The organism is Streptomyces sp. NBC_01476 (assembly GCF_036227265.1).
Taxonomy (GTDB): Bacteria; Actinomycetota; Actinomycetes; order Streptomycetales; family Streptomycetaceae; genus Actinacidiphila.
This window is the reverse complement of record NZ_CP109446.1, coordinates 5,010,344-5,063,972: the sequence shown is the minus strand read 5'-3', so window position 1 is coordinate 5,063,972 and position 53,629 is coordinate 5,010,344. Positions and strand designations below refer to the sequence as shown.

Annotated in this window: 64 protein-coding genes and 2 pseudogenes (2 of these 66 cut by a window edge); 14 read left to right on the top strand and 52 right to left on the bottom strand. The window is 71.6% G+C overall.

The window, feature by feature from the left end; all coding sequences use genetic code 11:
* The 3 genes from guaB to OG552_RS22210 all read right to left on the bottom strand — a co-directional run.
* A protein-coding gene (guaB, locus tag OG552_RS22220; RefSeq protein ID WP_329135584.1) for an IMP dehydrogenase crosses the window boundary here: on the bottom strand, positions 1-308 show its start. The gene continues 1,192 nt to the left of window position 1, outside the view; only the first 308 of its 1,500 coding nucleotides appear in the window; it begins with the start codon at positions 306-308; the stop codon falls past the left edge of the window.
* Between the two features lie 159 nt (positions 309-467).
* The gene (locus tag OG552_RS22215) at positions 468-1,082 is read right to left on the bottom strand and encodes a sigma-70 family RNA polymerase sigma factor (protein ID WP_329135582.1); all 615 of its coding nucleotides are present in this window, start codon (positions 1,080-1,082) and stop codon (positions 468-470) included.
* A gap of 226 nt (positions 1,083-1,308) precedes the next feature.
* The gene (locus tag OG552_RS22210; RefSeq protein ID WP_003948568.1) at positions 1,309-1,920 is read right to left on the bottom strand and encodes a response regulator transcription factor; all 612 of its coding nucleotides are present in this window, start codon (positions 1,918-1,920) and stop codon (positions 1,309-1,311) included.
* 544 nt (positions 1,921-2,464) lie between these two features.
* Between OG552_RS22210 and OG552_RS22205 the strand changes: the two are divergent.
* Positions 2,465-2,788: pseudogene (locus tag OG552_RS22205) on the top strand (WhiB family transcriptional regulator); the annotation flags it as partial.
* 249 nt (positions 2,789-3,037) lie between these two features.
* On the opposite strand, the gene OG552_RS22200 reads toward OG552_RS22205, so the two are convergent.
* Positions 3,038-3,985, bottom strand: coding sequence for a LysR family transcriptional regulator (locus tag OG552_RS22200; protein WP_329135580.1), 948 nt, complete (start codon positions 3,983-3,985; stop codon positions 3,038-3,040).
* A gap of 83 nt (positions 3,986-4,068) precedes the next feature.
* Between OG552_RS22200 and OG552_RS22195 the strand changes: the two genes are divergently transcribed.
* The 5 genes from OG552_RS22195 to OG552_RS22175 are packed head-to-tail and all read left to right on the top strand — an operon-like array spanning position 4,069 to position 7,680.
* Entirely contained in the window at positions 4,069-5,280 is a 1,212-nt protein-coding gene (locus OG552_RS22195; protein WP_329135578.1) for an aminotransferase class V-fold PLP-dependent enzyme, read from the top strand.
* Complete coding sequence (locus OG552_RS22190) at positions 5,253-5,387, top strand: hypothetical protein (RefSeq protein WP_329135576.1); 135 nt, start codon at positions 5,253-5,255, stop codon at positions 5,385-5,387. Before OG552_RS22195 ends, OG552_RS22190 begins: the two co-directional genes overlap by 28 nt.
* Before the next feature lie 58 nt (positions 5,388-5,445).
* Positions 5,446-6,231 (top strand): GNAT family N-acetyltransferase, encoded by a 786-nt coding sequence (locus tag OG552_RS22185; protein ID WP_329135575.1) that lies wholly within the window; start codon positions 5,446-5,448, stop codon positions 6,229-6,231.
* 3 nt (positions 6,232-6,234) lie between these two features.
* On the top strand, positions 6,235-6,882 hold the full coding sequence (locus OG552_RS22180) for an MOSC domain-containing protein (protein ID WP_329135573.1): 648 nt from the start codon (positions 6,235-6,237) through the stop codon (positions 6,880-6,882).
* Positions 6,883-6,903: 21 nt separating this feature from the next.
* Positions 6,904-7,680 carry an SDR family NAD(P)-dependent oxidoreductase gene (locus tag OG552_RS22175; RefSeq protein ID WP_329135571.1) on the top strand — a complete coding sequence of 259 codons (777 nt, stop codon included), beginning with the start codon at positions 6,904-6,906 and terminating at the stop codon, positions 7,678-7,680.
* A gap of 85 nt (positions 7,681-7,765) precedes the next feature.
* Here the strand turns inward: OG552_RS22175 and groL are convergent, their stop codons facing one another.
* Positions 7,766-9,391, bottom strand: a complete 1,626-nt coding sequence (gene groL / locus OG552_RS22170) for a chaperonin GroEL (RefSeq protein WP_329135569.1) — start codon at positions 9,389-9,391, stop codon at positions 7,766-7,768.
* A 163-nt stretch (positions 9,392-9,554) separates the two neighbouring features.
* Positions 9,555-9,863: a co-chaperone GroES gene (gene groES / locus OG552_RS22165; RefSeq protein ID WP_165240547.1), complete on the bottom strand. Its 309-nt coding sequence runs from the start codon at positions 9,861-9,863 to the stop codon at positions 9,555-9,557.
* A gap of 497 nt (positions 9,864-10,360) precedes the next feature.
* Between groES and OG552_RS22160 the strand changes: the two genes are divergently transcribed.
* Positions 10,361-11,539, top strand: a complete 1,179-nt coding sequence (locus OG552_RS22160; RefSeq protein ID WP_329135565.1) for a class I SAM-dependent methyltransferase — start codon at positions 10,361-10,363, stop codon at positions 11,537-11,539.
* 38 nt (positions 11,540-11,577) lie between these two features.
* Here OG552_RS22160 and OG552_RS22155 read toward each other — a convergent pair whose 3' ends face one another.
* The 4 genes from OG552_RS22155 to tsaB are packed head-to-tail and all read right to left on the bottom strand — an operon-like array spanning position 11,578 to position 14,174.
* A complete protein-coding gene (locus OG552_RS22155; protein ID WP_329135563.1) occupies positions 11,578-11,838 on the bottom strand; it encodes a hypothetical protein in 261 nt (86 codons plus the stop codon).
* On the bottom strand, positions 11,835-12,953 hold the full coding sequence (gene tsaD / locus OG552_RS22150; protein ID WP_329135561.1) for a tRNA (adenosine(37)-N6)-threonylcarbamoyltransferase complex transferase subunit TsaD: 1,119 nt from the start codon (positions 12,951-12,953) through the stop codon (positions 11,835-11,837). Before tsaD ends, OG552_RS22155 begins: the two co-directional genes overlap by 4 nt.
* Entirely contained in the window at positions 12,946-13,452 is a 507-nt protein-coding gene (gene rimI, locus OG552_RS22145) for a ribosomal protein S18-alanine N-acetyltransferase (protein ID WP_329140993.1), read from the bottom strand. Before rimI ends, tsaD begins: the two co-directional genes overlap by 8 nt.
* A gap of 56 nt (positions 13,453-13,508) precedes the next feature.
* Positions 13,509-14,174: a tRNA (adenosine(37)-N6)-threonylcarbamoyltransferase complex dimerization subunit type 1 TsaB gene (gene tsaB, locus OG552_RS22140; RefSeq protein ID WP_329135559.1), complete on the bottom strand. Its 666-nt coding sequence runs from the start codon at positions 14,172-14,174 to the stop codon at positions 13,509-13,511.
* 230 nt (positions 14,175-14,404) lie between these two features.
* On the opposite strand from tsaB, the gene OG552_RS22135 reads away from it, so the two are divergent.
* On the top strand, positions 14,405-14,977 hold the full coding sequence (locus tag OG552_RS22135; RefSeq protein ID WP_329135557.1) for a L,D-transpeptidase: 573 nt from the start codon (positions 14,405-14,407) through the stop codon (positions 14,975-14,977).
* A gap of 136 nt (positions 14,978-15,113) precedes the next feature.
* On the opposite strand, the gene OG552_RS22130 is transcribed toward OG552_RS22135, so the two are convergent.
* From OG552_RS22130 to OG552_RS22110, 5 genes are all read right to left on the bottom strand, one after another.
* Positions 15,114-15,302 carry a hypothetical protein gene (locus OG552_RS22130; RefSeq protein ID WP_329135555.1) on the bottom strand — a complete coding sequence of 63 codons (189 nt, stop codon included), beginning with the start codon at positions 15,300-15,302 and terminating at the stop codon, positions 15,114-15,116.
* Positions 15,303-15,441: 139 nt separating this feature from the next.
* The gene (gene tsaE / locus OG552_RS22125) at positions 15,442-16,029 is read right to left on the bottom strand and encodes a tRNA (adenosine(37)-N6)-threonylcarbamoyltransferase complex ATPase subunit type 1 TsaE (RefSeq protein WP_329135553.1); all 588 of its coding nucleotides are present in this window, start codon (positions 16,027-16,029) and stop codon (positions 15,442-15,444) included.
* A gap of 11 nt (positions 16,030-16,040) precedes the next feature.
* A complete protein-coding gene (locus OG552_RS22120) occupies positions 16,041-17,258 on the bottom strand; it encodes an alpha/beta fold hydrolase (RefSeq protein ID WP_329135551.1) in 1,218 nt (405 codons plus the stop codon).
* Positions 17,259-17,265: 7 nt separating this feature from the next.
* Positions 17,266-18,480, bottom strand: a complete 1,215-nt coding sequence (gene alr, locus OG552_RS22115) for an alanine racemase (RefSeq protein WP_329135549.1) — start codon at positions 18,478-18,480, stop codon at positions 17,266-17,268.
* A gap of 56 nt (positions 18,481-18,536) precedes the next feature.
* The gene (locus OG552_RS22110) at positions 18,537-19,976 is read right to left on the bottom strand and encodes an NAD(P)H-hydrate dehydratase (protein ID WP_329135547.1); all 1,440 of its coding nucleotides are present in this window, start codon (positions 19,974-19,976) and stop codon (positions 18,537-18,539) included.
* A gap of 100 nt (positions 19,977-20,076) precedes the next feature.
* On the opposite strand from OG552_RS22110, the gene OG552_RS36480 reads away from it, so the two are divergent.
* A complete protein-coding gene (locus OG552_RS36480) occupies positions 20,077-20,199 on the top strand; it encodes a type II toxin-antitoxin system Phd/YefM family antitoxin (RefSeq protein WP_443071181.1) in 123 nt (40 codons plus the stop codon).
* Positions 20,196-20,450 (top strand): annotated as a pseudogene (locus OG552_RS22100) (Txe/YoeB family addiction module toxin); the annotation flags it as partial. The gene OG552_RS36480 and the pseudogene OG552_RS22100, both read left to right, overlap by 4 nt.
* A gap of 17 nt (positions 20,451-20,467) precedes the next feature.
* Here OG552_RS22100 and OG552_RS22095 read toward each other — a convergent pair.
* Positions 20,468-20,836: a holo-ACP synthase gene (locus tag OG552_RS22095; RefSeq protein WP_329135545.1), complete on the bottom strand. Its 369-nt coding sequence runs from the start codon at positions 20,834-20,836 to the stop codon at positions 20,468-20,470.
* Between the two features lie 603 nt (positions 20,837-21,439).
* Here OG552_RS22095 and coaA point away from each other — a divergent pair.
* Positions 21,440-22,399 carry a type I pantothenate kinase gene (gene coaA / locus OG552_RS22090; protein WP_329135543.1) on the top strand — a complete coding sequence of 320 codons (960 nt, stop codon included), beginning with the start codon at positions 21,440-21,442 and terminating at the stop codon, positions 22,397-22,399.
* Positions 22,400-22,461: 62 nt separating this feature from the next.
* Here coaA and glmM read toward each other — a convergent pair whose 3' ends face one another.
* From glmM to rplM, 3 genes are all read right to left on the bottom strand, one after another.
* On the bottom strand, positions 22,462-23,820 hold the full coding sequence (glmM, locus tag OG552_RS22085) for a phosphoglucosamine mutase (protein ID WP_329135541.1): 1,359 nt from the start codon (positions 23,818-23,820) through the stop codon (positions 22,462-22,464).
* A 141-nt stretch (positions 23,821-23,961) separates the two neighbouring features.
* A complete protein-coding gene (rpsI, locus tag OG552_RS22080) occupies positions 23,962-24,477 on the bottom strand; it encodes a 30S ribosomal protein S9 (protein ID WP_329135539.1) in 516 nt (171 codons plus the stop codon).
* A 39-nt stretch (positions 24,478-24,516) separates the two neighbouring features.
* Entirely contained in the window at positions 24,517-24,960 is a 444-nt protein-coding gene (gene rplM, locus OG552_RS22075; protein WP_329135537.1) for a 50S ribosomal protein L13, read from the bottom strand.
* 419 nt (positions 24,961-25,379) lie between these two features.
* Here rplM and OG552_RS22070 point away from each other — a divergent pair, with 419 nt between their 5' ends.
* On the top strand, positions 25,380-26,336 hold the full coding sequence (locus tag OG552_RS22070) for a LysR family transcriptional regulator (RefSeq protein ID WP_329135535.1): 957 nt from the start codon (positions 25,380-25,382) through the stop codon (positions 26,334-26,336).
* Positions 26,337-26,560: 224 nt separating this feature from the next.
* Here OG552_RS22070 and OG552_RS22065 read toward each other — a convergent pair whose 3' ends face one another.
* From OG552_RS22065 to OG552_RS22035, 7 genes are all read right to left on the bottom strand, one after another.
* Positions 26,561-27,799, bottom strand: coding sequence for a vWA domain-containing protein (locus OG552_RS22065; protein ID WP_329135533.1), 1,239 nt, complete (start codon positions 27,797-27,799; stop codon positions 26,561-26,563).
* Entirely contained in the window at positions 27,796-28,896 is a 1,101-nt protein-coding gene (locus OG552_RS22060) for an SRPBCC domain-containing protein (protein ID WP_329135531.1), read from the bottom strand. The genes OG552_RS22065 and OG552_RS22060 overlap by 4 nt, the downstream gene beginning before the upstream one ends.
* Before the next feature lie 105 nt (positions 28,897-29,001).
* Positions 29,002-29,892 (bottom strand): AAA family ATPase, encoded by an 891-nt coding sequence (locus OG552_RS22055; RefSeq protein WP_329135529.1) that lies wholly within the window; start codon positions 29,890-29,892, stop codon positions 29,002-29,004.
* Positions 29,892-30,770, bottom strand: a complete 879-nt coding sequence (locus OG552_RS22050) for an XdhC family protein (RefSeq protein ID WP_329135527.1) — start codon at positions 30,768-30,770, stop codon at positions 29,892-29,894. The genes OG552_RS22055 and OG552_RS22050 overlap by 1 nt, the downstream gene beginning before the upstream one ends.
* Before the next feature lie 132 nt (positions 30,771-30,902).
* A complete protein-coding gene (locus tag OG552_RS22045) occupies positions 30,903-33,302 on the bottom strand; it encodes an aerobic carbon-monoxide dehydrogenase large subunit (protein WP_329135525.1) in 2,400 nt (799 codons plus the stop codon).
* Positions 33,299-33,823, bottom strand: coding sequence for a (2Fe-2S)-binding protein (locus OG552_RS22040; RefSeq protein WP_329135523.1), 525 nt, complete (start codon positions 33,821-33,823; stop codon positions 33,299-33,301). Before OG552_RS22040 ends, OG552_RS22045 begins: the two co-directional genes overlap by 4 nt.
* Position 33,824: 1 nt before the next feature.
* Entirely contained in the window at positions 33,825-34,709 is an 885-nt protein-coding gene (locus OG552_RS22035) for an FAD binding domain-containing protein (protein ID WP_329135521.1), read from the bottom strand.
* Positions 34,710-35,054: 345 nt separating this feature from the next.
* Here OG552_RS22035 and OG552_RS22030 point away from each other — a divergent pair, with 345 nt between their 5' ends.
* The gene (locus OG552_RS22030; protein WP_329135519.1) at positions 35,055-36,188 is read left to right on the top strand and encodes an XdhC/CoxI family protein; all 1,134 of its coding nucleotides are present in this window, start codon (positions 35,055-35,057) and stop codon (positions 36,186-36,188) included.
* 386 nt (positions 36,189-36,574) lie between these two features.
* Here the strand turns inward: OG552_RS22030 and OG552_RS22025 are convergent, their stop codons facing one another.
* Positions 36,575-38,197 (bottom strand): ABC-F family ATP-binding cassette domain-containing protein, encoded by a 1,623-nt coding sequence (locus OG552_RS22025; protein WP_329135516.1) that lies wholly within the window; start codon positions 38,195-38,197, stop codon positions 36,575-36,577.
* A gap of 157 nt (positions 38,198-38,354) precedes the next feature.
* On the opposite strand from OG552_RS22025, the gene OG552_RS22020 reads away from it, so the two are divergent.
* Positions 38,355-39,674 carry a hypothetical protein gene (locus tag OG552_RS22020; RefSeq protein WP_329135514.1) on the top strand — a complete coding sequence of 440 codons (1,320 nt, stop codon included), beginning with the start codon at positions 38,355-38,357 and terminating at the stop codon, positions 39,672-39,674.
* 4 nt (positions 39,675-39,678) lie between these two features.
* Here OG552_RS22020 and truA read toward each other — a convergent pair whose 3' ends face one another.
* From truA to rpsC, 25 genes are all read right to left on the bottom strand, one after another.
* On the bottom strand, positions 39,679-40,524 hold the full coding sequence (gene truA, locus OG552_RS22015; protein ID WP_329135512.1) for a tRNA pseudouridine(38-40) synthase TruA: 846 nt from the start codon (positions 40,522-40,524) through the stop codon (positions 39,679-39,681).
* Between the two features lie 75 nt (positions 40,525-40,599).
* A complete protein-coding gene (gene rplQ, locus OG552_RS22010; RefSeq protein ID WP_329135509.1) occupies positions 40,600-41,142 on the bottom strand; it encodes a 50S ribosomal protein L17 in 543 nt (180 codons plus the stop codon).
* A gap of 173 nt (positions 41,143-41,315) precedes the next feature.
* Entirely contained in the window at positions 41,316-42,338 is a 1,023-nt protein-coding gene (locus OG552_RS22005) for a DNA-directed RNA polymerase subunit alpha (RefSeq protein ID WP_033177813.1), read from the bottom strand.
* A 133-nt stretch (positions 42,339-42,471) separates the two neighbouring features.
* Entirely contained in the window at positions 42,472-43,098 is a 627-nt protein-coding gene (gene rpsD / locus OG552_RS22000) for a 30S ribosomal protein S4 (protein ID WP_329135506.1), read from the bottom strand.
* A gap of 26 nt (positions 43,099-43,124) precedes the next feature.
* Positions 43,125-43,529, bottom strand: coding sequence for a 30S ribosomal protein S11 (rpsK, locus tag OG552_RS21995; RefSeq protein ID WP_006376016.1), 405 nt, complete (start codon positions 43,527-43,529; stop codon positions 43,125-43,127).
* A gap of 69 nt (positions 43,530-43,598) precedes the next feature.
* Positions 43,599-43,979: a 30S ribosomal protein S13 gene (gene rpsM / locus OG552_RS21990; protein WP_329135504.1), complete on the bottom strand. Its 381-nt coding sequence runs from the start codon at positions 43,977-43,979 to the stop codon at positions 43,599-43,601.
* Positions 43,980-44,171: 192 nt separating this feature from the next.
* Positions 44,172-44,285, bottom strand: a complete 114-nt coding sequence (gene rpmJ / locus OG552_RS21985) for a 50S ribosomal protein L36 (RefSeq protein WP_003956441.1) — start codon at positions 44,283-44,285, stop codon at positions 44,172-44,174.
* Between the two features lie 42 nt (positions 44,286-44,327).
* The gene (infA, locus tag OG552_RS21980; protein ID WP_003956442.1) at positions 44,328-44,549 is read right to left on the bottom strand and encodes a translation initiation factor IF-1; all 222 of its coding nucleotides are present in this window, start codon (positions 44,547-44,549) and stop codon (positions 44,328-44,330) included.
* Between the two features lie 212 nt (positions 44,550-44,761).
* The gene (gene map, locus OG552_RS21975) at positions 44,762-45,598 is read right to left on the bottom strand and encodes a type I methionyl aminopeptidase (protein ID WP_329135501.1); all 837 of its coding nucleotides are present in this window, start codon (positions 45,596-45,598) and stop codon (positions 44,762-44,764) included.
* A gap of 125 nt (positions 45,599-45,723) precedes the next feature.
* A complete protein-coding gene (locus OG552_RS21970; protein WP_329135499.1) occupies positions 45,724-46,377 on the bottom strand; it encodes an adenylate kinase in 654 nt (217 codons plus the stop codon).
* The gene (gene secY / locus OG552_RS21965) at positions 46,377-47,693 is read right to left on the bottom strand and encodes a preprotein translocase subunit SecY (RefSeq protein WP_329135496.1); all 1,317 of its coding nucleotides are present in this window, start codon (positions 47,691-47,693) and stop codon (positions 46,377-46,379) included. Before secY ends, OG552_RS21970 begins: the two co-directional genes overlap by 1 nt.
* A gap of 305 nt (positions 47,694-47,998) precedes the next feature.
* Entirely contained in the window at positions 47,999-48,454 is a 456-nt protein-coding gene (rplO, locus tag OG552_RS21960; RefSeq protein ID WP_329135495.1) for a 50S ribosomal protein L15, read from the bottom strand.
* 2 nt (positions 48,455-48,456) lie between these two features.
* Entirely contained in the window at positions 48,457-48,639 is a 183-nt protein-coding gene (gene rpmD, locus OG552_RS21955; protein ID WP_030890715.1) for a 50S ribosomal protein L30, read from the bottom strand.
* Positions 48,639-49,244 carry a 30S ribosomal protein S5 gene (gene rpsE / locus OG552_RS21950; protein ID WP_031524774.1) on the bottom strand — a complete coding sequence of 202 codons (606 nt, stop codon included), beginning with the start codon at positions 49,242-49,244 and terminating at the stop codon, positions 48,639-48,641. Before rpsE ends, rpmD begins: the two co-directional genes overlap by 1 nt.
* 41 nt (positions 49,245-49,285) lie before the next feature.
* On the bottom strand, positions 49,286-49,669 hold the full coding sequence (gene rplR / locus OG552_RS21945) for a 50S ribosomal protein L18 (RefSeq protein ID WP_311298473.1): 384 nt from the start codon (positions 49,667-49,669) through the stop codon (positions 49,286-49,288).
* A gap of 2 nt (positions 49,670-49,671) precedes the next feature.
* Positions 49,672-50,211 (bottom strand): 50S ribosomal protein L6, encoded by a 540-nt coding sequence (rplF, locus tag OG552_RS21940; RefSeq protein WP_329135491.1) that lies wholly within the window; start codon positions 50,209-50,211, stop codon positions 49,672-49,674.
* A 22-nt stretch (positions 50,212-50,233) separates the two neighbouring features.
* Positions 50,234-50,632: a 30S ribosomal protein S8 gene (gene rpsH / locus OG552_RS21935; RefSeq protein ID WP_329135488.1), complete on the bottom strand. Its 399-nt coding sequence runs from the start codon at positions 50,630-50,632 to the stop codon at positions 50,234-50,236.
* A gap of 137 nt (positions 50,633-50,769) precedes the next feature.
* On the bottom strand, positions 50,770-50,955 hold the full coding sequence (locus tag OG552_RS21930; protein ID WP_030890724.1) for a type Z 30S ribosomal protein S14: 186 nt from the start codon (positions 50,953-50,955) through the stop codon (positions 50,770-50,772).
* Positions 50,956-50,958: 3 nt separating this feature from the next.
* Complete coding sequence (rplE, locus tag OG552_RS21925) at positions 50,959-51,531, bottom strand: 50S ribosomal protein L5 (RefSeq protein ID WP_329135485.1); 573 nt, start codon at positions 51,529-51,531, stop codon at positions 50,959-50,961.
* Positions 51,531-51,854 carry a 50S ribosomal protein L24 gene (gene rplX, locus OG552_RS21920; RefSeq protein ID WP_329135483.1) on the bottom strand — a complete coding sequence of 108 codons (324 nt, stop codon included), beginning with the start codon at positions 51,852-51,854 and terminating at the stop codon, positions 51,531-51,533. Before rplX ends, rplE begins: the two co-directional genes overlap by 1 nt.
* Before the next feature lie 3 nt (positions 51,855-51,857).
* The gene (gene rplN, locus OG552_RS21915) at positions 51,858-52,226 is read right to left on the bottom strand and encodes a 50S ribosomal protein L14 (RefSeq protein ID WP_073492414.1); all 369 of its coding nucleotides are present in this window, start codon (positions 52,224-52,226) and stop codon (positions 51,858-51,860) included.
* Positions 52,227-52,348: 122 nt separating this feature from the next.
* A complete protein-coding gene (gene rpsQ, locus OG552_RS21910) occupies positions 52,349-52,633 on the bottom strand; it encodes a 30S ribosomal protein S17 (protein WP_329135481.1) in 285 nt (94 codons plus the stop codon).
* A complete protein-coding gene (rpmC, locus tag OG552_RS21905) occupies positions 52,633-52,875 on the bottom strand; it encodes a 50S ribosomal protein L29 (protein ID WP_329135479.1) in 243 nt (80 codons plus the stop codon). The genes rpsQ and rpmC overlap by 1 nt, the downstream gene beginning before the upstream one ends.
* Entirely contained in the window at positions 52,875-53,294 is a 420-nt protein-coding gene (rplP, locus tag OG552_RS21900; protein WP_329135477.1) for a 50S ribosomal protein L16, read from the bottom strand. Before rplP ends, rpmC begins: the two co-directional genes overlap by 1 nt.
* A gap of 5 nt (positions 53,295-53,299) precedes the next feature.
* On the bottom strand, positions 53,300-53,629 hold the 3' end of the coding sequence (rpsC, locus tag OG552_RS21895; RefSeq protein ID WP_329135474.1) for a 30S ribosomal protein S3. Its footprint extends 516 nt past the window's final position; 330 of the gene's 846 nt are visible here — the last part of the coding sequence; its start codon lies off the right edge, out of view; its stop codon occupies positions 53,300-53,302.

Sequence of the window (53,629 nt, the reverse complement as noted above, 5' to 3'; positions counted from 1 at the left end):
GTGACCATGCCGGACTCGGACCGCTTCACCAGGTCGACCTGGCTCACCTGGTCCTCGACCGACAGATTGCGGTGCAGGACGCCGACGCCGCCCTGCCGGGCCATCGCGATGGCCATCCGGGCCTCGGTGACCTTGTCCATCGCCGCGGAGAGCAGCGGGATGTTCACCTTGACGTTGCGCGAGATGAGGGACGAGGTGTCCACCTGGTTCGGCAGCACCTCGGAGGCACCCGGGAGGAGCAGCACATCGTCGTAAGTGAGCCCGAGCCTGGCGAACTTCTCGGCTACTCCGTCGGCGTTCAGCGACATGACACCTTCCCGAATGGTCTTGCCCGGCGAGTTGTTCAATGGTAGTGGCTGGGCCGGTATTCCCCTGCCGCGAAGGGTGCCTCTCGCGGGTGACATGGGACAACTTGCCGTACGGAAGTCTCTACGGAAGGCCGTAGGACCTGCCGGGGTCCCCGTGCGTCAGGCGCTGCGCGGGGTCCCGGTCGCCGTGGTCGCCGTGCTCTCCTCGGCGATGGCCCGCAGCCGGCTGAGCGCGCGGTGCTGCGCGACCCGTACCGCGCCCGGCGACATCCCCAGCACCTGCCCGGTCTCCTCGGCGCTCAGCCCGACCGCGACCCGCAGCAGCACCAGCTCCCGCAGATGGTCCGGCAGCCGGTCGAGCAGCTTCTTCGCCCAGGCGGCGTCGCTGTTCAGCAGCGCGCGCTCCTCCGGGCCGAGCGAGTCGTCGGGCTTCTCCGGCATCTGGTCGGAAGGTACGGCCGTGCTGCCCGGTCCGCGCATGGCGGACCGCTGCAGATCGGCGACTTTGTGGGCGGCGATGGAGACCACGAACGCCTCGAACGGCCGGCCCAGATCCCGGTAGCGCGGCAGTGCGCAGAGCACCGCCAGGCAGACCTCCTGGGCCAGGTCGTCCACGAAATGCCGGGCGTCGCCCGGCAGCCGGGACAGCCGGGTGCGGCAGTACCGCTCGGCCAGCGGGTGGACGTGCGCCAGGAGTTCATGGGTGGCGCGCTCGTCGCCGTCGACGGCGCGACGGACGAGGGCACCGATGGCAGGTGTGTCGTCGTCGCGCATCCCCCCATGGTGCCTCGCCGCCGGACGATCCGTGGCATCGCGGTCGTACTTCTGCACCGAAGCGTTATCCGGCATGCCGTGCGGAACCGCGTCAGGCGCTGTCATCTCCGCCATCCGTGGCCCCCGCCGATCCCCGAGGAAGTCCATACGTCAAGCATGCGTCCTCCCCCGGGAAACCGAAGACTCGCGGGCCACTTCACCGTCGCACGGCCGCGGGCGCACGGCCTTAACGCACCAGGCCCCAGCGGAAGCCGAGCGCCACCGCGTGGGCCCGGTCGGACGCGCCGAGCTTCTTGAAGAGCCGCCGCGCGTGCGTCTTGACGGTGTCCTCGGAGAGGAACAGCTCGCGGCCGATCTCGGCGTTGGACCGCCCGTGGCTCATCCCCTCAAGCACCTGGATCTCCCGGGCGGTGAGGGTGGGCGCGGCGCCCATTTCGGCGGACCGCAGCCGGCGCGGGGCGAGCCGCCAGGTCGGGTCGGCGAGCGCCTGCGTGACGGTGGCCCGCAGTTCGGCGCGCGAGGCGTCCTTGTGCAGATAGCCGCGGGCCCCGGCGGCGACGGCCAAGGCCACCCCGTCCAGGTCCTCGGCGACGGTGAGCATGATGATCCGGGCGCCGGGGTCGGCGGACAGCAGCCGCCGCACCGTCTCCACCCCGCCGAGGCCGGGCATCCGGACGTCCATCAGGATGAGATCCGAGCGGTCGGCACCCCAGCGGCGGAGGACTTCCTCGCCATTGGCAGCGGTGGTTACACGCTCGACGCCGGGCACGGTGGCCACCGCGCGGCGCAGGGCCTCTCGGGCGAGCGGGGAGTCGTCACAGACGAGGACAGAAGTCATGACCGCCCTCCGCAGCTGAACCGCGTCACGTTGTGCCTCCAGGCTGTACGAAGTACGAATCTTCACCGTTGGGGCTGACGGATCGGGCATCTGCCCGAATCGCTTGATCCGCCAACCGCTTCCGCCACACTCAACGACCCTCACCCGAAAGAGTTACGGAGTTTGGTCGCAGCCATCGGCACTCTACGTGATCATCCGGACACGAAATGCCCGCGCCGCAGGTCAGACGGGTGAGTCGGGAGCGAATGGGGGCCTGGGGTCGTAGCGGGGCGCCGCCCGAAGTGCGTTGGATGCTGCCGAACGGGTGTTATGCCGCAATTTGCACTGTTTGGCGGCTCTTTTCTGGTGTGCGGGCTAATCGTCACTAGATTGGCGAAGAGTCATATTTACATCTACTACGACAGTAGATGTACGGTCGAGAGACGGGTCACAGTGATCCGACAGCTTCCGCGGCGGGCGCCCTGCGACGGCACCCACTTCAGAACTCACAGCGCCCTCTCCACCGTCTTCCACGCCTTCACGCACCCGTCGAGGGGAATGAGCAATGGCAGACTTCTCCCGCCTTCCCGGGCCCAACGCCGATCTGTGGGACTGGCAACTGGTCGCCGCCTGCCGAGGCGTCGACAGCTCGCTCTTCTTCCACCCGGAGGGGGAGCGCGGCGCCGCTCGCAGTGCGCGCGAGGCCTCCGCCAAGGAGGTGTGCATGCGCTGCCCGGTCCGGGCGGAGTGCGCCACGCACGCCTTGGCCGTACGGGAGCCGTACGGCGTCTGGGGCGGTCTCACCGAGGATGAGCGCGAGGCCATGATGGGACGGTCGCGCAGCCGGAACACCGATTCCGACGCCGATGCCGACGCTGACGCCGAGGCGGTTTCCGGCGGTCGTTCGGCGGACGCCGACGAGGACTCCGGCACCGGAAGCGAGCGGGGTTCCGAGCGGGATGCCGAGCCGGAGTACCCCGCGGAATACGACGCCGGGTACGACGCGGACTACGACCCCGACTCGGCCTCGGCCGGCCTGCGCTGGTAGCCCGCCCCCTTCCTGCAGAATCGTTCCTGCCATTGCTGAGCGCCCGCCCGCGGACGGCCGGCCCGGTCGTTGCCCCGCCGACCGGCCGGATCAGACGGGCAGGGCGGCCCCCCGCTCCGTACGCCGCTCCCCGTGCCGCAGCCCGGCGCGCGTGAGGCGGCCCAGCATCATGTCCACCGCCGGGACGTGCGCGAGGTCAGGCAGCGTCAGCGCGACCACCTCACGTTCCACCGCGGGCCGCATCTCCACCACGGCCACGCCCTTCTGCCGTACCGACTCCAGTGCGAGGTCCGGCAGCACGGCCACCCCCAGACCCGCCGCCACCAGGCCGACCACCGCCGGGTAGTCGTCCGTCGCGAAGTCGATCCGCGGGGTGAAGCCGGCCCGCTCGCAGACCTCGACCAGGTGCCGCCGGCAGCGCGGACAGCCGGCGATCCACTGCTCGCCGGCCAGTTCCTCGATCCCGGCAGGTCCCGTCCGCCCGGCCAGCGGATGCCCCTTCGGTACGACGCCCACCAGGCGGTCGGTCAGCAGCGGGCGCACCACCAGATCCGCCCACGACTCCTCGGCGGCCACCGGCAGGTCCACGTACCGGAACGCGAGCGTGATGTCGCAGTCCCCGGCCCGCAGCAGCTCGACCGACTTCGGCGGCTCCGCCTCCACCAGCGAGATCTTCGTCCCCGGGTGGCGTGCGCGCATGTCCGCCACCGCGCTGGGCACCAGCGTGGAGCTCCCGGACGGGAAGGAGGCCAGCCGCACGCGGCCGGCCCGCAGCCCGGCGATGGCGGCGATCTCCTCCTCGGCGGCGGTCAGCCCGGCCAGGATCCCGGCGGCGTGCCGCACCAGCGCGTCCCCCGCCTCGGTCAGCCGCATCTCGCGTGCCCCGCGCACCAGCAGCGGGGTCCCGGCGGACGCCTCCAGCGCCTTCATCTGCTGGCTGACGGCGGGCTGCGTGCAGCCCAGCTCCCGGGCGGCGGCGGAGAAGGAACCGGTGCGGGCGACGGCGCGCAGCACGCGCAGGTGGCGGGCTTCGATCATGCGCACACCATAAGGGCCGCTTGGGGATGATCGGTAGTTCCTGCTGGTGGACTTTGAGCTGGGCCGAGGCCAGTCTATGAGCCATGACAGCGACGGACGGCACGAACAGTTCCACCGAAGCGGGGCCTGCGGCGCCCCTGACCAGCACGGATGCAGCCGCGGGCGGCGGGACCGGTGTGGGCGGCGGGATCGGGGCGGGCGCCGACGCGGGTGACGTGAGCACGACGGTTACCCGTCCGGGCAGGGTGATCGGTGCGGTTGCCCGACCGCCGGGCCCGGGCGGGGTGACCGACGCCGCCCCCGGCCGGGTGGGGGAATTCGAGGCGGTGGTCAGGGGGGAGTACGGCGGGATCGCGGCCGGGTATCTGGACACCGCCGCGTTCGGGCTGGCCCCGGCCCGTACCGTCGCCGCGATGCGGGGCGCGCTCGACGCGTGGGCGAGCGGGCGGCCGGACGTGGACGGGTACGAGGCGGCGGTCGCGGCGAGCCGGACGGCGTACGCGCGGATCACCGGGGTCGCACCGGACCGGGTCGCACTGGCCGGCACGGTGGCGCAGGCCGTCGGGCTGATCGCCGCGGGGCTCCCCGAGGCCGCACAGGTGGTGGTCGCCGCGGACGACTTCAGCTCGCTGGTCCATCCGTTCGCCGGCCGCCCCGGCCTCGACCTGCGGATCGTCCCGCTGGACGAGGTCGCCGCCGCGGTCGGCCCCGGGACCGCGCTCGTCGCGGTGAGCGCCGCGCAGTCCCTGGACGGCCGGGTCGCCGACCTGCCCGCGATCCGGGCGGCCACCACCGCGCACGGCGCCCGGCTGCTGATCGACGGCACCCAGTCCGTGGGGTGGCTGCCACTCGCCCCCGAGGGGTACGACTACCTGGTCTGCCACGCCTACAAGTGGCTGGTCAGCCCGCACGGCGCGTGCTTCCTCACCGTCCGCGAGGGCCTGGAGCCCACCCTCTCCCCCGCCTCCGCCGGCTGGTACGCCGCCGCCGACCCCTGGAACTCCTGCTACGGCCCGATCGAAGAACTCGCCCCGGGCGCCCGCCGGTTCGACGCCCGGCCGCCGTACCTGTCGTACGTCGGCGCGGCCGCGTCCCTCGCGCTGGTGGAGGAGCTGGGCGTGGCCGCCGTACGCGCCCACGACCTGGCCCTCGCGGACCGCCTGCGGTCCGGCCTCACCGCGCTGGGCCACGCCCCCGTGCCGGGCGACTCGGCGATCGTCGCGGTCCCGGGCATGCCCGGTTCGGCCGCGGCCCGGCTGAACCGGGCATGCCCGGTTCGGCCGCGGCCCGGCTGAAGGAGGCCGGCGTCGCCTTCTCCGCCCGGGGCGGCAACCTGCGCTTCGCCGTCCACCTCTACACCACCGCGGCGGACATCGACCTGGCGCTGGACGCGCTGGCGTGACGGCCGCGGCCCGGTAATTCCGTTGGGGCCGGACGGGCGCCCGTGCTGGAATGCCCGGATGGACACCGAAGCCGTACGCGCCCTGTTCGACGCCCAGCTGCGGCGGGACGCCCCGCCGGATCCCGGCTCCCGGGTGGAGCGGTTCGGCGGGGTGCTGCGGCAGACCGGTGACGGGGTGAACGACTGGACCGGTGTGCTCTGGTCCGCGCTGGACGAGAGCACCGCCGACGCGGCCATCGCGGAGCAGGTCCGCTGGCTGGCCGGGCCGCAGGGCGCGGGCCGGGAGTTCGAGTGGAAGCTGTACGCGCACGACCGCCCGGCGGACCTGGGGCGGCGGCTGCTCGCCGCCGGTTTCACCCCGGAGCCGGCGGAGACGCTGATGGTCGCGGAGGTCGCCGCGCTGCCCCTGGACGTATCCCAGCCGGAAGGCGTACGGCTGGAGCCGGTGACCGACGCGGCGGGCCTCGCCCTCATGGCCCGCACCCACGGGACGGCCTTCGACGACGACCCGGCCCGCCTGCACGCCCGGCTGCTCGACCAGCTCACCCGCAGCCCGGCCACCTTCTGCGGGGTGGTCGCGATGGCCGGTGACACCCCGGTCTGCTCGGCCCGGATGGAGTTCCACCCGGGCACCGACTTCGCGAGCCTGTGGGGCGGCGGCACCGTACCGGAGTGGCGGGGCCGCGGGATCTACCGGGCGCTGGTCGCCCACCGTGCCCGGATCGCCGCCGCGAAGGGCATCCGCTACCTCCAGGTGGACGCCTCCGACGACAGCCGCCCGATCCTCCGGCGGCTGGGCTTCGTACCGCTCAGCGTCACCACGCCGTACCTGCGACAGGGGTGAGACATGCATGTCCTCAGCGTCAACGTCGGGCGGCCGCGGCCCAACCCGTGGAAGCGGGTGGCGCTCACCGGCATCGACAAGCGGCCGGTGGGCGGGCCGGTCGAGGTGACCGTGCCGGGGCCGAAGGGGGACGGCTCGGTCGGGCTCGCCGGTGACCACGCGTACGACGTCAAGCACCACGGCGGCGCCGACCAGGCGGTCTACGCCTACGCCCGGGAGGATCTCGACGCTTGGGAGAGCGAGTTGGGCCGCACGCTGGCCGGCGGCAGTTTCGGGGAGAACCTCACCACCACCGGGATCGACGTCAACTCCGCGCTGATCGGGGAGCGTTGGCGGGTCGGCAGCACGCTGCTCGAAGTGTCCTGCCCACGGGTGCCGTGTGCGACCTTCGCCGGCTGGCTGGACGAGGGCGGGTGGCTCGGGCGGTTCACCCGGGCGGCGGTCCCCGGCGCGTATCTGCGGGTCCTCGAACCGGGCCGGATCACCGCGGGTGACCCGATCGAGGTGGTCTCCCGGCCCGGGCACGAGGTGACCGTCGCCGTCTCCTTCCGGGCGATCACCACCGAACCCGGCCTGCTCCCGCTGCTGGTGGACCTCGCCGCCTTCCCGGCGGCCGAACGCGCCGCGATCCGCGACCGCCTCACCCGCTGACACCTCATCTACGCTGCCCGCATGACGACTTCACTGATCACCGGTGCGACGTCCGGCATCGGCGCGGCCTTCGCGCGCCGTCTCGCCGCCGACAGCCACCGCCTGGTGCTGGTCGCCCGCGACGAGGACCGGCTGGCCCGTACCGCCGCGGAACTCCGCGCCCGCTACAACGCATCGGTCGAGGTACTGCCCGCCGACCTCGCCGAGGACCACGGCATCGCCGCCGTCGAGGCCCGGCTGTCGGATCCGGCCCGGCCGGTGCAGGTCCTGGTCAACAGCGCCGGCTTCGGCAACCGCGGGGTCTTCCTCGATGTGCCGGTGGCCGAGGAGGTCCGCATGCTCAAGGTCCACTGTGAGGCGGTGCTCCGGCTCACCGCCGCGGCGGTACCGGCGATGCGCGACCGGCGCCACGGCTTCGTCATCAACGTGGCCTCGATCGCGGCCTTCATGCCGCGCGGCACCTACGGCGCGAGCAAGGCGTGGGTGGTCCGCTTCACCGAGGGCATCGCCCACGAACTCCAGGGCTCCGGCATCCGCTTCCTCGTCCTGTGCCCCGGCCTCACCCGTACCGAGTTCCACGACCGTGCGGGCATGGACGCCTCCCGGCTGCCCTCCTGGGCCTGGCTCAATCCCAACAAGGTCGTCGCCATCGCCCTGCGCGACCTGGCCCGCGGCCGCACCCTCAGCGTCCCCGACCCCCGCTACAAACTCGCCGCGGCCCTCGCCCGCCACACCCCCACCCCCCTCTTCTCCGCCGTCTCCACCCGCACCACCCGCACCTACGACCCCAAACCCTGACCCGGGGGGCTCCTCAGACGGTGCAACGGGTGCGGCCCGGCTTCCCTTGGGGGAGGGGGCCGGGCCGCGGGTGGGGCGGGGTGGGTCAGTGGGAGTGGCCGTGGCCGCCGTGGGCGGCTTCCGCGGGCTCCTCTTCCTTCTTCTCGACCACGAGGGTCTCGGTGGTGAGCAGGAGGGACGCGATGGAGGCCGCGTTCTCCAGGGCGGAGCGGGTGACCTTGACCGGGTCGATCACGCCGGCCTTGACCAGGTCGCCGTACTCGCCGGTGGCGGCGTTGAAGCCGTGGCCCTTGTCGAGGTCGGCGACCTTGGAGGTGATGACGTAACCCTCAAGGCCGGCGTTCTCGGCGATCCAGCGCAGCGGCTCGACGGCGGCGCGGCGGACCACCGCGACACCGGTGGCCTCGTCACCGGTCTTGCCGAGGTTGTCGGCGAGCACCTTGACCGCGTGCACCAGGGCGGAGCCACCGCCGGAGACGATGCCCTCCTCGACGGCCGCGCGGGTCGCGGAGATCGCGTCCTCCAGGCGGTGCTTCTTCTCCTTGAGCTCGACCTCGGTGGCCGCGCCGACCCGGATCACGCACACGCCGCCGGCCAGCTTGGCGAGGCGCTCCTGGAGCTTCTCGCGGTCCCAGTCGGAGTCGGTGGAGGAGATCTCCGCCTTGATCTGGCCGATCCGGCCCTCGATCTCGGCCTTGTCGCCGGCACCGTCGACGATCGTGGTGTCGTCCTTGGTGACGGTGACCCGGCGGGCGGTGCCCAGCAGGTCGAGCCCGGCCTGGTCGAGCTTGAGGCCGACCTCCTCGGCGATGACGGTCGCGCCGGTGAGGGTGGCGATGTCGCCGAGCATGGCCTTGCGGCGGTCACCGAAGCCGGGCGCCTTGACCGCGACCGCGTTGAACGTGCCGCGGATCTTGTTGACGACCAGGGTGGAGAGCGCCTCGCCCTCGACGTCCTCGGCGATGATCAGCAGCGGCTTGGAACCACCGGCCTGGATGATCTTCTCCAGCAGCGGCAGCAGGTCCTGGATCGAGGAGATCTTGCCCTGGTGGACCAGGATGTACGGGTCGTCGAGGACGGCCTCCATCCGCTCCTGGTCGGTGACGAAGTACGGCGACAGGTAGCCCTTGTCGAACGCCATACCTTCGGTGAAGTCCAGGTCGAGGCCCATGGTGTTGGACTCTTCGACGGTGATGACACCGTCCTTGCCGACCTTGTCCATCGCCTCGGCGATCAGCTCGCCGACCTGCTTGTCCTGGGCGGACAGCGCGGCGACCGCGGCGATGTCCTCCTTGCCCTCGATCGCGCGGGCGGAGGAGAGCAGCTCTTCGGAGACGGCCTTGACGGCCGCGTCGATGCCCTTCTTCAGGGCGGCGGGGGAGGCGCCGGCGGCGACGTTGCGCAGGCCCTCGCGGACCAGCGCCTGCGCCAGGACGGTCGCGGTGGTGGTGCCGTCACCCGCGATGTCGTTGGTCTTGGTCGCCACCTCCTTGACGAGCTGGGCACCCAGGTTCTCGTACGGGTCGTCCAGCTCGACCTCACGGGCGATGGTGACACCGTCGTTGGTGATGGTCGGGGCGCCGAACTTCTTGTCGATGACGACATTGCGGCCCTTGGGGCCGATGGTCACCTTCACGGTGTCGGCGAGTTTGTTGACGCCACGCTCCAGGGCGCGACGGGCGTCCTCATCGAACTTCAGAATCTTGGCCATGCCTGCGAACTACCTCGTCTACTCGTCAGTCGGTTGTCGTCGTCAAGGACGGTCGTCGTCAAGGGCCTTCACGGTCGCCCAACGAAACCGCCCCGGGGCCCCCGGCCTGATGGACACGGAGAACCCGGGGCGGGATCGCGGCTGTGCGGTGGAGCCGGAAGACTTACTTCTCGATGATCGCGAGGACGTCGCGCGCCGAGAGGACGAGGTACTCCTCGCCGTTGTACTTCACCTCGGTGCCGCCGTACTTGCTGTAGAGCACGACGTCCCCGACGGAGACGTCGAGCGGCAGGCGGTTGCCGTCCTCGAAACGGCCCGGACCCACGGCCAGGACGACGCCCTCCTGGGGCTTCTCCTTGGCGGTGTCCGGAATGACCAGGCCGGAGGCCGTGGTCTGCTCGGCATCCAGCGGCTGGACCACAATGCGGTCCTCAAGCGGCTTGATGGCAACCTTGGTGCTGGCGGTCGTCACGATCCGACCTCCCCCTTCAAAGGGCTCACGGGAGTGTCTGTCTGGGTCGGCGACCTGGTAGGCCCGTCGTCGCGGGTGCCGGACCTGCCCGTCGCTGATGTGCTGGCACTCAGCGGTGCCGAGTGCCAGGTCTGAGACTAGGACGCTCTTAGCACTCGGTCAAGCGGAGTGCCAGACTCAGCGCGTCTCCCGCGCAGGGGCGCACCGGGTCTCACGGCCCGTGCCGGGCCTTCCCCGCCCCCCAGGGGCCCGGGGCGCCGGGCCGGATACGACAGCAACAGCCCTTCCGGCCGGTGACGGAGCGCGGCGCCATCGTGGCCGGTCGCGCAGTTCCCCGCGCCCCTTCGGGGCGCCCCGAAGGGGCGCGGGGAACTGCGCGAGCAACCCACCACCGGCCAGTGGGCCGGACACGACAGCAACCGCCCCACCCGGCCGGTGACGAAGCGCGGCACCGCGCCCCTGCGGGGCGCTTCCGCGGGGGCGGGGAGAATGGGGGCGTGGATGTTGAGGAGTTCGCCGGGTTGCTCGGGCCCGAAGGGCAGACCGTGCTGGAGGCAGTCCGGGGGCACACCCCCTCCGGTGAGCTCGCGGCAGCGACCCGGCTGCGGCGCACGCACGCCCCCCGCCTGGTGGCCGCCGCCATGACACAGGCACGGCTGCGGCAGCGCGCCGCCGCCAAGTTCGGGGCCGAGGACGCCGCCCGGATGTACTTCACCGCGAACGGCGTCGAACAGGCCACCCGCACCAGCGTGGCCGCCCACCGGGCCGCCCGCTTCCGCCGGCTCGGCGTGCGCCGGCTCGCCGACCTGTGCGGCGGCATCGGCGGCGACGCCATCGCACTGGCCCGGGCCGGCATCGACGTGCTGGCCGTCGACCGCGACCCGCTGACCTGCGCGGTGGCCCGCGCCAACGCCGAGGCACTGGGCCTGGCCGACCGGATCGAGGTGCGGTGCGCGGACGTCACCGAGGTGGACACCACCGGCTACGACGCGGTGTTCGCCGACCCGGCGCGCCGCACCGGGCGGGGCCGGACCTTCGACCCCGAGGCGTACTCCCCGCCGCTCTCCTGGGCGCTCGCCGCGGCCCGTACGGCACCCTTCGCCGCGGTGAAGGTGGCCCCCGGCATCCCGCACGAGGCCGTACCGGCGGACGCCGAGGCGGAGTGGGTGTCGGACCACGGCGACGTGAAGGAGGCCGCGCTGTGGTTCGGCACCGCGCCCGGCGCCGTACGGGCCACCCTGCTGCCCTCAGGAGACGCGCTGCGGGCCGCCGAGCCGCCGCAGGCCCCACCGGTCCGGGCGGTCGGCCGCTTCCTCTACGAGCCCGACGGCGCGGTCATCAGGGCCCATCTGGTGGCCACCGTGGCACGGCAGCTGGACGGCGGACTGATCGACCCCACCATCGCGTACGTGACCGCCGACGCGCTCGCCCCCACGCCCTGGGCGACGGCGTACGAGATCGGTGACGTCCTGCCGTTCGGCATGAAACGGCTCAAGGCGCTGCTGCGGGAGCGCGAAGTGGGCAATCTGACGGTGAAGAAGCGCGGCTCCGCGGTGGAGCCGGAGGAGGTACGGCGCCAGGTCAAACCGCGGGGCCCGAACGCTGCGACCGTCTTCCTGACCCGGGTGGCAGGCGCGCCCACGATGCTCATCGGGCGCCCCGCGCAAGGGAGTTGACTCCCGCACGAAAGTTGACCCCCGCACGGGAGTTGACCTCAGCTCTCCACCGACACCGACACGAAGCGCCACCGGTGCACCTGACGGCGTACCAACTCCGGCGGCGGATCGGGCAGTTCGGGGATCTCCGCGTCATAGGGCGCTTCCCACCAGCTGATCACCAGCACCCGGTCGCCGGGCGCGACCAGGAACTCCAGCCGCCGGGGCACCGCGGGGAGTTCCTGCTCCCGTGCCCAGTCGAGGAGTTGAGGACCGCATCCGTCGGCGGCCGCGGCTTCCCACATCAGTGTGACGGTCATCCGTAGAGGTTGTCCTTGCTCAACTCGTGCACATGATCGTGCGATCGGACGGACCCGTGAACCTCGTGCGTGTGCCCCGGCACCGACACCTCGGTCACCGGCAGCGAGGAGTCGGCCGGCAGGTCGAGCGTGGAGGCGGCCCGCCCGCGGGCCACCATCTCGGCGCCCAGGGCCGCGACCATCGCGCCGTTGTCGGTGCACAGCCCCGGCCGCGGCACCCGCAGCCGGATGCCCGCGTCCTCGCACCGCTCCAGCGCCAGCGACCGCAGCCGGGAGTTGGCCGCCACCCCGCCGCCGATCATCAGGTGGTCGACGCCGTTGTCCTTGCACGCCCTGATCGCCTTGCGGGTCAGCACGTCCACCACCGCCTCCTGGAAGGACGCGGCCACATCGGCGACCGGCACCTCCTGCCCGTCGCGGCGGCGCGCCTCGACCCAGCGGGCGACGGCGGTCTTCAGGCCGGAGAAGGAGAAGTCGTAGAGCGGGTCACGGCCGCCGGTCAGGCCGCGCGGGAAGGCGATGGCCTTCGGGTCGCCCTCGCGGGCGTACCGGTCGATCACCGGGCCGCCGGGGAAGCCGAGCCCGAGCACGCGGGCCACCTTGTCGAACGCCTCGCCGGCCGCGTCGTCGATGGTCGCGCCGAGCGGCCGTACGTCGCCGGTGATGTCGGGCGCCAGCAGCAGCGACGAGTGGCCGCCGGAGACCAGCAGCGCCATCGTCGGCTCGGGCAGCGCGCCGTGCTCCAGCTGGTCCACGCAGATGTGCGAGGCGAGGTGGTTCACCCCGTAGAGCGGCTTGCCGAGGGCGTACGCGTACGCCTTGGCCGCCGACACCCCGACCAGCAGCGCGCCCGCAAGGCCCGGGCCCGCGGTCACCGCGATGCCGTCGAGGTCGCGGGCGCTCACCCCGGCCTGCTTCAGGGCGCGCTGGATGGTGGGGACCATCGCCTCCAGGTGGGCGCGGCTGGCCACCTCGGGCACGACACCGCCGTAACGGGCGTGCTCGTCGACGCTGGAGGCGACCGCGTCGGCGAGCAGGGTGTGCCCGCGCACGACGCCGACACCGGTCTCGTCGCACGAGGTCTCGATGCCCAGGACAAGGGGTTCGTCAGCCATGGATCTCTTCTACGTCTCCGGGGTCGGCCGGTTCGCCGGCGGTCATGGTGGAAGCGGGGTCGGCCAGCCGCATCACCAGGGCGTCCACATTGCCCGGCTGGTAGTAGCCCTTGCGGAAGCCGATGGGTTCGAAGCCGAAGCGCCGGTAGAGCCGCTGGGCCCGCGGGTTGTCGACCCGGACCTCCAGCAGCACCTCGTGGCACTCGGCGGCGGTCGCGGTCCGCAGCAGCTCGGTGAGCAGCCGGGCGCCGAGGCCGGTGCCCCAGTGGTCGCGGGCGGCGGCGATGGTCTGCACGTCGCCGGTGCCGGCCACCGCGGCGAGCCCGGCGTAGCCGACGATCCGGCCGTCCGCGGCCCGCTCGGCCACGACGTAGCGCCGGCTCGCCGCCGGGTGCCCGGCGTCCGCGAGCTCGGACCAGAACATGCCGCGGGACCACGCGTCCTCGGGGAAGAGGTCGTGTTCCAGCGCGGTGACGGCGTCCAGGTCCCACCAGCGCATGTCCCGCAGGACGATGTCCTGGCCGGCCCCCGGTGCGGCGCCCTGTACGGCCGGGGTCACCGCGGCAGTACCGCCTTGTACCCCGCGGGCACCTGGGCGTCGGGGCGGCGCAGGTAGAGCGGCAGGGCGGGGGCGAACGGCTCGCCGGTGGCCAGCCGGTGGACGGCGAGCGCGGCCAGCGCGCCGGCCGACTGGTGGGCCGGGTCCGGGCGGTGGTCGGTGAAGACCTCGGGGTACAGGTGCGCGCCGGCGCCGACCGCGGGGAGGCCCGCGACGTCGTCGGCGATGTCGGCCGGGCGGTTCACCGCGGGTTCGGTGACCCGGTGGCGGGGGCCGTCGTACCGCGCCCAGTACACCTCTTTGCGCCGGGCGTCGGTGGCGACGGTGAAGGGGCCGTCGAGTCCGGCCTCGCCGGCCGCCCAGGCCAGGCCGTCCAGGGTGCAGACGCCGTGCACGGGGACGCCGAGCGCGTCACCGAAGGCGGCGGCGGTCACCAGACCGACCCGCAGCCCGGTGTACGGGCCCGGGCCGACGCCCACCACCACGCCGGTGACCTGCGAGATCACCGCGCCGGCGGCGGTCAGCACGCGGTCGACGGCGGGCACCAGGAGTTCGCCGTGCCGGCGCGCGTCGACGACGGTCGACTCGGCGAGCACCCGCTCCCCGTCGTGCAGGGCGGCGGTGACGGCGGGCGTGGCGGTGTCGAAGGCAAGCAGCAGCACACGCCAAGCGTACGGCGCGCGCCCGCGGCGCCGGGGCCGCGGGCGGGACGGCTGCTACCGTCAAACGGGATCAAATACGCAATTCGTATCTCATGCCGGCACCGGGCGCGCAGCGAACGTATGAGCGGCAGGGACGACGGGCGCCCGTGCGGAGCCCATGACGGGCGAGACGCAGGACGTGACGCACGACGAGACCGCGGGAGACGAGACCGCAGGAGAGGACGCACACCGTGGCGAGGACGGCAAGGACGGCGCAACTCTCATCCCGCACCCTGGTCACCGCGCTGGTCGCGGCGGCGCTGATCGCGGTGGGGGTGCTGGCGGAGGAGGCGTCGGGCACGGCCCCGTCGCCGGCCGCGGTCGCGGCCAGGACGAACCAGAAGTCCCGCCCGGCCGGCGGCGCCGCCCGCGGGCCGGCCCAGCAGGGGCTCCCGCTGCATTCCGGCTCCGGCGAGCGCGTGGTCTACAGCCTCCGGCGCCACCGGGTGTGGCTGGTGGACGACGAGGAGCAGGTGGTGCGGACCTTCACGGTGGTGGGCGGCACGGTGGAGCCGGCGCTCGGCAGCCACCGGGTCTTCGCGCGCCGCTCAAAGGGACGGGGCGGCGACGGGGCGGCGGTCGAGCACGTGGTGCTCTTCGCCGAGACCGACGGCAAGAACATCGGCTTCAGCGCGGCGGCCGACGGCTCCCTCGACCGCCCCGACCCGGCCAAACGGACGACCGCCGTCCGGACAACCCGCGCGGACGCGGACGCGGTATGGGTCCAGGCGACCATCGGCACGACAGTGGAGGTCGTGAAGTAGCCGCACCCCCCTGCGTCTGGCGGCCACCCTGGCGGGGCCCGTGAAGCAACCTCGCCGCGGGCGTGCGCCGCTCCGGGGGGCGGGGGTCAGGGAGGGCGGCAGGCTTCCGCTCGGGGATCAGCCGTTCGCGTGGGGGTCAGGCCGCGTCGCGGTTGGGGCGGCGGTCGGCGGGCTCGTCCGGGGCGGCCGCGGCCGGGGGGTTCTCCGGCGGTGTGGAGACCGTACGGGCGGCTGCGCAGGCCGCGAGCAGGTCCCGTACCGACGGGCCGGCCACCGGCCGGACAGCGGCGTCAGGGTGCTGGTCGTGCGACTGCTCGGCCGACATGCGCGCCTCCTCGTAGAGAGAAGTTAGGCAGCCCTAACCAGGTGCCCGCACCCAGCAGACCACGGTCGCCCGCCCCTGCGCAACATCTTCCCGACAGCCTGTCGGCTCACACCTGGTCCACAGGTGATCCACAACCGGCTCACACCTCCAGCGCGGTCAGATCCTCCTTGGCCCAGCGGGGCCCGACGCCGGTCACCGTCACCTCACGCACGTCGTCAGCGTCGTCAGCGTCGTCAGCACCCTCCGCACCCTCCGCACCCGCACCCCGCGCCGGCTCGTCCCCACCCGCCGTACGGGCGATGACGACATGCAGCCGCGCGTCCGACAGGTCCTCGACCTTGCCGTCACCCCACTCCACGACCACCACCGACTCCGGCAGCGACACATCGAGGTCCAGGTCCTCCATCTCGTCCAGGCCGCCGCTGAGCCGGTACGCGTCCACATGGACCAGCGCCGGCCCGGCGCCGAGCGAGGGATGGACCCGGGCGATGACGAAGGTCGGCGAGGTGACGGCGCCGCGCACCCCCAGCCCCTCGCCCAGACCGCGGGTCAGCGTGGTCTTGCCCGCGCCCAGCTCACCACTGAGCAGGACCAGGTCGCCGGGGGTCAGCAGGGTGGCGAGCCGCCGCCCCAGCTCGTGCATGCGCCCCGGATCCCGGACGGTGATCCGGACGACGGGGGCGTCCGGCGCGGAGCCGGCTTCGTACGGGTCGTGCGGTGTGCCCATGATGGCGAATGCTACGCGTCAGGCGCGGTCGTCAGCTCGCGAAGCCGCTGCGCAACGGGCGCGCGTACGCTCTCCGCCGCCTCCGCGATCAGCCGCGCGAGCGCCGCGTTGACGAGGGCGGGCCGCTCCATGAGCACCAGATGCCCGGCACCCTCCACGATGATCAGCTCGGCCTCCGGCAGCTTCTCGGCGATGTCCGCGCTGTGCGCGCTCGGCGTCAGCAGGTCCTTGGTACCGGCGAGTACGAGACCGGGCACGCCGTCGAGCACCGCCAGCGCGGCGCCTTTCTCGTGCTCGGTGAACGCCGGATAGAACTCGGCCACCACATCGATCGGCGTACTCTCGATCAGCCGTTCGGCGAACCGCTCGACCGCCGGATCGACGTCGTCGGAGCCGAACGAGTACCGCTTGATGAAGCCCGCGAAGAGGTCGGCGGTGGCCCGCCGGGTGCGCTCCACGAAGTCCACCTGGCTGCCGAGTATCCGCAGCACCCCCGGCGCCAGCAGGCGGAAGGCCCGCGCGCCGGCGGCCGGCAGCCCCAGCGTGACGGCGGCCAGCTTGCCCGCGGAGGTCGAGATGAAGGCGACGCCGGCCACCCGCTCCCTGACGTACTCGGGGAACTGGTCGGCGAAGGCCATCACCGTCATGCCGCCCATGGAGTGCCCGACCAGGACCACCGGGCCCTCGGGCACGGCAGCGTCGAGCACCGCCTTGAGGTCCCGGCCGAGCTGGTCGATGGTGGCGGTCTTGCCGGAGGTCTGGTCGCGGCCGCGTTCGCTGCGGCCGTGGCTGCGCTGGTCCCAGTAGACGGCCCGCACCGCGCCGCGCAGGGCCGCGCGCTGGAAGTGCCAGGAGTCCTGGGTGAGGCAGTAGCCGTGCGAGAAGACCACCGTGACCGGCGGCCCCGGCGGCTTCGGCCTGTCCTTGCCCGCCGGCTGCCGCCGCAGCCAGCCACGGCCGCGCCGGGCGGGCGGCTCGGGGGCCGGCGGCGGGGGGTCGGCCTCCTCGGTCTCGTAGTACAGCTCGGTGCCGTCCTCGGCGATCACCGTGCCGGGGGTGCCGCGCAGGGTGCCGTACGGGCCGGCCGCGTCGAGGGCGAGCCGGGCCCGGCGGCGGGTGCCGCGGCCCACGGTGGCCCGTTCGATCGCGACTCCTGCGGCGGCGCCCGCGGCGACCACACCGATGGCGGCGCCGACCAGGCCGGCCTTCTCCCACGTCTTCTCAGGCATCGCGGCGTCACCGCCCGCCGGCGGTGCGAGCGGGGCCCGCGGGGTCAGCGGCAGGGCCGTCGGAGCCGGCCGTGTCGGCAGCGGCAGCGGCGTCGGCGTACGAACGCGGGACCCGGGGGCCGATCCTGGTGACGATCTCGTAGGCGATGGTGCCGCAGGCGCGGGCCCAGTCCTCGGCGGTGGGCTCGCCGTGGTCACCGGGGCCGAAGAGTACGGCCTCGTCGCCCGGGGCCGCCGTATCGCCGCCGAGGTCGACGACGAACTGGTCCATCGCGACACGCCCTGCCACCACCCGCCACTTCCCGGCCACCAGCACCGGCCCCGCGCCGGACGCGTGCCGCGGTACACCGTCCGCGTACCCCAGGGGCACCAGGGCAAGCGTGGTGTCGCCCGGAGTGACGTAGTGGTGCCCGTAACTGACGCCGTGTCCGCCGGGCACCCGTTTGACCGAGGCGAGGTTGGCGCTGAGCGTCATCACCGGGCGCAGCCCGAAGTCCGCCGGGCCGCCGAGCTGCGGCACCGGGGAGATGCCGTACATCGCCACGCCGGGCCGCACCAGGTCGAAGTGGGACTCGGGAAGGGTGAGGGTGCCGGGCGAGTTGGCGATGTGCCGCACTTCGGGGGTGAGCCCGGCGTCCTCGGCCTGCGCCACGGCCTGCCGGAAGACGGCGAGTTCGCGGTCGATGGCGGGGTGGCCTGGCTCGTCGGCGCAGGAGAAGTGGGCCCAGACCCCGGTGACGCGGATCAGGCCGTCGCGTTCGGCGGCGCGGGCGGCGGCGGTGAGGTCCGGCCAGTCGGCGGGCTGGGCGCCATTGCGGCCGAGCCCCGCGTCGATCTTCAGCTGCACCCGCGCGGGGCGGCCGGCCGCCCGGGCGGCGCGCGTGACCGCGTCCAGTGCCCAGCGGGCGCTGACGGTGACGTCGATGTCCGCCTCGACGCATTCCTGCCAGGGGCCGCCGGGCGTCCACAGCCAGCACAGCACGCGAGCCTCGATGCCGGCCGCGCGCAGGGCGAGCGCCTCCTCGGGGGTGGCCACCCCGGCCCAGGTCGCGCCGGCCGCGACGGCGGCCCGCGCGCAGCGCACCATGCCGTGCCCGTAGCCGTCCGCCTTGACCACGGCCATGAACGCGGCGCCCGGTGCCTTCGCCCGCAGTGCCGCCACATTCGCCCGCAGCGCGCCCAGATCGATCCGCGCCCGGGCGCGCGTGTCCATGTCGTTCATCGCGGCCAGTCTCTCAGGCCCACTCCGTTTCCCGCTCAACCACCTCGGGTGCCGCGTCAGTCCTGGACGTTCCGCCATGCCGCGGGGACGGTGTCGGCCACGTCCAGGGCGGAGAGCGGGCCCTCGGCGAGGCGTCCTGCGAGGCCGTGCAGATAGGCGCCGGCGGAGGCGGCGTCGCGGGGCGCGAGGCCGGCCGCGAGCAGCGAGCCGGTGAGGCCGGACAGGACGTCGCCGCTGCCTGCGGTGGCGAGCCAGGCGGTGCCGGTGGGGTTGACCCGGACCGGGACGGCGGGGTCCGGATCGGCCACCAGGGTGGTGGCGCCCTTGAGCAGCACGGTCGCGCCGAAGCGGCCGGCCAGCGCCCGTACCGCCTCCAGCCGGCGCGCCTCCACGTCCTCCCGTGGCCATCCCAGCAGGGCGGCGGCCTCGCCGGCGTGCGGGGTCAGTACGGTCGGCGCGGTGCGCGCGCGTACGGTCTCCGGGTCGATCAGGCGCAGCCCGTCGGCGTCCACCAGCACCGGTACGCCGGCGGCCAGCACCTCGTGCACCGCGGTGTGCGCGTCCGGGGTGTCGCCGAGGCCGGGCCCGACCACCCAGGCCTGGACCCGGCCGGCGTCGTGCGGGGAGCCGGCCGAGACCAGCACCTCGGGGTGCCGGGCCAGTACGGCGTCGCCGCCGGGGCCGACGTAGCGGACCGCCCCGGCACCGGCCCGCAGCGCGCCGGACACCGCCAGCACGGCGGCCCCCGGGTAGCGCTGCGAACCGGCCGCGACGCCGACCACTCCGCGCCGGTACTTGTCGCTCTCGCCGCCGGGGCGGGGCAGCAGCGCCGCCAGGTCCGCGTGCTGCAGGGCCTCCACCTCGGGGGCCCCGAGGTGCGCGTCGAGGCCGATGTCGACCAGCCGCAGGACGCCGGCCAGTTCTGCCGCAGGGTCGATGAGCAGGCCGGTCTTGTACGTGCCGAAGGTGACGGTCACGTCGGCGTGCACGGCCGGGCCGTCCAGTTCGCCGGTGTCGGCGTCCACCCCGCTGGGCAGGTCCACCGCGACCACGGCGGCCCGGCTCTGCCGGGCGGCTTCGGCCTGCGGTACGGCCGCCGGGCGCAGTCCGCCCTTGCCGCCGATCCCGGTGATGCCGTCCAGCACGAGGTCCGCGCCGGCGATCACCCGGGGGCCGTCCTCCTCCGTCACCGTCCGGCCGCCGGCCGCCAGCAGCGCGGCGAGCCCTTCGGCGTGCGTACGGTCGGGCGCGAGCAGGACGGCGGTCACGCCGGCGCCGCGGCGGGCGAGCCGGGCCCCGGCGTACAGCGCGTCACCGCCGTTCGAGCCGCTGCCGGTGAGCACCACGACGCGGGACCCGTAGACCCGGCCGAGCAGGTCCGCGCACACCGCGGCCAGCCCGGCGGCGGCCCGCTGCATCAGCGCCCCCTCGGGCACCAGCGCCATCAGCGCGCCCTCCGCCGCCCGTACCGCCGCCACGCTGTGCCCGTACCGCATCCCATACCTCCACGTCGCTCTTCCCCTACCCCCGAGCTTCCCCCTTCCGCCCGCACGGCACCTCCCGCCACGTGGACGGCCGCCCGGAAACCGTAGGGCGATACTCCGGGCGGGACACGAGCCCGTCGTCATCGTCCCGCTCGCCGAGTACGAGTCGCTGCGCGAGACCGCGTACCTGTTGCGCAGCCCGGCGAACGCCCGGCGGCCGGCGGACGACGAGTGAAGATCGTCTTCGACGAGGCGCCGTGGGACGACTGCCTCTGGTGGCAGGTCCAGGACCGTAGGGTGCTCAAACGGATCAACACGCTGATCAGGGACATCGCCCGCAACGGCAACGAAGGCATCGGCAAGCCCGAACCGCTCAGGCACGGCTTCCCGGGCTACTGGTCGCGCCGGATCACCGACGAACACCGTCTCGTCTACAAGATCACCGAGGACGAGATCCGGATCGCCGCGTGCCGGTACCGCTACGAGGGGGGAGCCGGCCCTGATCAGCCCTCGGCGATGACGACCGCGGAGGCGATGCCGGCGTCGTGGCTCAGCGAGACGTGCCAGGTGCGGACGCCGAGGGTGGCGGCGCGGGCGGCGACGGTGCCGGTGACGGTGAGGAGGGGTTGCCCCGCCGGGGTGGTGGTGATCTCGGCGTCGAGCCAGTGCAGGCCGGAGGGGGCGCCGAGGGACTTGGCGAGGGCCTCTTTGGCGGCGAACCGGGCGGCGAGGGAGGCGGTGCCGCGGGGGTCGCCGGAGGGCAGGAGCAGCTCGGTCGGGGTGAAGAGGCGTTCGGCCATGCCCGGGGTGCGGGCGAGGGCCGCTTCGAAGCGGTTGATTTCGGCCACGTCGATGCCGATCCCGACGATCATCCTGCGGTTCCCGACCGCGGTTCACGGCATGCGCCCATGCGGGTCAGCTTAGGCGGGGGTGCGGTGTGTCCGCATGGCGGGGCGAGCGAGCGCGCTACGCTGCGCCCTCCCTCCGGGGGCCTCCCCGCTACCCCCCACCGGCCGGCAGCCCGGCCCCGACCCCAACAGCCCCTTTGCACCGGTGACGAAGCGCGGCACCATCGTGGCTGCTCGCGCAGGGGTGCCCCGAAGGGGCGCGAGGAACTGCGCGAGCAACCCACCACCGGGCCGGTGGTCCGGACACGACAGCAACAGCCCCCTTCGGACGGTGACGGAGTGCGGCGCCGTCGTGGCTCGTCGCGCAGTTCCTCGCGCCCCTGGTAGGGCACCGTCACACCGGATCGGGGAGCCGGTCGCACAGCCCCCGCCCCGCAGGGGCGCGGAGAACTGCGCGAGCAACCACCCACCGGCCGGTGGTCCGGACACGACAGCAACAGCCCCACCCGGACGGTGACGGGGCGCGGCACCATCGTGGCTCGTCGCGCAGTTCCTCGCGCCCCTGGTAAGGCACCGTCACACCGGACCGCCCCGCGAGGGAAATGGTGGGGGAAGGAGAATGGCCCCGTGCCGATCAATGCCGTGCCTGCGACGCCGTATGTGGACCTCAGCCGCGACCAGTGGCGGACGCTGCGCGACCGCACCCCGCTTCCGCTCACCGCCGCCGAGGTAGAGCGGCTGCGCGGGCTGGGGGACGTGATCGACCTGGAGGAGGTGGTCGACGTCTACCTGCCGCTCTCGCGGCTGCTCAACCTCTACATCGCCGCCCACAGCGGCCTGCGCGGCGCGCTCAACACCTTCCTCGGGGACCTGGCCGGCGCCCAGCCCGGCACGCCCTTCGTGATCGGGGTCGCCGGCAGCGTCGCGGTCGGCAAGTCCACCACCGCCCGGCTGCTGCAGGCCCTGCTCGCCCGCTGGCCCGAGCACCCGCGAGTCGAACTCGTCACCACCGACGGCTTCCTGCTCCCCAACGCCGAACTCACCCGCCGCGGCCTGATGGCCCGCAAAGGCTTCCCCGAGTCCTACGACCGCCGCGCCCTCACCCGCTTCGTCGCCGACGTGAAATCCGGCAAGCCCGAGGTCACCGCGCCCGTCTACTCCCACCTGAGCTACGACATCGTGCCCGGCGAGCAGCTCACCGTGCACCGCCCCGACATCCTGATCGTCGAGGGGCTCAACGTGCTGCAGCCCGCCCTCCCCGGCAGCGACGGCCGCACCCGGATCGGCCTCGCCGACCACTTCGACTTCAGCGTCTACGTGGACGCCCGTACCGAGGACATCGAGCAGTGGTACCTCGGGCGGTTCCGCAAACTCCGCGACACCGCCTTCCAGGACCCCAGCTCGTACTTCCGCACGTACACCCAGGTGCCGGAGGCCGAGGCGATGGAGTACGCCCAGCTGATGTGGCGCACCGTCAACCAGCCCAACCTGGAGCAGAACGTGCTGCCGACCCGCAGCCGGGCCACGCTGGTGATCCGCAAGGGCCCGGAGCACAGGGTGCAGCGGCTGAGCCTGCGCAAGCTCTGACGCCCGCGCCCGGCACGCAAAAGGCCCGGGCCGCCCGGCCCGGGCCTTGCGCACCGCAGGACCTAGCCCAGCGTCGACTTCACCACGTCCGCCAGCCGCCCGGCCACCGCACGGGCGTGCTCGATGTCCGCCGCCTCCACCATCACCCGGACCAGCGGCTCCGTCCCCGAGGGGCGCAGCAGCACCCGCCCGGTCGCGCCCAGCTCGGTCTCCGCCTCGGCGACCGCGACGGCCAGCTCGACGGCGGACTCCACCCGGCTCCTGTCCACGTCCGGCACATTGACCAGCACCTGCGGCAGCCGCCGCATCACGGTGGCGAGGTCGGCCAGCGTCCGTCCCGTCTCGGCGACCCTGGCCGCCAGCAGCAGACCGGTGAGCGTGCCGTCGCCGGTGGTGGCGTGGTCCAGCACGATGACGTGCCCGGACTGCTCCCCGCCGAGCGCGTAGCCGTGCTCCTTCATCGACTCCAGCACGTAACGGTCGCCGACCGCGGTCTGCACCAGGTTGATGCCCTCGCGCTCCATCGCCAGCTTGAAGCCGAGGTTGGACATCACGGTGCCGACGACGGTGTCCTGCCGCAGCCCGCCGCGCTCGCGCAGCGCGACCGCCAGGATCGCCATGATCTGGTCGCCGTCGACCTCGGCGCCGTTCGCGTCCACCGCCAGGCAGCGGTCCGCGTCGCCGTCGTGCGCGATGCCGAAGTCGGCGCCGTGCGCGACCACGGCCTCCTGCAGCAGGCCGAGGTGGGTGGAGCCGCAGCCGTCGTTGATGTTGAGGCCGTCGGGGTCGGCGCCGATGGTGATCACCTCGGCGCCGGCCCGGGAGAACGCCTCGGGCGACACCCGGGAGGCCGCGCCGTTCGCCTCGTCCAGAACGACCTTCAGGCCGTCGAGCCGGTTCGGCAGGACCCCGATGAGGTGGGCCACGTACTGGTCGAAGCCCTCGTCGTAGTCGCGGACCCGGCCGACGCCGGCGCCGGTGGGGCGGTTCCAGGGCGCACCGGTGCTGTGCTCCTCGTAGACCGCCTCGATCCGCTCCTCCAGCTCGTCGTCGAGCTTGTGGCCACCGCGGGCCAGGAACTTGACACCGTTGTCCGGCATGGCGTTGTGGCTGGCGGAGAGCATCACGCCGAGGTCGGCACCCAGCGCGCCGGTGAGATACGCCACCGCAGGAGTGGGCAGCACACCGACCCGCAGGACGTCCACGCCCGCGCTGGCGAGGCCCGCCACCACGGCGGCCTCCAGGAACTCGCCGGACGCCCGTGGATCGCGGCCGACCACGGCCACCGGCCGGTGGCCCTCGAAGCTGCCCAGCTCGCCGAGCACATGCGCCGCGGCGACGGACAGGCCGAGCGCCAGCTCGGCGGTGAGATCGGCGTTGGCGATGCCCCGCACCCCGTCGGTGCCGAAGAGTCGTCCCACTGTTTTCCTCCGATAGCCGGTCAATCGGTCGTACCACCACAGATGTACGCCCGGGCGTAAACGAAACGCCCCGGAGGCACCAGTGTGTCTCCGGGGCGTTCGACACGCCGGGCGGGAAGCGGGAAACCCCCGCCGGAGGCGTCAGCGCTTGCTGAACTGCGGCGCCTTGCGGGCCTTCTTCAGACCGGCCTTCTTCCGCTCGACCGCGCGGTCGTCACGGGTCAGGAAGCCGGCCTTCTTCAGCGGGCCGCGGTTGTTGTCCACGTCCGCCTCGTTGAGCGCACGGGCGACGCCCAGGCGCAGCGCACCGGCCTGGCCGGAGATGCCGCCACCGTTGATACGGGCGACGACGTCGTAACGACCGTCGAGCTCCAGCACCTTGAACGGCTCGTTGACTTCCTGCTGGTGCACCTTGTTCGGGAAGTAGCCCTCAAGGGTGCGACCGTTGATCTTCCACTTTCCGCTGCCCGGGATGATCCGGACGCGGGCGATGGACTGCTTGCGGCGGCCGGTGCCGGCGGCCGGCTGCGGGTCGCCGAAGCGGGACGCGAGCGACTCGGAGGTGTACTCCGACTCGACGGCCTCCGACTCGAAGGTGGTGATCTCGTCGTAGGTCTCGTCGCCCTCGACGGGGGTCTCGGCAGTGGTCTCAGCCACGATTCTCCTCAGATTCTTTCTGGTAGCTGGTGGCCGGGACTACTGCGCGACCTGGGTGATCTCGAACGGCACCGGCTGCTGGGCAGCGTGCGGGTGCTGGTCGCCCGAGTAGACCTTCAGCTTCGAGAGCATCTGACGGCCCAGGGTGTTCTTGGGAAGCATGCCCTTGACGGCCTTCTCGATGGCCTTCTCGGGGTGCTTGTCCAGCAGCTCGTCGTACCGCACGGAACGCAGGCCGCCCGGGTACCCGGAGTGGCGGTAGGCCATCTTCTGGGTCCGCTTGTTGCCGGTCAGGTGCACCTTGTCGGCGTTGATGATGATGACGAAGTCACCGGTGTCGACGTGCGGGGCGTAGATGGGCTTGTGCTTGCCCCGCAGAAGGGACGCGGTCTGGGTCGCGAGACGGCCCAGGACGACGTCCTGCGCGTCGATGACGTGCCACTGGCGAGTGACATCGCCGGGCTTGGGGCTGAACGTACGCACGGTCGTAGCCTTCGCTTCTTCTCAGTGAGTGTGTCCTGACAAGGCCACCCGGACGATCACGACAGCCCTGGCCGCCTTCGGGGACGCAACCCGTCGGCTTGCCGCTGTCCATCGGCCCGGTGGACCGGCGTAAGGGCCCCTCACGTGAGATAGAGCAAGCCAATACGCATAACGAACTAGGAGGATACCCGTGCGGGCCCGCACGGGTCAAAACGCCGGTCGGCGGCGTTCCCCCCGCAGGATCGCGCCGCCCGACGGACCATAGCCGGGTCCGTACTCCCGGAGGTAGTTTGTGACCGGGGCCACAAGACCCTTGTGCGGCACCGCGGATGGCGGGTCGAGGTGGTGGTTCCGCTGGTTCCGGTGGTGATTCGGGTGGTGGCTCGGGTGATGTCGGTCGGACGGTTGGGAGGCATCGGTTGACCCCGACGCAGTTGCGGGCGTTCGCGGCGACGGTACGGCTCGGCTCGGTGAAGGCGGCCGCAGCCGATCTGGACGTGTCGGAGGCCGCGGTCTCGATGCACGTCGCGCATCTGCGCAAGGAGCTGGGCGACAAGCTCTTCACCCGGGCGGCGAGCGGGCTCGCCTTCACCCCGGGCGGCCTGCGGCTGGCCAGCCGGGCGATCGAGATGCTCGGGCTCCAGGACCGGACCGTGCTGGAGGTCAGCCAGGCCGGAGCGGGACGGCGGCTGCTGCGGCTGGCCACGTCGAGCCTCTTCGCGGAGCACGCGGCGCCCGGCCTGATCGAGCTCTTCGCCGGGCGGGCCGCCGATCTGAACGTCGAGCTGAGCGTCCACAACCCGCAGAGGTTCGGCACGCTGCTGGTGACCCGGGCGGTCGACGCGGCGATCGGGCCGCGGCCGGCCACCCTTGAGGAGCCGATGTCCTGTACGACGTTCCTCAACTACCAGGTGCTGGCGGTGGTGGGCACCGGCCACCCGCTGGTGTCCGGCCGGGTGGGCCTGCCGGAGCTGCGCGCGCAGACCTGGCTGCTGGGGCCCTCGGCGGTCGGCCGGATAGGGATGGTGCCGACGGTGCTGCGCCGGATCAACGTGCCCGAGGAGAACCAGCGGATCTTCCAGAGCCACGCGGCCGCGATCGAGGAGGCCAAGCACGGCAAGGGGGTGGCGCTCGCGGTCGCCTTCGCGGTGGCGAAGGACCTCGCGGCGGGCGACCTGCACCAGGTGGTCACTCCGGTGCTGCCGGCCCGTGGCTCCTGGAACATCCTCACCCTGCCGGACCGCGACGCCCCGCCGGTGGCGGCGGAGCTGCGGCGCTTCGTCACGACCCCGCGGGCCACCCAGGCGATGCTCAAGGGTTCCGGCGTCACCGCGGGCCGCTTCCGCCCCGCGGTGCACGTAACCCTCTGGAGCTGAGCCGCGTCCCGCTGACGGTAAGGAGGCGCTGGGGGTGCCCCCGGACGAAGTCTGGGGGAGGAACTGCGCGCGCAACCCACCACCGGCCGGTGGTCCGGGAACGGCAGCAACAGCCCCTTTCGGCCGGTGACGGAGTGCGGCCCCGTCGTGGCCGTTCGCGCAGTTCCTCCCCCAGACTTCGTCCGGGGTACCCCCAGCGCCCCTGCGGGGCACATGGCCGGGGGTCAGCCGCGGGCGCGGGGGCCGCGGGCGGCGCGGGCGGCGATCTCCGCGGGCAGCCGGAGCAGCGAGCCGAAGGTGTCACCGGGCAGCAGCGCATCGCAGTACGGCAGCGCCGCGGCCATCGTGCCGGTGCGCGGTAGGAAGCCGGGCGCCCCCGCCCGGGGGTTGAGCCAGACCACCGTGTGGGCGCGGCGCCGCAACCGCGCCATCGCCGCGGCCAGCTGCTCCGGCGGGTCGCCGTCCCAGCCGTCCGAGCCGATGATCACCACCGCGCCCCGCAGCAGGCCACCGTGGTGCGAGCCGAGCAGCGTCCGCAGGCTGCCCGCGATCCGGGTGCCGCCGAAGCGGTCCACCACCCGGGCCGAGGCCGCCGCCACCGCGGCCTCCGCCGAGCGGTGCGCCAGCACGGTGGTGAGCCGGGTGACCGTGGTGGCGAAGGCGAAGACCTCCGCGTCGGTGGTGAGGGCCAGCGCGCGCATCAGATGCAGGTACGCGACCGCCTGCGGCTGCATGGACTGGCTGACGTCACAGAGCACGACGACCCGGCGCGGTCTGGTCACCGGCCCGGTCCTGACCAGCTTCACCGGCTCCCAGCCGGTACGGCGGGCGCGCGCCACGGTCGCCCGCAGTTCGACCAGCGGGCCGCCGGGCCGGACGCGGTGGCGCCGGGAGCGGCGGACCGGCCAGACCGGCAGCGCCCGCTCCAGCCACTGGCCGAGCAGCGCGGTGTCGCGCGGGCTCAGCTCGCCGAAAGGGGTGTCCGCGAGACCGGCCAGGTCGCTGGGCAGCCGCTCGGGCACGGCGAGCTTCTCCGCGCCGTCGGACGTCCCGGCTCCCGCGACGGCCGGCGGCAGCGTCACCCAGGGCAGGCCGCCGCCCTCCTGCGACTCCTGGGACGGGCCGGGTACGGAGGCGTAGCCGTCGTCCGCGGTGGGGGCGGCGCCCAGGCCGGTCCGCCGGGCGTTGGGGTCCAGCGGGAGGACGGCGTCCCCGAAGACCGCGTCGAACACGGCGTCGAAGACCGCCAGGTCCCCGTGCTCCCGGGCCAGGCAGATCCTGGCGGTCCAGTACAGCGCCTCCCGTGACGAGGGCGGCACCGCCTCCAGCGCCCGGGTGAAGTCCTCGACGGAGGTCAGGCCGACCGCCACCCCCCGCTCCCGCAGCCGTCCGGCGAGCGCGACGGCAAAGGCCGCGCGGTCGACGGCCGGGAGCAGCGGAAGGCCACCGGCGGGAACCGTCACCGGACGATCAGCCAGATCACCACGCCGATCACGACGAGGACGAGCACCGCCACCGGGATCAGCCTCTTGTAGACCGACGAGCCGGCCAGCTCCATCAGATCCAGCGGTTCGGCCTCCGGCGTGGCCTGAAAGGACCCCGCCCCGGCGGCCGAGGCGTCAGCGGGCGCCACAGCAGCGGGCGGCTCCGCCAGACCCGCGACGGGAGCGGCCGCCTCCAAGGACCCGAGGCCGGCCCGCGCGCCCTCGGCGGGCAACGCTGCCCCGATCCCCACCTCCCCCGCACCACCGGAGGCCGGCGCGGACGTCGCCTGCCCCGAACTCGTACCGGCGGAAGCCGCGTCCGTACGACCAGCCACGGACCCCGCCGACCCGCCGGCGACCGGCGCGGTCGCCGCCTCCCCCGAACCCGCACCTGCGGGGCCCGCGCTCGTGCGGCCCCACGCGGGGGTCGACGGGGTGGAGGCCGTGGGCGTGGGGGCCGTTCCCGCCGGGCCGGGGGCCGGGGTTGCGGGCGCCGTGGCCGGGCCCTCCGTACGGGTCGGCGGCGCGGCAGGCGACTCCGCGACCGGCGGGGCCGCGGTCACGGGGCCCGCGCCCGCCGCCCCGCCGGCGCCGGCGGGGGCCTCCGCCGGTCCGGTGCCGCCCGCCGCAGGCGCCTCGTGCAGCTGCGCCTCCAGGTTGTGCACGAACTGCGTCAGCAGCTTCTCCGAGATCTCCTTGATCATCCCGCTGCCGAACTGCGCCAGCTTCCCGCTGATGTTGAGGTCGGTGGAGACGCTGACGTGCGTGCCCGAGCCGTCCTGCCGCAGCTGGGCGTGGATCATCGCCGAGGCGTTGCCGCCGCCCCGCGCGTCCTTGCCGGAGGCACTGATCACCGCGTGGTGGGCGGCGTCGTCCTTCTCCACGAAGCGGGCCGTCCCGGCGAACTGGCTGATCACCGGCCCGACCTTGACCTTCACCTTGCCCTTGTAGACATCGCCCTCGACACCGGTGAGCTGCGCACCGGGCATGCAGGGGGCCAGGCCCTCCAGGTCCGTGAGCGCGGCCCAGGCGCGCTCGAGCGGGGCATCGACACCGAATTCGTTCTCGATCTTCATGGCTTCCTCTGCTTCTTCCGGTGCTTCTTCCGGGCTCGCTCGGACTCACGCTGACTCACGCGGACTCACGCGGACTCGCTCAAAGAATCTGCCGCTCGGACGGGTTCACGGCGCCACCGCCTTGGGATAGCCGAGGTCGTCGAGCGCTTCGGTCACCGCGACCAGATCGTCCGCGCTCTTGGCGACCGTGCTGAGCGTGCGCACGATGTCGCCCCGCGCCAGCCGGCTGACGTCCAGCGCCGACAGCGCGGAGAGCCAGTCGATCGCCTCGGCCATCCCCGGCGCCTTGTCCAGCTCCAGCCGGCGGGCCCGCCCGATGAACTCGGCCGCCGACGCGATCAGCGGGTCGCCCGCACCCGGCACCGTACGGCGCAGGATCTCCACCACGCGTTCCGGCGCCGGGAAGTCGATCCAGTGGTAGAGGCAGCGCCGCCGCAGCGCGTCATGGAGTTCGCGGCTGCGGTTGGAGGTGAGGATCACCAGCGGCGGCCGGGCCGCGGCGAAGGTGCCGAGCTCGGGGACGGTGATCGCGGCCTCGCCGAGGAACTCGAAGAGCAGCGCCTCGAACTCGTCGTCCGCGCGGTCGATCTCGTCGATCAGCAGCACCGGCGGCAGCGGACCGTCGTAGCGGACCGCCCGCAGCAGCGGCCGGTCCTGCAGGAACTCCTCGGTGAACAGGTCCGCGTCGGTGAGCCGCTCGGCGCGGGCCTCGGTGAGCCGGATCGCCAGCAGCTGCCGCTGGTAGTTCCACTCGTAGAGCGCCTCGCTCGCGGACAGCCCCTCGTAGCACTGCAGACGGATCAGCGGGGTGCCCAGCGTCTCGGCGAGTGCCTTGGCGGTGCTGGTCTTGCCGACGCCCGGCTCGCCCTCGATGAGGAGCGGCCGGTGGAGGACGGTGGCCAGGTAGAGGGCGGTCGCCGTGCCGTCGTCCACCAGGTGGCCGACCGCGTCCAGCCGCCGCCTGACCTCCGCGGCGTCCGTGAAGAGGCCGCCCACTAACCCACCGGCTCTTTCGTGTAGCGGTTCAGGCAGCCGGAGCCGCAGAACCAGTGGTCGACACCGTCCACCACCGCGTGCGGGGTGTCCGGTCCGACCGTGACCGTCATGCCGCAGACCGGGTCGATCGCCTCGGCGGGTGCCCGGTCCGGCGCAGGTGCGGGTACCCGCACCTGCCCGGAGCGGACCGCCTCCACCAGCTCGGCGAGGATGGAGAGCGCGACCTCCGGCGGCGTACGGGCCCCGATGTCCAGACCGGCCGGGGTGCTGATCCTGGCGCGTTCGGCCGCGGTCAGCTCCAGCTCGTCGAGCAGGGCGGAGCCGCGGCGCCGGCTGGCGACCAGGGCGATCCGGTCCACGCCCGCGTCGAGCGCGGCCCGGATGGACTCGATCTCGTCGCGGCCGTGTCCGGCGACGACCACCGCCACCGTCTGGGGGTCGACCGGTCCGGCGGGCAGCGAGCGGGCGGTGGCCCAGCCGAGCACGTCGGCCACCGCGAGCACCGCTTCGGCGACCGGGGTGTGCCCGACCACCTCGATCAGCGGCGGGGGCAGTACGGGTTCGAGGAAGATCTCCAGCGCGCCGCCGGACAGGCAGGTGTTCACCACCACCTCGGCGCCGGGCGCCTCGGGGAAGTCCTGCTCGCCCTCCGGCAGGACCCGCAGCAGCAGCGGGCGGGCGGCACGCAGCGCGCCCAGGGCGGCGGTGCGCACCGAACCCTCGGCGCACACCCCGCCGACGAAGCCGTCGATCGTGCCGTCGTCGTACACGATCGCCTCGTCCCCGGCGTGCGCCGAGGCCGGCGCCTGTGCGCGCACCACGGTGGCGTGCACGAACGGCACACGCCGCTCGGTCAGTTCGAGCGCTCGCGCGCTCACCGCCTTGGACACCTTGCCCATCTCCTCTTCGAACCCACCGGACCGACGGAACCCGCCGGACCGACCGGACCGACCCGACCCACCGGACCGACCCACCGGACCACGCAAGCGGCACACCACCCGGGCCGCGGCCTAGATCGGCGGTGTGGCCCGTCCCTGCATGGCCTCCCATACCCGCGACGGGGTGAGCGGCATGTCCGCGTGCCGGATCCCGTACGGCTTGAGCGCGTCCACCACCGCGTTGACGATGGCCGGCGGGGAGCCGACGGTCGCCGACTCGCCGACGCCCTTGGCGCCGATGGGGTGGTGCGGCGACGGGGTGACGGTGAAGCCGGTCTCCCAGTCGGGGACTTCCATGGCGGTCGGGATGAGGTAGTCCATCAGCGAGCCGCCGAGGCAGTTGCCGTCCTCGTCGAAGGAGATCATCTCCATCAGCGCCATGCCGACGCCGTCGGTGAGGCCGCCGTGCACCTGGCCCTCAATGATCATCGGGTTGATCCGGGTGCCGCAGTCGTCCACCGCGATGAACCGCCGTACCGTCACCTTCGCCGTGCCGGGGTCGATGTCGACCACGCAGATGTAGGCGCCGTGCGGGTAGGTCAGGTTCTCCGGGTTGTAGCAGATCTGCGCCTCCAGGCCGCCCTCGACGCCCTCGGGCAGGTCGCCCGCGCCGTGGGCGCGCATCGCGATGTCCTGGATGGTGACCGAGGCCGACGGGTCGCCCTTGACGTTGAAGGCGCCCTTCGTCCACTCCAGGTCGGCGACCGACACCTCCAGCATCGCCGAGGCGATCAGCTTGGCCTTGTCGCGGACCTTGCGGGCCACCAGCGCCGCCGCCGCACCCGACACCGGGGTGGAGCGGCTGCCGTAGGTGCCCAGGCCGAACGGGGTCTGGTCGGTGTCGCCGTGCACCACGTCGATGTCCTGTGGCGGGATGCCGATCTCCTCGGCGACGATCTGCGCGAACGTCGTCTCGTGGCCCTGCCCCTGGGTCTGCACCGACAGCCGGACGACCGCCTTGCCGGTGGGGTGCACCCGCAGTTCGCAGCCGTCGGCCATGCCCAGGCCGAGGATGTCCATGTCCTTGCGCGGCCCGGCGCCGACCGCCTCGGTGAAGAACGACACCCCGATGCCCATCAGTTCACCGCGGGCCCGCTTCTCCGCCTGCTCGGCGCGCAGCGCGTCGTAACCGGCGATCTCCTTGGCCAGCTCCATGGTGGGCGCGTAGTTGCCGGAGTCGTACGTCCAGCCGGTCTTGGTGGCGTACGGGAACTGCTCGGGCCTGATGAAGTTCTTCATCCGCAGCTCGACCGGGTCCATGTCCAGCCGGTACGCCAGGCAGTCCACGATCCGTTCGACCAGGTAGACGGCCTCGGTGATACGGAAGGAGCAGGCGTACGCGACGCCGCCGGGCGCCTTGTTGGTGTAGACGGCCGTCATCTTGCAGTACGCGGCTTCGATGTCGTAACTGCCGGTGAAGACACCGAAGAAGCCGGCCGGGTACTTCACCGGGGCGGCCACCCCGTTGAACGCGCCGTGGTCGGCGAGCACATGGGTGCGGATGGCCAGGATCCTGCCGTCGGCGGTGGCCGCGATCTCGCCGCGCATGATGTAGTCGCGGGCGAAGCCGGTGCTGGTCAGGTTCTCCGAGCGGTCCTCCATCCACTTCACCGGCTTGCCGGTGAGCAGCGAGCCCACGATGGAGCAGACATAACCGGGGTAGATCGGCACCTTGTTGCCGAAGCCGCCGCCGATGTCGGGGGCGATCACCCGGATCTTGTGCTCGGGCAGTCCGGCCACGATCGCGTACAGCGTGCGGTGGGCGTGCGGGGCCTGGGTGGTGGACCACAAGGTGAGCTTGCCGTCCACCGCGTCGTAGTCGGCGACCGAGCCGCAGGTCTCCATCGGGGCCGGGTGCACCCGGGGGTAGACGATGTCCTCCCTGACCACGACGTCGGCGCGGGCGAAGACCGCCTCGGTGGCGTCGGCGTCGCCGGTCTCCCAGTCGAAGCAGTGGTTGTCGGTCTTGCCGTCGAGGTCGTCCCTGATCACCGGGGCGTCGGGGGCGAGCGCGGTGCGGACGTCGACCACCGGGTCGAGCTGTTCGTACTCGACGTCGATGAGTTCCAGCGCGTCGCGGGCCGCGTACCGGTCCTCGGCGACGACGAAGGCGACCTCCTGGCCCTGGAAGCGGACCTTGTCGGTGGCGAGCACCGCCTGCACGTCGTTGGAGAGGGTCGGCATCCAGGCCAGGCCCTTCTCGGCGAGCATGGCGCCGGTGACCACCAGACGCACCTTCGGGTGCGCCTCGGCCAGGCTGGTGTCCACCGAGAGGATCTTCGCGTGCGCCATCGGCGAGCGGAGGATCGCCAGGTGCAGCATGCCGGGCAGCTGGACGTCGTCCACGTAGCGGCCCCGGCCGCGGATGAAGCGCGGGTCCTCCTTGCGGAGCATCCGGCCGTGGCCGTTGGGCTTGTGGTCGTTGTCCTCGAAGGCGGTGGTGTTGGGCGGGCGGACCGGAGCGGTGGTCATGACGCACTCCCTGACGTGGTGGCGGTTTCCGGGAGCGGGGCGGTGAGGGAGGTGCGGGTGCCGGCCTCCTCGGCCGCCGCCCAGCGGATGGAGCGCACGATCGTGGCGTAGCCGGTGCAGCGGCAGATCTGCCCGGAGATCGCCTCGCGGATCTCCTCCTCGTCCGGGTCGGGGTTCCGGTCGAGCAGGGCGCGGGCGGTCATCATCATGCCGGGGGTGCAGAAGCCGCACTGCAGGCCGTGGCACTCCATGAACCCGCGCTGTACGGGGTCGAGTTCGCCGTTCTGCTCCAGCCCTTCGACGGTCCGCACATCGTGCCCGCCGGCCATCGCGGCCAGCACCGTACAGGACTTGACGGGCTCGCCGTCCATCCACACCACGCAGGTGCCGCAGTTGCTGGTGTCACAGCCCCAGTGGGTGCCGGTGAGCGCCAGGTGGTCGCGCAGGAAGTGGACCAGCAGCAGCCGGCCCTCGATCTCCCGGGTGACCTCGTCGCCGTTGACGGTCATGGTGACCTGCATGTCACGCCTCCTGGCTGTGGTTGATCCTGGCGACCGCCGACCGCAGCACCCGCGCGGTCAGCTCGCCGGCCAGGTGCCGCTTGTACTCCGCGCTGCCCCGGCGGTCGGTGACCGGGTCGCACGCTTCGGCGGCGACGGCGCCGGCCTGCGCGTACAGCTCCTCGGACGGTGGCCGGCCGCGCAGCGTTTCGGCGATACCGGGGATGCCGGCGGTGTTGGGGCCGACGGCGGCCAGGCCGACCCGGGCGTCCGCGATCAGTCCCGCGCCGTCCAGCCAGACCGCGGCGCCGGCCGAGACCACTGCCCAGTCGCCGGCCCGCCGCTCGACCTTCTCGTAGGCGCTCGACCCGTTCGGCCGGATCGGGAAGCGGACCTCGGTGAGCATCTCGGCGTCGCCGACGGCCGTCTCGTACGGGCCCTGGTGGAAGTCCTCCATGGAGACCTCGCGCTCGCCGTCCAGGCCGCGGATGACGCAGGTGGCGTCGAGCGTGGTGCACACCGCGGAGAGGTCCTCGGAGGGGTCGGCCTGGCAGAGCGAGCCGCCGAGGGTGCCGCGGTTGCGGACCACGGGGTCGGCGATCACCCGTTCGGCGTCACGGAAGATCGGGAAGGCGGCGGCGAGTTCGGCGGACTCCAGCAGCTCGCGGTGCCGGGTCATGGCACCGATCCGGATCCGGCCGGGTTCGACCGCGATGTAACCCAGCTGCTCGTGGAGGTCGTTGATGTCGATCAGGTATTCGAAGTTGGCCAGCCGCAGCTTCATCATCGGAAGGAGGCTGTGGCCGCCGGCCACCAGCCGGGCGGTGTCACCGAGCCGGTCGAGCAGCCCGATCGCCTGGTCGACACTGCTCACCCGCTGGTATTCGAACGGCGCGGGAACCTGCATGCGGAACGCCCCTTTCGCCGGACCGTACGTCCCCGGTCCGGTCTCGCCTCGGCGGCTTGGCCACGCGCCGCGGCGGTGATCCGCCACGTGCGCTCGGGGCACATTGGGCGCCTCGCCGGCACAGAAGTCAACGGCGAGTTAAGCGACTGCTTAACTTTACGGCCGAACGGGGGACCCCGACCTAAGCGAACCGTTAACCGCCGGTTGACACCCAGGTCAGAGGCTTCGCATGCTCAGCGCGGAGCCGGGGGAACGGCCGCTTGGCGCGCCTGGACGAGGCGCGGGCAACCGCGGCACGCGACCATGGAACAAGGGGCGGCTCCGGGTGCTCGGAGAGGAGCCCGAATGCGCGACATCGCGGATGGCCTCGCCTCGTGGCAGGCGGCCGGGAAGCGGTTCGCCGTGGCCACCGTCGTACGAACCTGGAAGTCGGCGCCGCGTCAGCCGGGCGCCTCGATGGCGGTGGCCGAGGACGGCGACGTCATCGGCAGCATCTCCGGCGGGTGCGTGGAGGGCGCGGTCTACGACCTGGCCCAGGAGGTCACCGCGACCGGCCGCCCGGTGCTGACGGCGTACGGGGTCAGCGACGACGACGCCTTCGAGGTGGGGCTCACCTGCGGCGGCACGGTGGAGGTCTTCGTCCGGCCGGCCGGCGGCGGGCACTTCCCGCACCTGCCCGGGGTGCTCGACGCGATCGCCGCGGGACGGCCGGTGGCGGTCGCCTCGCTGATCGCCGAGCACGCGGCCCAGGGCACAGGCCCGGCGGGCACGGACGGCAACCCGCCGGAACGCGATCTGGTGGTCGCCCCGGAGCAGGCCGCGGGCACGCTCGGCGATCCCCGGCTGGACGCGGCCGTCACCGAGCAGGCCCGCGGGCTGCTCGCGCAGGGCACGACCGCGGTGGTACGGGTCGGGCGGGAGGGCGAGCAGCGCCGGGCCGATCTGGCGGTCTTCGTCCAGTCGTTCGCGCCGCCGCCGCGGCTGCTGGTCTTCGGGGCGATCGACTTCGCCGGGGCGGTCGCCCGGATGGGGAAGTTCCTCGGCTACCACGTCACGGTCTGCGACGCCCGGCCGGTGTTCGCCACGCGCAAACGGTTCCCGGACGCGGACGAGTTGGTGGTGGACTGGCCGCACCGGTATCTGGACCGGGTGCCGGTGGACGCGAACACGGTGATCTGTGTGCTGACCCACGACCCGAAGTTCGACATCCCGCTGCTGGAGCGGGCGTTGCGGACCCCGGCGCGCTACATCGGGGCGATGGGGAGCCGCCGCACCCACGAGGACCGCCTGCGGCGGCTGCGCGAGGCCGGCGTCTCCGAGGCGGCCCTGAGCCGCCTCGCCTCCCCCATCGGCCTCGACCTCGGCGCGCGCACCCCCGAGGAGACGGCGGTCGCCATCCTGGCGGAGGTCATCGCGCTCCAATGGGGCGGGTCCGGCCGGCGTCTCATCTCCACGACGCCGACGCCGATCCACCACTAACCCCTGCGGGGCGCCCTACCCCTCCCACGACCCCCGCCCCCGAGTGCCCTGGCGGCCGGCGGTTGCTTGCAGCGGCCAAGGGTGCCCTTGCGGGCGGCGTTGCTTTTTAGCGGCGCCGGGTGCCCTGGCGGGCGGCGGTTGTTTTTAGGGGCGCGGGGAACTGCGCGAGCAACCGGCCACCGACCGGTGGCCCGGATACGACAGAAACAGCCCCTTTGGGCCGGTGACGGGGTGCGGCCCCGTCGTGGCCGGTCGCGCAGTTCCCCGCGCCCCTGGGGGGCGCCGCCGGGCGCGGGGGTGGGGCCGGGCACCGCGGGCCCGGGGGGGCGCCGTTGGGCGCGGGGGTGGGGCCGGGCACCGCGGCCTCGGGGGGTACCACCGACCGCTCAGGCACCCCGCAGGGGCCGGCGCTCGTCCCAGACCGGCTCCGGCGTCTCCCGGACCACCCCATCCGCCCCGAAGACCAGAAAACGGTCGAAGGACCGCGCGAACCACCGGTCATGGGTCACCGAAAGCACCGTGCCGTCATACGCCTCCAACCCCTCCTGAAGCGCCTCCGCACTCTCCAGGTCCAGGTTGTCCGTCGGCTCGTCCAGCAGCAGCGCCGTCGTCCCCTGCAACTCCATCAGCAGGATCTGGAAGCGCGCCTGCTGCCCCCCGCTGAGTTTGTCGAACGGCTGGTCCCCCTGCCGCTCCAGCTCGTAGCGCCGCAGCACCGACATGGCCCGCCCGCGGTCGTGCGCGTGCTCACTCCACAAGATGTCCACCAGCGTCCGCCCGACCAGCTCCGGATGCGCGTGCGTCTGGGCGAAGTGCCCCGGCACCACCCGCGCGCCCAGCTTGTACGTCCCGGTGTGCGCCACCGACGCGTCCCCCGCCAGCAGCCGCAGGAAGTGGGACTTGCCCGAGCCGTTGGAGCCGAGCACCGCGACTCGTTCCCCGTAGAAGACCTCCAGATCGAACGGTCGCATCAGCCCGGTCAGCTCCAACTGCGCGCAGGTGACCGCCCGTACCCCCGTACGCCCGCCCTTGAGCCGCATCCTGATGTCCTGCTCGCGCGGCGGCTCCGGCGGCGGCCCGGCGTCCTCGAACCTCTTGAACCTGGTCTGCGCCGCGTGGTAGCGGGACGCCATGTCGGGGCTGATGGACGCCTGCTGGCGCAGCCGCAGCACCATCGCCCGGAGCTTCGCGTGCTCCTCGTCCCAGCGCCGCCGCAGTTCCTCGAAGCGGGCGAAGCGCTCCTTGCGGGCCTCGTGGTAGGTGGCGAAGCCACCGCCGTGCACCCACACGTCGCTGCCGGCCGGCTTCGGCTCCACGCTGACGATCCGCTCGGCGCTGCGCGCCAGCAGCTCGCGGTCGTGGCTGACGAAGAGCACCGTCTTCTTGGTCTGCGCCAGCTGCTCCTCCAGCCAGCGCTTGCCGGGGACGTCCAGATAGTTGTCCGGCTCGTCCAGCAGCAGCACCTCGTCGGGCCCGCGCAGCAGCGCCTCCAGCACCAGCCGCTTCTGCTCACCGCCCGACAGCGTCTTGACCTCACGCCACTGCGCCCGCTCGTAAGGCACGCCGAGCGCCGCGGTGGTGCACATGTCCCAGAGCGTCTCCGCCTCGTAACCGCGGGCCTCCGCCCACTCGTTGAGCGCGGTCGCGTACGCCATCTGCGCGGGCTCGTCGTCCTGCGCCATCATCGCCAGTTCGGCGACGTCCACCGCCTTGGCCGCGGCCTGGAGCCGGGGGTGCGCCACCGAGACCAGCAGGTCGCGGACCGTACGGTCGTCACGGACGCCGCCGACGAACTGCCGCATCACACCGAGGCCGCCACTGACCGTGACGGTGCCGCCATGCGGTTTCAGCTCACCGGCGATCAGCCGCAGCAACGTGGTCTTGCCGGCGCCGTTCGGGCCCACCAGGGCCGCCTTGGCGCCTTCGCCGACCCGGAACGAGACGTCGCCGAGCAGCGCCCGCCCGTCCGGCAGGTAGTACTCGATGTGCGCTGCTTCCACATGTCCCATGGTCTGGATTCTCCCCGGGGGCCCGCTTCCGCCCCAACTCGTTTTCCCGGCCGGCGGCCGGCCCTCCCCGGCCGGAAAGGACCGGATATACCCCTCATGCGTACCGGATTCCGCACCGGAATACGGACCTGGCCGGTACGGCAATATGATGCGCGACATGACTGAAGGGCCCGGGCAGCAGCCACCGCAGGATCCGCGCTCCCCCGAGGGGCAGCGCGAGGTTCTGGAGGGACGTGTCATCCCCTCCCGGTCGCAGACTCAGCGACAGTACGACGTGCGTCCCCCGCACCAGACGGCGCAGGACGATCCGCGGCAGCAGTACGCCGCGCCACGCCAGGCCGGACCGGAGTCCGGCACGGCACCACAGGCCCCGGGGGCCGGACCGGCCTGGAGCGGGCAGCAGGGGGGCGTACCACCACAGCAGGGGCACGCCGCCGGGCCGCAGGGTTCCGGGCCGCAGGGTTCCGGGCCGCAGGGTTCCGGGCCGCAGCAGGGCGTACAGGCGCCCGCAGGACCCCAGCAGGGGCCGCGGTCCCAGAGCCCGAAGAGCCCGTCCGGCGGCTTCGGCGGCCAGGCCGCGGCCTTCCAGCAGCGGATCCAGCAGATGCGGGCCGCCGCGGCCGCAGAAGGGGCGGGCACTCCCCCGCCGGGACCGGCCGGCCCCGGCCGCCCCGACCCCTCCCCCGGCACCCCCGACTGGACCGCGCTGGCCGACCGGCAGTCCCAGGCCGCGGCCCGCCGGCGCAGGATCATGATGCTCACCGGCGGCATCGTGGCCGTCGCGGTCGTGGCCGGCGGTGTGGCCACCGCGGTGGTGGTCTCCGGCAAGAGCTCGGACGACAACTCCATCGCCGGGCCCGCCAGTTCGTCGGCCTCCGGCACCAGCCAGCAGCCGCTGCCGCCGGCGCCGTCCTTCTCCTCGGTCGCCCCGCCGCCGCCCGCGAACCCGCTGGACTACATCGGCACCGCCGCCAAGGACAAGGCGCCGCTCAGCCCGGACACCCTCTTCCCCGGCAAGCAGTTCCTGATCAACGGCCGCACCTACGTCAAGACCGCGTCGGCCAGTACCACCAACTGCGCGAGCGCCGGCCGCGACGAGGTGGCGAGCGCGCTCGCCGCGAACGGCTGCCACCGGCTGATCCGGGCCACGTACACCAACGGGGCGATGGCCGTCACCGTGGGTGTCGCCGTCTTCGACGACACCCAGCACGCGGCGAAGCTGCAGAAGACCGCGCACTACCTGGCGCCGCTCAACGGCGGCGGGGTCAAGGACTTCTGCCACGCGGTGGCCTGCCAGATGACCTCGAACGCGGTCGGCCGCTACGCCTACTTCGCGATCTCCGGCAACAAGAACGGCAAGACCCTCCCCGGCAACGACACCGTCGGCAAGCGGGCCGCCAACGAGGCGTCCAACTTCGCCTTCCAGCGGATCATCCAGCGCGGCAAGGACGCGGCCGCGGCCGACCCGAACCGCTGAGCCGTCACCGGCAGCCGGGCAGCGTCCGCATGTTGCGGGCCTCCCGGCTGCGGGCGGCGAGCTGGTCGTCCGGCGGGTAGCCGACCTCCTCCAGGGTCAGCCCGTGCGGGCGGAGCACCCTGACCGCCGAGTCGCGCACCCGGCCCGCCAGCACCGCGGCGGGGAAGGTCACCGGCCGGTGGCCGTCGCCGACCAGGACCATCGCGCCGATCAGCGCGCGCACCATGTTGTGGCAGAAGGCGTCGGCCCGTACCGTCGCCTCCGCCAGGCCCTCCGCGGTCCGCTCCCAGCGCAGGTCGAGCAGCGTACGGATGGTGGTCGCGCCCTCCCGCTTCTTGCAGTACGCGGCGAAGTCGTGCTCGCCCAGCAGCAGCGCGGCGGCCTCGTTCATCGCCGCGACGTCCACCGGCCGGTCGTGCCAGAGCACGTGGCCGCGCAGCAGCGGGTCGACCCCGCCGGGGTGGTCACCGATCCGGAAGGCGTACCGGCGCCAGATCGCCGAGAACCGCGCGTTGAAGCCGGCCGGCGCCTTCGTCGCCGTCCACACCCGTACGTCCGCCGGCAGCCGCCCGGCCAGCCGCCGGCGCAGCTGGTCGCCGTGCGCGGCCCACACGTCCGCCGGCAGGTCCACGTGCGCCACCTGACCGCGCGCGTGCACCCCGGCGTCGGTCCGCCCGGCGACCGTCAGCTCGACCGGCTCCGGCAACCGCAGCACGGTCCTGATCGCCGCCTCCAGCTCCCCCTGTACGGTCCGCCGCTCCCGCTGCTTGGCCCACCCGGAGAACCCGGCCCCGTCGTACGCCAGATCCAGCCGCACCCGCACCGAACCGGCCGCCGGCTCGTCGCTCATGCGTCACTCCTCGCTCATGCCGAACGGGCCCGCACCCCAAGGGGTACGGGCCCGCCCGTCGGTGTGTCAGGACGCTCAGGCGTCCTTGGACTCCTCGTCCGCGTCGGCCGCCGGAGCGGCGTCCTCGACGGTCTCGGGCTTGGCGTCCTCGACCGGGGCGTCGTCCTGCTTGAGCTCGGACAGCGCCTCGTCGCCCGCACGGTCCTTGGCGGACCGCTTGGTGGCCGCTTCGGCCTCGCCGGTGGCCTGCTGGGCCACGGTGAGGGCCTCCACCAGCTCGATGACCGCCATCGGCGCGTTGTCGCCGCGGCGGTTGCCGATCTTGGTGATCCGGGTGTAGCCACCCGGGCGGTTCTCGTACCGCGGGGCGATCTCGGTGAAGAGCGTGTGGACGACGCCCTTGTCCGTGATCGACTGCAGCACCTGGCGACGGTTGTGGATGTCGCCCTTCTTCGCCTTGGTGATCAGCCGCTCCGCGACCGGGCGCAGCCGGCGCGCCTTGGCCTCGGTGGTGGTGATCCGGCCGTGCTCGAAGAGCGACTTCGCGAGGTTCGCGAGGAGCAGCTTCTCGTGCGCGGCGCCGCCGCCCAGACGGGCACCCTTTGCGGGCTGAGGCATGGTCTTTCTCCTTCTTCGCTGCACCGGCCGTGTCAGGTACCGATGTCAGTGCCGGGCCTGCGGCTGCAGACCCGGAATACCCGGAGCTACCGCTCCGGAGCTCGTTACGCCCCCCTGAGAGGGGCATGTCCGGTGGGGGCGGGGGTGGACCCCCGCCTTACCGGTCGGTGGGACTAGTACTGCTCGGTCTCCACGAAGCCCGCGTCCACGTCGTCGTCGGCGCCGAAGGCGTCCGCCGCGGCGGTGGGGTCGAATCCGGGCGGGCTGTCCTTGAGGGCCAGACCCATACCGGCGAGCTTCGCCTTGACCTCGTCGATCGACTTCGCACCGAAGTTGCGGATGTCGAGCAGGTCCGCCTCGGAGCGGGCCACGAGCTCACCCACCGAGTGGATGCCCTCGCGCTTGAGGCAGTTGTAGGAGCGGACCGTGAGCTCCAGCTCCTCGATCGGCAGCGCCAGGTCCGCGGCCAGCGCCGCGTCCGTCGGCGACGGGCCCATGTCGATGCCCTCGGCGTCGACGTTCAGCTCGCGGGCCAGACCGAAGAGCTCGACCAGGGTCTTGCCGGCCGACGCCATGGCGTCACGCGGCCGCATCGCCTGCTTCGTCTCGACGTCGACGATCAGCTTGTCGAAGTCGGTGCGCTGCTCGACACGGGTCGCCTCGACCTTGTACGTGACCTTGAGCACCGGGCTGTAGATCGAGTCGACCGGGATCCGGCCGATCTCCTGGCCCTGCTGCTTGTTCTGCACCGCGGAGACGTAGCCGCGACCGCGCTCGACGGTCAGCTCCATCTCCAGCTTGCCCTTGGCGTTCAGCGTGGCGAGCACCAGGTCGGGGTTGTGCACCTCGACACCGGCCGGCGGCGCGATGTCCGCGGCGGTGACGACGCCCGGGCCCTGCTTGCGCAGGTACATCACGACCGGCTCGTCGTGCTCCGAGGAGACGACGAGCTGCTTGATGTTGAGGATGACGTCGGTGACGTCCTCCTTGACGCCCGGCACGGTGGTGAACTCGTGCAGGACCCCGTCGACCCGGATCGAGGTGACCGCCGCACCCGGGATCGAGGAGAGGAGCGTACGACGCAGGGAGTTGCCGAGGGTGTAGCCGAATCCCGGCTCCAGCGGCTCGATCACGAACCGGGAGCGGAACTCGTCGACGACCTCTTCGGTCAACGAGGGACGCTGAGCGATCAGCATGTGGTGAATCCTTCTGTCGTGGGCGCCCGCTATTTGACGCCCCCTGTACTACGAGGGTACGGGCGGTACCGACCGAACCCGTAACAGAACCGGAAAACGATCCGTACCGCCCGTGACCGTGAGCAGCCCCGAATTACTTCGAGTAGAGCTCGACGATCAGCTGCTCCTGCACCTGGGTGTCGATCACCTGGCGCTCGGGCATGCTGTGCACGAGGATCCGCAGCTTGCCGGCGTTGGCCTCAAGCCAGGCCGGCACCGTCTTGTCGCCCGCTTCACCCTGCGCCACCGCGAACGGGGTCAGGTTCCGGGACGACTCGCGGACCTCGACGATGTCGTTCACAGCCACGCGGGCCGACGGGATGTCGGTCTTGCGGCCGTTGACGGTGATGTGTCCGTGACGGACCAGCTGACGGGCGTGGTCGCGGGACTTGGCGAAGCCGGCCCGGTACACCACGTTGTCGAGGCGGGTCTCAAGGATGCGCAGAAGGTTCTCACCGGTCTTGCCGGTCTTCTGGTTCGCTTCCTTGTAGTAGTTCACGAACTGCTTCTCGAGGACACCGTAGATCCGCGCGCACTTCTGCTTCTCACGCAGCTGAAGCAGGTACTCGCTGTCCTTGGTGCGCCCGCGTCCGTGCTCACCCGGGGGGTAAGGACGGATCTCGATCGGGCACTTCGCGCTCTCGCACTTCGCTCCCTTGAGGAAGAGCTTCTGCTTCTCCCGACGGCAACGCTTGCAGTCGGCCCCGGTGTAACGCGCCATTGTCTAGTTCTCCTGTACTTCGCTGGTCAGACGCGGCGGCGCTTCGGCGGGCGGCAGCCGTTGTGCGGGGTCGGGGTGACGTCCTGGATCGAACCCACCTCAAGGCCGGTGGCCTGGAGGGAGCGGATCGCGGTCTCACGGCCGGAGCCGGGACCCTTGACGAAGACGTCCACCTTGCGCATGCCGTGCTCCTGCGCCCGGCGGGCGGCCGACTCGGCGGCCATCTGCGCGGCGAAGGGGGTGGACTTGCGCGAGCCCTTGAAGCCGACGTGACCGGCGGAGGCCCAGGAGATCACGTTCCCGGCAGGGTCGGTGATCGAGACGATGGTGTTGTTGAACGTGCTCTTGATGTGGGCGTGCCCGTGAGCGACGTTCTTCTTTTCCTTGCGGCGCACCTTCTTGGCTGCGCCCTGACGGCCCTTAGGAGGCATGTGTCAAGTTCTCCCGGTGGAGGTGGTCGGTCCTACAGCGAAGACCGCTGATGGGCGTCCGGCTGAGGACTACTTCTTGCCCGGCTTCTTCTTGCCGGCGATGGCGCGACGCGGGCCCTTGCGGGTGCGGGCGTTGGTGTGCGTGCGCTGGCCGTGGACCGGCAGGCCCCGGCGGTGACGCAGACCCTGGTAGGAGCCGATCTCCACCTTGCGGCGGATGTCGGACTGGATCTCACGGCGGAGGTCACCCTCGGTCGTGTAGTTCTCGTCCACCCACTTGCCGATCTTGACGAGGTCGTCCTCGGCAAGGTCTCGCACCCGGGTGTCGGGGTTCACACCCGTGTTCTTCAGGATCTCCTGGGAGCGGGAGCGCCCGATGCCGAAGACGTAGGTGAGGGCGATCTCCACGCGCTTCTCGCGCGGGAGGTCAACGCCTGAAAGGCGTGCCATTTTCTTGGCTCCTGATGGTTTCGGAGGTCTTCCGCAGCGCCGGTTCCCCGTCCGCCGTACCAGGTACGGACCGGGTCCCCGGCCTCCACCGGGGGTGTCATCCCCTTGGAGCAGAGGATGGGCACTGCGTATGTGCGTGTGTGCGTCGCGCGAAGTGCTGCGAAGTCAGGTGGTCGGCTCGGTCGGCTTGCGTCAGCCCTGGCGCTGCTTGTGGCGCAGGTTGTCGCAGATGACCATGACCCGGCCGTGGCGGCGGATCACCTTGCACTTGTCGCAGATCTTCTTGACGCTCGGCTTGACCTTCATGGGACTGAGGTTCTCCGGGGTCGTGTTCAGATCTACAAGCGGTTACTTGTATCGGTAGACGATCCGTCCGCGCGTCAGGTCGTACGGCGAGAGCTCCACCACGACCCGGTCATCCGGGAGGATCCGGATGTAGTGCATCCGCATCTTGCCGCTGATGTGCGCGAGGACCTTGTGACCGTTCTGCAGCTCCACCTTGAACATCGCGTTCGGCAGAGACTCGATCACGGTGCCTTCAATTTCGATGGCGCCTTGCTTTTTGGCCATGTCCTGCTTTCGGGATCGGCTACCGGGGCCGGCTCCGGACATGCCGGATGGCACACGAGAGCCGACGTATGAGTCTACGCCACGCCCTCCGGAAAGACGAATCAGGGATGTATGCCCACCCCGCAAGATCACTAAGCCGCCGGATCGCCACCCGTACGGGCGACCCCTGCGGCCCGCAGGCCCCTGACCGCGCCGTCCGGACGGCCCCCGGCTCAGGCCAGCGGGTCGGGAGCGACCGTGATGCCGAACTCGGCGAGCTTGGCACGGCCGCCGTCGGGGGCGGTCAGCACGAGGACGCCCTCCTCGGTCAGGGCGATCGAGTGCTCCCAGTGGGCGGCCCAGGAGCCGTCATCGGTGCGGACGGTCCACTCGTCCTCCATCACGTGGGTGGCCGGGGAGCCGAGGGTCACCATCGGCTCGATGGCCAGGCACACGCCGGGGACCAGCTTGATCCCGCGCCCGCGCTTCTTGGTGACGTAATTGAGCAGGTGCGGGTCCATGTGCATCTCGCTGCCGATGCCGTGCCCGCCGTAGTCCTCGACGATGCCGTACTTGCCGGCGGCCGGCCGCGGCTGGCGGCGGATGTACGACTCCACGCCCCGGGAGATGTCCTCCAGCCGGTTGCCCTTGCGGAACGCGGCGATGCCGGCCCACATGGACTCCTCGGTGACCCGGCTGAGCTCGACCACCTCGGGCCGGTGGCCCTCCCCCACGAAGCAGGTGATGGCCGCGTCGCCGTGCCAGCCGTCCACGATGGCGCCGGCGTCGATGGAGATGATGTCGCCGCTCTTGAGCACCGTCGTACGGTCCGGGATGCCGTGCACCACCACGTCGTTCACCGAGGTGCAGATGGTGCCGGGGAAGCCGCCGTACCCCAGGAAGTTGGGCTTGGCGCCGTGGTCGGCGATCACCTTCGCGGCGATCTCGTCCAGGTCCTTGGTGCTCGCGCCGGGCACCGCCGCCGCCCGGGTCGCCTCGTGGATCGCCGCGACGACCAGCCCCGCGGCACGCATCCTGGCGATCTGCTCCGGGGTCTTGATCTCCACCATCGCCGCCGACGTCCTCCTCGTATCGCTGCGCCCGCGAGTGAGTGGGCGCCCGTTCAACCATAAGGCCGTGGCGCCCGTCGGGGCACCACGGCCTTATGGCATGCACATTCCGTGCGGTGGAACGGTCAGCCGGTCCTGCGCAGCGCTTCCATCGCCCGCTGGGTCACCTCGGGCACCGGCCCGAGCGCGGAGATCGTCACCACCAGGTCCTGCTGCTTGTAGTAGTCGATGATCGGCTCGGTCTCACGGTGGTAGACGTCCAGCCGGGTGCGGACCTTGTCCTCGGCGTCGTCGGCCCGCTGGTACAGCTCGCCGCCGCACTCGTCGCAGACGCCGTCCACCTTGGGGCGCTTGTATTCCAGGTGGAAGACGTGCGCGCCGTCGTTGCGGCAGATCCGGCGGCCGGCGATCCGCTTGACCACCTCGTCCTCGGGCACTTCGAGGTCCAGCACGCCGTCCAGCCGGAGGCCCTTGCGCTCCAGGTAGGCGTCCAGCGCCCGGGCCTGCGGTTCGTTGCGCGGGAAGCCGTCGAGCAGGAAGCCCTTGGCCGCGTCCGGCTGCTCCAGCCGGTCCTCGGCCATGCCGATGGTGACCTCGTCGGGCACCAGCTCGCCGGCGTCCATGTACGCCTTCGCCTGCTTGCCCAGGTCGGTGCCCTGATTGATGTTGGCGCGGAACAGGTCGCCCGTGGAGATGTGCGGGATCGACAGGTTCTTGGCGAGGTACGCGGCCTGCGTCCCCTTGCCGGCGCCGGGCGGCCCGACCAGGACGATTCGCATCAGCGGAGGAACCCTTCGTAGTTACGCTGCTGGAGCTGGCTCTCGATCTGCTTCACGGTCTCCAGGCCGACACCCACGATGATCAGGATGCTGGTGCCGCCGAGCGGGAAGTTGCCGTTGCTCCCGTTGAAGATCGCGATGGCGATCGTGGGAACGAGGGCGATGAGACCCAGGTACAGCGCGCCCGGCCACGTGATGCGGTTGAGCACGTAACTCAGGTACTCGGCGGTGGGGCGTCCTGCGCGGATACCGGGGATGAAGCCACCATACTTCTTCATATTATCGGCGACTTCTTCGGGGTTGAAGGAGATCGCGACGTAGAAGAAGGCGAAGAAGACGATCAGCAGGAAGTACAGGGCCATGTAGATCGGGTGATCGCCCTTGGTCATGTTCTGGCTGATCCACTGCGCCCAGCCGGCCGTCGACCCGGAGAACTGGACGATCAGCGCCGGGATGTACAGCAGCGACGAGGCGAAGATGACCGGGATGACACCGGCCTGGTTGACCTTGAGCGGGATGTACGTGGATGTGCCGCCGTACGACCGCCGGCCGATCATGCGCTTGGCGTACTGCACCGGGATCCGGCGCTGGGCCTGTTCGACGAAGACCACCAGGCCCACCATCGCCAGACCGACCGCGATCACCGCGAGGAACTCGACCCAGCCGCCGGCGATCTTGCCGGAGACCTTGATCGCCCACAGCGAGCCGGGGAAGCCGGCCGCGATGGCGACGAACATCAGGATGGACATGCCGTTGCCGATACCGCGGTCGGTGATCAGCTCACCGAGCCACATGATCATCACGGTGCCGGCCGTCATGCAGGCCACCATGGTCACCGTGGTGAAGATCGACTGGTTCGGCACGATGTTGTTGGCGTTCGTGCAGTTCGAGAAGAGGCTGCCGGAACGCGCGGTGGCCACCAGGCCGGTGCCCTGCAGCACGGCCAGCGCCACCGTCAGGTAACGGGTGTACTGGGTGATCTTCGTGGTACCGGCCTGGCCCTCCTTCTTCAGGGCTTCCAGGCGCGGAATGACCACGGTGAGCAGCTGGAGGATGATGCTCGCCGTGATGTACGGCATGATTCCCAGCGCGAAGATCGTCAGCTGGAGCAGTGCGCCTCCGCTGAACATGTTCACCAGTCCGAAGAGACTGTTGTTGCCCTTCGTGTCCTTGATGCACTCGTTCACGACCGTGTAGTCGATTCCGGGCACCGGGACATGCGCGCCCAGGCGGTAGACCACCACGATGGCGAGTGTGAACAAGAGCTTCTTGCGCAGGTCGGGCGTCCTGAACGCCCGGGCGAACGCGGTGAGCACGGTGCCTCCTGCAACCCCCCGCGCTCGGCGGAAGGACGGTCTGGTGGGTTCTGACGGGCCTGACAGGTGGGGGACGGTATCTACTGTCGCACCCGCGGAAAGCACACAGGCCTCCGGAGACTAACAGCGCTCGCCACCCTACCTGCGAGGCGGGCTCCCAAGGAATGACCAATCGGCCAGCAATCAGCCGGTGTTCGGTCAAGGAAGCCCACACAAAGAACGACCGGGGACGCCCCTAGGTGCTGGACATCCCCGGTCAAGGTGTGACGAATACCTCAGCTGAACTCAGCCGGACTCAGCTGGACTCAGACGAGTTCGTTCACCGTGCCGCCGGCGGCGGCGATCTTCTCCTTGGCAGAGCCGGAGGCCGCGTCAACGGTCACCTGCAGTGCCACGGAGATCTCGCCGGTGCCGAGCACCTTGACGAGCTGGTTCTTCCGCACCGCGCCCTTGGCGACCAGATCGGCCACCGTGACCTCGCCACCCTCGGGGTAGAGAGCCGCGAGCTTGTCCAGGTTGACCACCTGGTACTCGGTACGGAACGGGTTCTTGAAGCCCTTGAGCTTCGGGAGCCGCATGTGGAGGGGCATCTGCCCGCCCTCGAAGCGCTCCGGAACCTGGTAGCGGGCCTTGGTGCCCTTGGTGCCACGACCGGCCGTCTTGCCCTTGGAGCCCTCGCCTCGACCCACACGGGTCTTGGCGGTCTTGGCGCCCGGGGCCGGACGGAGGTTGTGGATCTTGATCGGGCTGTTCTCACCCATGATCAGTCGACCTCCTCGACCGTGACGAGGTGGCGGACGGTCTGGACCATGCCGCGGATCTCCGGGCGGTCCTCCTTGACCACCACGTCGTTCAGCCGCTTCAGGCCGAGCGAACGCAGGGTGTCACGGTGGTTCTGCTTGCTGCCGATGTAGGACTTGGTCTGCGTGACCTTGAGACGCGCCATCACACACCAACCCCGGCACGCGCGCGCAGCAGGGCGGCCGGCGCGACGTCCTCGATCGGCAGCCCGCGGCGGGCGGCGATCTCCTCGGGCCGCTGCAGGCCCTGCAGAGCCGCCACCGTGGCGTGCACGATGTTGATCGCGTTGTCCGAGCCGAGGCTCTTGGACAGCACGTCGTGGATGCCCGCGCACTCCAGCACGGCACGCACCGGGCCACCGGCGATGACGCCGGTACCGGGGGAAGCCGGCTTGAGCAGGACGACGCCCGCGGCCTTCTCGCCCTGGATCGGGTGCGGGATGGTGCCCTGGATACGGGGGACCTTGAAGAAGTGCTTCTTGGCCTCCTCAACACCCTTGGCGATGGCGGCCGGCACCTCCTTGGCCTTGCCGTAACCGACACCCACGGTGCCGTCACCATCGCCCACCACGACCAGCGCGGTGAAGCTGAAGCGACGACCACCCTTCACTACCTTGGCGACGCGGTTGATCGCGACGACCCGTTCGACGTAGGCGGTCTTCTCGGCCTGCTGGCCGCCGTCCCGCCGGTCCTTGCGGTCCCGTCGCTCGCCGCCACCGGCACCGCTTCCGCGGCGCTGGGGTCCAGCCATTGGATTACCTCTCTTCGTTTTCCGTCAGCTACGGAACCTGGTCAGAACTTCAGACCGGCTTCGCGGGCGGCGTCCGCCAGGGCGGCGATGCGCCCCGCGTACTGGTTGCCGCCACGGTCGAACACGACAGCCTCGACGCCCTTGGCCTTGGCACGCTCGGCCACGAGCTGGCCGACCTGCTTGGCCTTGGCGCTCTTGTCGCCTTCGCCGCCACGGATGGACGCGTCGAGGGTCGACGCGGACGCGAGCGTGTGGCCCGCGAGGTCGTCGACGACCTGCGCCACGATGCCGCGGTTGGACCGCGTCACCACCAGGCGCGGACGCTCGGCCGTACCGGAGACGCGCTTGCGCACCCGGATGTGGCGCCGCTTGAGAGCGGCACCCTTGTACGCCTTGCCCTTGGCGATCTTCACACCGTATGCCATGGCTACTTACCCGCCTTTCCGACCTTGCGGCGGATGACTTCGCCGGCGTACTTGACGCCCTTCGCCTTGTACGGGTCAGGCTTCCGCAGCTTGCGGATGTTGGCCGCCACTTCGCCGACCTTCTGCTTGTCGATGCCCTCGACCGAGAACTTGACCGGGGACTCGACCTTGAAGGAGATGCCCTCGGGGGCCTCGACGAGAATCGGGTGGCTGTAGCCCAGCGCGAACTCCAGGTTGGAGCCCTTCGCCTGGACGCGGTAGCCGACGCCGCTGATCTCGAGGGACTTGCTGTAGCCCGCGGTCACGCCGGTGATCATGTTCGCCACCAGCGTGCGGGACAGGCCGTGCAGGGCCTTCGAGACACGCTCGTCGTTGGGGCGGGTGACGTGCAGAACGCCGTCCTCGCCCTTTGCGATCTCGATCGGCGCGGCGACGGTGTGGGTGAGGGAGCCCTTCGGGCCCTTCACCGCGACCGTGCGGCCGTCGATGGTGACGTCCACTCCGGCGGGAACCGAGATGGGCAGCTTGCCGATGCGCGACATTGCTTTACCTCTCTTTTCCCGGTTACCAGACGTAGGCGAGGACTTCCCCACCCACGCCCTTCTTCTGCGCCTGCTGGCCGGTGAGCAGCCCGTGCGACGTGGAGATGATCGCCACGCCCAGGCCACCGAGCACCCTCGGCAGGTTGGTGGACTTTGCGTAGACCCGCAGACCCGGCTTGCTGATCCGCTTGATGCCGGCGATCGAGCGCTCGCGGTTCGGGCCGAACTTCAGCTCGAGGACGAGGTTCTTGCCGACCTCGGCGTCCTCGACCTTCCAGCCGGTGATGTAGCCCTCCTGCTGGAGGATCTCCGCGATGTGCGACTTGATCTTGCTGAACGGCATCTCGACATCGTCGTGGTACGCCGAGTTCGCGTTCCGCAGACGGGTCAGCATGTCTGCGATGGGGTCGGTCATGGTCATGAGTTGGCCCTGGGCCTCTCTCGCCGGGGTTTCCTGTCTGCTCCGTCCCTCTCCCCCGGCCGGAGCCGGGGACGGGTGTGGTGCGGGGACCTACGGCGTAGTGGATCGGTCCTGGTTCCCTGAGAACTGAGAAGGGATTACCAGGAGCTCTTGGTCACGCCCGGCAGTTCACCACGGTGCGCCATCTCACGAAGGCACACGCGGCACAGGCCGAACTTGCGGTAGACGGAGTGCGGCCGGCCACAACGCTGGCAGCGGTTGTACGCGCGCACAGCGAACTTGGGCTTGCGGGCGGCCTTGGCAATGAGAGCCTTCTTCGCCACGGCTCACGCCTCCTTGAACGGGAAGCCGAGGTGACGGAGGAGGGCGCGGCCCTCATCGTCGTTGGTCGCCGTGGTGACCACGGTGATGTCCATACCCCGGACGCGGTCGATCTTGTCCTGGTCGATCTCGTGGAACATGACCTGCTCGGTGAGACCGAAGGTGTAGTTGCCCCGGCCGTCGAACTGCTTCGGCGACAGGCCGCGGAAGTCGCGGATACGCGGCAGCGCCAGCGACAGCAGGCGGTCCAGGAACTCCCACATCCGGTCGCCGCGCAGCGTGACGTGCGCGCCGATCGGCTGACCCTCACGCAGCTTGAACTGCGCGATGGACTTGCGGGCCTTGGTGACCTGCGGCTTCTGGCCGGTGATCGTGCCGAGGTCGCGGATCGCGCCCTCGATCAGCTTGGAGTCGCGGGCGGCGTCGCCCACACCCATGTTGACCACGATCTTGGTGAGACCCGGGATCTGCATGACGTTGGCGTACTTGAACTCGTCACGCAGCTTGCCGGCGATCTCGTCACGGTAGCGCGCCTTGAGGCGCGGCGAGACGTGCGTCGTCGTGTCGGTGGCGCTCATCAGATGTCCTCACCGGTCCGCTTGGCAACGCGGATCTTGTTGCCCTCGTCGTCGAAGCGGAAACCGACGCGAGTCACGACCTTCTTGCCGTCCTTCTCAACAACCAGCTGCACGTTGCTGACGTGGACGGGCGCCTCGGTGGTGATGATGCCGCCGGTCTTCGAACCGCGGTCGGTCTGGCCGGCCTTGGTGTGCTTCTTGACCCGGTTGACACCCTCGACCAGAACCCGGTCCTCGCGGGGGTAGGCCACGATGACCTTGCCCTGCTTGCCCTTGTCCTTACCGGTGATGACCTGGACCAGGTCGCCCTTCTTGATCTTCATCGGTTACAGCACCTCCGGCGCGAGGGAGACGATCTTCATGAACTTCTTCTCGCGCAGCTCACGGCCCACCGGGCCGAAGATTCGGGTGCCACGCGGGTCGCCATCGTTCTTGAGGATGACGGCCGCGTTCTCGTCGAAGCGGATGTACGAGCCGTCGGCACGGCGGCGCTCCTTGACGGTGCGCACGATGACCGCCTTGACGACCTCGCCCTTCTTCACGTTGCCACCGGGGATCGCGTCCTTGACGGTGGCGACGATGACGTCACCGATGCCCGCGTAGCGGCGGCCCGAGCCACCGAGAACACGGATGCAGAGGATTTCCTTCGCACCTGTGTTGTCGGCGATCCGAAGCCGCGACTCCTGCTGGATCACGTCTTTCTCCTGTGTGTCGCGTCGGTTCCCGGCGGGGGGCCCGCAGTGCTGCACGGGCCCCGCCGCCGAGCCTGACGGAACGGTCCTGAGCGGATACCCGCTCAGGGATTACATGGCGAGAGTTACTTCGCCTTTTCGAGGATCTCCACGACGCGCCAGCGCTTGGTCGCGGACAGCGGCCGGGTCTCCATCAGGAGGACACGGTCGCCGATACCCGCGGCGTTCTGCTCGTCGTGCGCCTTGAGCTTGTTGGTGCGACGGATGACCTTGCCGTACAGGGCGTGCTTCACACGGTCCTCGACGGCGACCACAACGGTCTTGTCCATCTTGTCGCTGACCACCAGACCCTCACGGGTCTTCCGGAAGCCGCGCTCGTTCGTCTCTGCTGTCACGTTGCTCTCGCTCATCAGGCGCTCTCCACCGGCTCCACCGTTTCCACGGTCTCGATGCCCAGCTCGCGCTCGCGCATCAGCGTGTAGATCCGGGCGATGTCCTTACGGACGGTCCTCAGCCGAGTGTTGTTCTCGAGCTGTCCGGTGGCCGCCTGGAAGCGGAGGTTGAACAGCTCCTCCTTGGCCTCACGCAGCTTGCCGACGAGTTCCTCGTCGCCGAGCTGGCGCAGCTCGGTCGCCTTGGTACCGGCCGCCATCACGACTCACCTGCCTCGCGCCGCACGATGCGGCACTTCATCGGAAGCTTGTGCGCGGCGCGGGTCAGCGCCTCACGAGCAACCTTCTCGTTCGGGAAAGACAGCTCGAACATCACCCGTCCGGGCTTGACGTTCGCGATCCACCACTCCGGCGAACCCTTACCGGAACCCATCCGGGTCTCGGCGGGCTTCTTGGTGATCGGACGGTCCGGGTAGATGTTGATCCAGACCTTGCCGCCACGCTTGATGTGCCGGGTGATGGAGATACGAGCGGACTCGATCTGCCGGTTGGTCACGTAGGCGGGGGTGACGGCCTGGAGGCCGAACTCACCGAACGCCAGCTCCGTGCCGCCCTTGGCCATGCCATCACGACCGGGGTGGTGCTGCTTGCGGTGCTTGACCCTGCGGGGGATCAGCATGGTACTCAGCCTTCCGTTCCGGGGGTCTCCGCGGCCGGGGCCTCAGCGGCGGCGGGAGCGGTCTCGGCCTTGACGGCCGGGGCTCCTCCGTCCGTCTGGGGACGACGACCACGGCCACCGCGCTCGCCACCGCGGCGCTGCGGACGCTCGTTGCCGCCACCGGCACCGCCACGGGCGGGACGGTTGCCGGCCCGGGCGGCCGCGTTGTCGGCGCGGACCTCGGCGATGTTCTTGACGTCGCCCTTGTAGATCCAGACCTTCACACCGATCCGGCCGAAGGTGGTCTTGGCCTCGAAGAAGCCGTAGTCCACGTTGGCACGCAGGGTGTGCAGCGG

Excerpts from the sequence above, each read along its gene's own strand:
- OG552_RS22190 (WP_329135576.1), top strand. The coding sequence starts at position 5,253 with ATGCCCGGTTCGGCCGCGGCCCGGCTGAAGGAGGCCGGCGTCGCCTTC.
- OG552_RS22095 (WP_329135545.1), bottom strand. The coding sequence starts at position 20,836 with ATGATCGTCGGGATCGGCATCGACGTGGCCGAAATCAACCGCTTCGAA.
- rplE (WP_329135485.1), bottom strand. The coding sequence starts at position 51,531 with ATGAGCGCCACCGACACGACGACGCACGTCTCGCCGCGCCTCAAGGCG.
- rpsK (WP_006376016.1), bottom strand. The coding sequence starts at position 43,529 with ATGCCTCCTAAGGGCCGTCAGGGCGCAGCCAAGAAGGTGCGCCGCAAG.
- OG552_RS22025 (WP_329135516.1), bottom strand. The coding sequence starts at position 38,197 with ATGGGACATGTGGAAGCAGCGCACATCGAGTACTACCTGCCGGACGGG.
- rplQ (WP_329135509.1), bottom strand. The coding sequence starts at position 41,142 with ATGCCTCAGCCCGCAAAGGGTGCCCGTCTGGGCGGCGGCGCCGCGCAC.
- OG552_RS22045 (WP_329135525.1), bottom strand. The coding sequence starts at position 33,302 with ATGACCACCGCTCCGGTCCGCCCGCCCAACACCACCGCCTTCGAGGAC.
- rimI (WP_329140993.1), bottom strand. The coding sequence starts at position 13,452 with ATGCGCTGGTGGGACCTGGACGCCGTCACCGCGCTGGAACACGACCTC.
- OG552_RS22180 (WP_329135573.1), top strand. The coding sequence starts at position 6,235 with ATGCATGTCCTCAGCGTCAACGTCGGGCGGCCGCGGCCCAACCCGTGG.
- OG552_RS22040 (WP_329135523.1), bottom strand. The coding sequence starts at position 33,823 with ATGCAGGTCACCATGACCGTCAACGGCGACGAGGTCACCCGGGAGATC.
- rpsH (WP_329135488.1), bottom strand. The coding sequence starts at position 50,632 with ATGACCATGACCGACCCCATCGCAGACATGCTGACCCGTCTGCGGAAC.
- OG552_RS22005 (WP_033177813.1), bottom strand. The coding sequence starts at position 42,338 with ATGCTGATCGCTCAGCGTCCCTCGTTGACCGAAGAGGTCGTCGACGAG.
- OG552_RS22200 (WP_329135580.1), bottom strand. The coding sequence starts at position 3,985 with ATGATCGAAGCCCGCCACCTGCGCGTGCTGCGCGCCGTCGCCCGCACC.
- OG552_RS22130 (WP_329135555.1), bottom strand. The coding sequence starts at position 15,302 with ATGTCGGCCGAGCAGTCGCACGACCAGCACCCTGACGCCGCTGTCCGG.
- OG552_RS22215 (WP_329135582.1), bottom strand. The coding sequence starts at position 1,082 with ATGCGCGACGACGACACACCTGCCATCGGTGCCCTCGTCCGTCGCGCC.
- rpmC (WP_329135479.1), bottom strand. The coding sequence starts at position 52,875 with ATGGCGGCCGGTACCAAGGCGACCGAGCTGCGCCAGCTCGGCGACGAG.
- OG552_RS22120 (WP_329135551.1), bottom strand. The coding sequence starts at position 17,258 with ATGCCTGAGAAGACGTGGGAGAAGGCCGGCCTGGTCGGCGCCGCCATC.
- OG552_RS22035 (WP_329135521.1), bottom strand. The coding sequence starts at position 34,709 with ATGCAGGTTCCCGCGCCGTTCGAATACCAGCGGGTGAGCAGTGTCGAC.
- rpsE (WP_031524774.1), bottom strand. The coding sequence starts at position 49,244 with ATGGCTGGACCCCAGCGCCGCGGAAGCGGTGCCGGTGGCGGCGAGCGA.
- OG552_RS22185 (WP_329135575.1), top strand. The coding sequence starts at position 5,446 with ATGGACACCGAAGCCGTACGCGCCCTGTTCGACGCCCAGCTGCGGCGG.
- rpsM (WP_329135504.1), bottom strand. The coding sequence starts at position 43,979 with ATGGCACGCCTTTCAGGCGTTGACCTCCCGCGCGAGAAGCGCGTGGAG.
- OG552_RS22030 (WP_329135519.1), top strand. The coding sequence starts at position 35,055 with ATGCGCGACATCGCGGATGGCCTCGCCTCGTGGCAGGCGGCCGGGAAG.
- OG552_RS22210 (WP_003948568.1), bottom strand. The coding sequence starts at position 1,920 with ATGACTTCTGTCCTCGTCTGTGACGACTCCCCGCTCGCCCGAGAGGCC.
- rplX (WP_329135483.1), bottom strand. The coding sequence starts at position 51,854 with ATGAAGATCAAGAAGGGCGACCTGGTCCAGGTCATCACCGGTAAGGAC.
- groL (WP_329135569.1), bottom strand. The coding sequence starts at position 9,391 with ATGGCCAAGATTCTGAAGTTCGATGAGGACGCCCGTCGCGCCCTGGAG.
- OG552_RS22155 (WP_329135563.1), bottom strand. The coding sequence starts at position 11,838 with ATGACCGTCACACTGATGTGGGAAGCCGCGGCCGCCGACGGATGCGGT.
- rplO (WP_329135495.1), bottom strand. The coding sequence starts at position 48,454 with ATGGGTGAGAACAGCCCGATCAAGATCCACAACCTCCGTCCGGCCCCG.
- rpsD (WP_329135506.1), bottom strand. The coding sequence starts at position 43,098 with ATGGCGCGTTACACCGGGGCCGACTGCAAGCGTTGCCGTCGGGAGAAG.
- rpmJ (WP_003956441.1), bottom strand. The coding sequence starts at position 44,285 with ATGAAGGTCAAGCCGAGCGTCAAGAAGATCTGCGACAAGTGCAAGGTG.
- OG552_RS22195 (WP_329135578.1), top strand. The coding sequence starts at position 4,069 with ATGACAGCGACGGACGGCACGAACAGTTCCACCGAAGCGGGGCCTGCG.
- tsaD (WP_329135561.1), bottom strand. The coding sequence starts at position 12,953 with ATGGCTGACGAACCCCTTGTCCTGGGCATCGAGACCTCGTGCGACGAG.
- rplF (WP_329135491.1), bottom strand. The coding sequence starts at position 50,211 with ATGTCGCGCATCGGCAAGCTGCCCATCTCGGTTCCCGCCGGAGTGGAC.
- rpsQ (WP_329135481.1), bottom strand. The coding sequence starts at position 52,633 with ATGAGCGAGAGCAACGTGACAGCAGAGACGAACGAGCGCGGCTTCCGG.
- map (WP_329135501.1), bottom strand. The coding sequence starts at position 45,598 with ATGGTGGAGATCAAGACCCCGGAGCAGATCGCCAGGATGCGTGCCGCG.
- alr (WP_329135549.1), bottom strand. The coding sequence starts at position 18,480 with ATGAACGACATGGACACGCGCGCCCGGGCGCGGATCGATCTGGGCGCG.
- OG552_RS22060 (WP_329135531.1), bottom strand. The coding sequence starts at position 28,896 with ATGAAGATCGAGAACGAATTCGGTGTCGATGCCCCGCTCGAGCGCGCC.
- rplP (WP_329135477.1), bottom strand. The coding sequence starts at position 53,294 with ATGCTGATCCCCCGCAGGGTCAAGCACCGCAAGCAGCACCACCCCGGT.
- OG552_RS22110 (WP_329135547.1), bottom strand. The coding sequence starts at position 19,976 with ATGCGGTACGGGCACAGCGTGGCGGCGGTACGGGCGGCGGAGGGCGCG.
- OG552_RS22020 (WP_329135514.1), top strand. The coding sequence starts at position 38,355 with ATGACTGAAGGGCCCGGGCAGCAGCCACCGCAGGATCCGCGCTCCCCC.
- OG552_RS21970 (WP_329135499.1), bottom strand. The coding sequence starts at position 46,377 with ATGCGAATCGTCCTGGTCGGGCCGCCCGGCGCCGGCAAGGGGACGCAG.
- rpmD (WP_030890715.1), bottom strand. The coding sequence starts at position 48,639 with ATGGCGCGTCTCAAGGTCACGCAGACCAAGTCCTACATCGGCAGCAAG.
- infA (WP_003956442.1), bottom strand. The coding sequence starts at position 44,549 with ATGGCCAAAAAGCAAGGCGCCATCGAAATTGAAGGCACCGTGATCGAG.
- truA (WP_329135512.1), bottom strand. The coding sequence starts at position 40,524 with ATGAGCGACGAGCCGGCGGCCGGTTCGGTGCGGGTGCGGCTGGATCTG.
- tsaE (WP_329135553.1), bottom strand. The coding sequence starts at position 16,029 with ATGGGCACACCGCACGACCCGTACGAAGCCGGCTCCGCGCCGGACGCC.
- rplR (WP_311298473.1), bottom strand. The coding sequence starts at position 49,669 with ATGGCATACGGTGTGAAGATCGCCAAGGGCAAGGCGTACAAGGGTGCC.
- OG552_RS22175 (WP_329135571.1), top strand. The coding sequence starts at position 6,904 with ATGACGACTTCACTGATCACCGGTGCGACGTCCGGCATCGGCGCGGCC.